Raw genomic sequence first — 55,502 nt, 5'->3', positions numbered from 1 at the left:
CGGCATTGATGGTTACTTTTCCGGAGCCGGAAGTTTCGAGGTAGCCGTAGCTGGAGAGAAGGTCGCAGACCCGGTCGAATGTCTTGGCGATGGTGTTGGTACGGCCCTGGATTTCCCGGACGAGTCCGTCCGTTTCGCGGCGGAGTTTCCACCACCGTTCCGACCACCGTGCGTGATCCTCGCGTTCACTGCAGCCGTGGCAGGGATGGGAACGCAATGCCAGGCGCAGATCGTTGATCCGCTTCTCCACGTCAGGCAGGGCCGAGGCACGGCCGAATTCAGTATTGCGGGCGTTTCCGGGCGCAGGCGGACGGTTTTCCCGGATCGCATTGCGGACCGACGATGCGAGGTCCTTGCGGGACTTGGGCACCTTCGCGTTGAACGACTTTGGTATCCGGACCCGGGTGACCGGCGTGATGGGCCCTTCAAGGTCCTGGAGGCCTATCCTCCGCAACTGGTTGTCCAACGTCAACACCGCGGGCCGCGGCTCGCGGGAGTTGTGGTCGGAGCCGAGCACAACAGCGTAGCCGGGCGCCCTGCCTGTAGGCACGTCCACAACATCGCCGGGCAGAAGCCTGCTCAGCGAGTCCTCAGCAATGGACTTGCGGGCCCGCGACGTGCTGCGGGAGGCGATATTTTCCGCGTCCGAAAGCTCACGCCGCAGCCGGGAGTATTCGGTGAAGTCACCCAGGTGGCAGGTCATGGACTTCTGGAAGCCGGCCAGGGATTCTTCCCTGCTCCGCACTTGCCTGGCCAGGCCCACTACTGAACGGTCCGCCTGGAACTGGGCAAAAGAGGATTCCAGGATTTCCCGGGCCCGCGGCCTGCCGAACTGCGCCAGGAGGTTGATGCTCATGTTGTACGTGGGCCGGAAGCTGGAGTTCAGCGGGTAGGTGCGGCGGGATGCGAGGCCCGCAACAGCTGTCGGGTCGGTGCCCGGCTGCCACAGCACCACGGCGTGGCCTTCGACGTCAATTCCGCGGCGTCCGGCCCGGCCGGTCAGCTGGGTGTATTCGCCGGCGGTGATTCCCACGTGGGCTTCACCGTTGAATTTGTCCAGTTTTTCCAACACCACCGACCGTGCCGGCATATTGACGCCCAGGGCCAGGGTTTCCGTGGCGAACACCGCCTTAACCAGGCCCTCGACGAACAGCTTCTCCACGACTTCCTTGAACGTGGGAAGCATCCCTGCGTGGTGGGCTGCGAGCCCGCGCAGGAGGCCGTCGCGCCAGCTCCAGAACCCGAGCACATCCAGATCATCCGACGGGATGTCCTGTGCAGCTTCATCAACACGGCTGGCGATGACCAGTTGTTCGCGCTCGGTGGTCAGCCACAGTCCGGCTGAGACGCACTGTGCCACTGCGGCGTCGCAGCCGGCGCGGGAGAAGATGAACGTGATGGAGGGCAACAGGTCCTGCCGGTCCAGGCTGGCGATAACCTGGGGCCGGCTGGCCTTGCGGACAGGGCTCTGCTGGCCGCCCTGGCCGTGGCGGTTATCGCCGCGCTGGTGTTGCTGGCGGCGCTGGCTGCGTCCGCCATGCCCGAAACGGGCCCGTGAATTCATCTGGCTCTCGGTGCGCGCCATCGCCAGCAGGTCCGGGTTCACTTCGAAGCCCCGCTCGAGGGCGGCGTTGGCCGTCATCGCCGTCGCGGCGGGATCCGATTCGCCTTCGGGGGCAATCTCATCAAACGTCGTCTCTCCGGCGAAGAGGTCCACGATTTCACGCCCCACCATGACGTGCTGCCAGAGCGGCACCGGCCGGTGCTCGGAAACAATGACGTCGGTGTGTCCGCGCACAGTGTCCAGCCACGCACCGAATTCCTCGGCATTGGAGACTGTTGCGCTCAGCGAGGCCACTTGGACTTCGCTGGGAAGGTGGATGATGACTTCCTCCCACACGGCGCCCCGGAACCGGTCAGCGAGGTAGTGAACCTCGTCCATGACCACAAAGCCGAGGTCGTCCAGGGTGTCCGAATCCGCGTAGAGCATGTTCCGCAGGACTTCGGTTGTCATGACGACAACCGGGGCGTCGCCGTTGATGCTGGTGTCGCCGGTGAGGAGCCCCACGTTCTCCGGGCCGTACTTCGCGGCCAGCTCCGAGTACTTCTGGTTGCTCAGTGCCTTGATCGGGGTGGTGTAGAAGGCTTTCAACCCCCGCTGGAGTGCCAGATAGATGGCGAACTCCCCCACGATGGTCTTTCCGGCCCCGGTGGGGGCCGCAACCAGGACTCCCCTTCCCTGCTGCAGGGACAGGCATGCTTGGCGCTGGAAATCGTCGAGTTCGAAATCCAGCGTCCGGACGAAGGCGCCGAGGTACGTTTTAGCTTCTGCGGTCCGTTCGGCACTGGCCCGATAGAGTTCAGACGGCGACTGTGGCCCGGATGTGGAGGACATACTTCCAGCCTAGTGGGCGCGGGACTACAGTTTCCCCAGTTCGGTACCGGGCGTTGCGACGTCGGCCGTCGCTTCAGTTTCGGCGGCGATCTTCGCGGCCTTCCGGTCCCGGCGCCGGTCATTGAAGATACACAGGCCGATGGCGGCGAAAAACAGTGCCAGCAGGGGGCCCGCGAGCAGGAACATGGACAGGGCATCTGCGCCCGGAGCAGCAACGGCGGCCAGCACAAAGACGAGGAACACCGTGATGCGCCAGGCCTTCAGGATGGTTTCACCCCTGATGATGCCGGCCATGTTGATACCCACCAGGACCACGGGGACAAGGAACGCGAGGCCAAGGAACAAGACCATGCGCGTGACGAAATCGACGTAGTCGCGGGCATCGATGAGGTTGGAGAACCCGGACGGCGTGAACTGGGTCAGTGCGCGCACCACCTGCGGTGTCACCATCCATCCAACCCACACGCCGGCAAGGAACAGTGGCACGGCTGCGGCCATGTAGCCGAGCGTGTAGTGCCGCTCCTTTTTGGTGAGGCCGGGGGTGATGAAGGCCCACAGCTGATAGATCCAGACGGGGCTGGAGATGACGGCGCCGATCAACAGTGAAAGCTGCAGTTTGAAGTCGAACGGCGACGCGATGCTGGAGAAATTCACCGAAGAAGTGCCGCCGGTGGTTTCGGCAATCCGATCCACCGGTTCCTTGAGGGCGCTCAATACCGGGTCGTAGAGGATCCAGCCGCCGATGCCGCCGATGACCAGGCCAATGGCCGACTTAATGAGCCGGTTCTTGAGCTCCTTAAGGTGATCCATCAGGGCCATCCGACCCTCGGGGTTGGATTTACGGCCCTTCGTCAGTGCCACTTCAGGTCAAACGCGGTTCGACGGCGGAACGTCGTTGCCGTCTGCGCTGCCGGTGCCGCTGCTGGAGTCACCGTTTTGCGGGCGGGACTGCGGATGGTTGACGATCTTGCCTTCGACCGGGTCCGTGCCGTCCTTGGCTTCGGGCTTGCCGTCGTTCTTCATTTCCTTGACCTCGGATTTGATAATCCGCATTGACTGGCCGAGGCTACGGGCCATGGCCGGAAGTTTGGGCGCGGCAAACAGCAACAGAGCCACGATGATAATAATGACGATGGGCCAAGGGCCATCAAAGAGTCGTCCCACTGGAAGTCCTTTCCTCGAAATACATCCTACGTCTAACCGAATTCGATGTCGCGCAGCGCCTGGGGTTGGCCACGGTCCGCTTTGCGCTGAACGCGCCGTTGACGGCGCTCTTCCCTGCGGGAGGATTTGGACGTGAGGTAATCATGTCTCATCTGCATCGGCGAGGCAAAAACCGCCGAACCCGGGCTGGCCTGCGGCCCCTGTCCGGGTTCCCACTCCGGTCCGGGCTGCCGGGACGGCTCGCCGAGGTTGGCCAAGGGCGCCCCGAACCGCTCGCCGGCAGCGCCAAGGTCCTTGACCGTCGCCATGAACTGCCTGAAGAGCCTGATTCCCAAGAGCACATAGAAGAGCAGGGAAACGGCTACGAGCGCTATCCAGATCAGGATCCAAGACCACCAAGGCATGCTGTGTAGTCTAGCCGCCGTAGCGGGCCAGGGCGGCGTCGATCCATTCCCCGGCAGCATCGGCCAGGTCCTGCGGTGCCAGAATGCGGACGGCGCCGCCATGCTGGGCTACGAACATGGGCAGCCACCCGGTGCTGCCGAACCTGATTTCGGCTATGAGCCCGCCATTAGGGAGCGGGGCAGTCCGTTCGGCGTAGTAGTCGTCGGCCAGTCCGATGCCCTGCGGTGCCAGTTCGACGATGACCAGAGCGTCGTCGTCGTTCGGGGTGAACAGCTTCACCGGGAAGCCGCCGGCGGGTTGTGCCGCCTCGGTGGCCCGCCGGCCGTTTGGCTCCAGGGCCTCGATGCGGTCCAGCCGGAAATTACGCAGGCCCCGTGCGCTGTGGCAATACGCCTCGAAGTACCACGTATTGTCCAGCGAGTAGAGCCGCAACGGGTCGACGTCCCGCTCCGACATGGAGTCGCGTTGCGCGGAAAAGTACTTGAGACGCAGCTGAAGGCCGTCCGTGATGGCCTGCCGGATCGTCGCAAGATGCGCGGAATTCCCCGGGCCCACCTCCGGGCCAGCGATGGACGCCGCCTTAAGGCCTTCCTCCCCTGCTGCCGCCATCAGTTTCACCGTGACAGACTCCAGCGCGCTTCCTTCGGCGAGCTCAGGCAGGCCGTTGAGGGCCTCCAGGCCGGTCAGCAGGGCGCAGGCCTCGTCCACGGTAAAGCGGACCGGACGGTTGAGGTCAAGGTCCTGCGTGATGTAAACATGGTCATCCTCCCATTGGATGTCCAGGAGATCGTCCGGGTATCCCTCGGGAAGGCCGGAACAGATCAGGATGCGCAGATCGTCTTCAAGCTCCTTCCGGGTTACTCCAAAACTGGAAGCAACCTCGCTGATATGCAGGCCCTGGTTGTGTACCAGGAACGGCACGAGCTGAAGCATCCGCTGGAGTTGGTCCTCGGACGTCCGTTTCCGCGGGCGCTTCGCCGGAGGGTTGTCCGGAAAGACGATCGCGGGTGCAGGAGATGCCGCGAAGTCTGCAGCGGCCTTCAGCCTCCTCCGGACCGCCGTTACCAGCTCGGGGGGCGCAACCACCGTGACGTTCGGCCCGTAGGATGCGAGTTCTTCACCCAGCACCTCAGCGTCCCGGAAGGGGACGCTGAGACGGTCCCAACCGCCGTCGGACGCCTCGACCGGTATCCCGGCGATGGGGGCTCCTGTCGCGCGCTTGCGCAGGCCGAGCACCTTGCCGGACGCCACGTCCACGATGGCGGACTGCACCGGCAGTTCGGGCAGTGAATCAAGTTCCTTCCGGACGTTGAAGCCCGGCGGGGGCGAATAGCGTTCCTTTTCCTGGACGGTCACCGCAGATGTGAAGCGGGACAGGCGGAAGAAACGCTTCGCCGCGCGGCCCCGGTCCAGGCCGACCAGGTACCACTGGCCAAAGCGGCTGCCCAGGCCCCAGGGCTCAACGGTCCTGAGTTCTTCGCGGCCGGTGCTGCCGGCCAGGTACCGGAACGTCACGGGATGCTGGGCATGCATGGCTGTGACCAGGTCCTCGAAGGCCTGGCCCGCGGGCCTGATCCGCGGCTGAACGCCTGCCGGCAGTTCGGCTTCAGCGAGGCCGCCTGCTGCCTGCAGTTTGCGCATGGCGTTCTGTGCTGCCGACCCCAGTGCGGCTTGCTCCCATAACTGCGCTGCGAGGATGAGCACGGTGCATTCGGCGGAGGTGAGGTTGACGTCAGGGAGCCGGTTGGACTCCTTGCCGATGCGGTAGCGCGTGGTGGCAGGATCGTCCGAACCCCAGCCCTGGTCCATGACCGTTTCGACGTCGAAGCCGAACTGGCGGAGGTCGCTCTTGTCCCGCTCGAACATCCGGCCGAAGGCCACCTCGCTGCTGGTGGTGTCACGGTAGACCTTTTCGCGCAATTCGCTGCGCCGCAGGCCGTAGCGGGTGTTGAGCAGCGCGATGAGCAGGTTCAGGAGGCGTTCTGTACGTAAGGCGGACACCTTGGCTACGTTACTAAAGCCGTCGCGGCTTAACGCCGGAAGCGCGGCAACAAACGGAAATTTCCTTCCGATTGTTACCGCGCTCCCTGCAGCGTGTCCGGCAGGCGCCGGGTTGGGATCCGCTTAGCGGACTCCGACGAGGTCCACAACGAAGATGAGTGCTTCGTTGGGGGCGATCGCTCCGCCGGCACCGCGGGAACCGTACGCGAGTTCGGAGGGGATCTCCAGGCGGCGGCGGCCGCCGACCTTCATGCCCAGCAGGCCCTGGTCCCAGCCCTGGATGACCTGGCCGACGCCAACGCGGAAGTCCAGCGGAGCACCGCGGCCCCAGGAGGCGTCAAATTCTTCGCCTGTGGACCAGGCGACTCCGACATAGTGGGTGGACACAGTGTCGCCCGGCTTGGCCTCGGCTCCGTCACCCTCGATGAGGTCAGTGATGACCAGTTCGGTGGGTACATCGCCCTCGGGGAAGTCAATTTCCGGCTTCTGGCGGTCGAAATTGCGCTGTCCAAATGACATGTTTGCTCCTTTGTTGGTTGGGTTGGCTTACTTGACGCCGAGAATATCGACGACGAACACCAGGTCGCCCTTGGCCTCGCCTTGTCCCGCATCACCGTAGGCAAGATCCTTCGGGATGACCAGGAGGACGCGCGAGCCCACGGTCTTGCCGGCAAGGCCCTGCGTCCAGCCCTTGATGACGCCGGTGAGCGGGAAGCTGGCCTTTTCGCCGCGGTCGAAGCTGGAATCAAACTTCGTTCCGCCGTTCAGGGTGACTCCGACATAGTTCACTGTCAGGGTGTCGGTTTCCTTGACCGCGGGGCCAGTGCCCTTGATCAGGTCCTGGGAGACGAGTGCCGCAGGCGCCTTGACGCCCTCAACAGAGATCTCCGGGATGCCCTTGTCGTTTTCCTTGACGGTGGGAAGCCCGGCGGGAGGCGTGACCGTCTCACCGTCAGGCTTGTCGAGCACCTTCGGGGCGTCCTTGGCGGAGAGGACCTTGACCACGAGCAATTGCGTGGGGCCGGCCTCGGCACCCTCCTTGGCGGCCTGGCCCGGGACGGCGAGGGCCAGCTGAGAGCCAATCTTGGCGCCCACAAACGCGTTGTAGATCACGGCGTTACCGGTCTTGAGGGCATCGTTCAATTCGAGGGGCTCCGGGTCCTTGGCAAAGGTGTCTTCAAGGGTGGAGCCGTCCTTGCCGCTGACGGCGAGGATGGAGATGTCAGCGATCTGGTTGGCTTTGAGGCGTTCTCCGTCGCCCTCAGTGACCACCTTAACGGTGGGTTCCTTCACGTCCAGGGGCTTGTCGAATTCGACTCCGGGTGCCTTCTTGTCCCCGTTGTCCGTAAGCTTCAGGGAGTCGAGCTTGGCGGTCTCGCCAGCAGACTGACTGGTGGGTTCCGGGGCTGCGGGCGTTCCGCCGCAGGCGGTTATCAGCAGCAGTCCGGGAATGAGAATTGCTAGTAGTCGGCGCACGTAAGAACTTTCGTCGGGGCAAGATGGATGCGTTGCCGCAAGTGGAGCCCGCGGCAACGCAGTCGGGGCCGGTTAAACGGCCCCATCCAGAATAGCCCCTGAAGCTGGGTGTCAGCCCATAGAGTCCAAGAGGGCATCCACGCGCTCGTCCACGTTGCGGAACGGATCCTTGCACAGGATCGTCTGGTGGGCCCGGTCGTTGAGCTTCAGGTGTACCCAGTCAACCGTATAGTCCCGGCCCAGTTCCTGGGCGCGGCGGACAAAGTCGCCGCGGAGCTTTGCCCGGGTTGTCTGCGGCGGCGCATCAACAGCGTCCTTGACTGCAGTGTCGTCCACCACACGGCGGACAGCACCGCGGGACTGCAGCAGGTAATAGAGCCCGCGGGTCCGCGAAATGTCGTGGTAGGTGAGGTCCAGCTGGGCGATCCTGGGCGCGTCCAGCCCGAGTCCGTGCCGTTTCCGGTAGCTGTCCATCAGCTTCTTCTTGATGGCCCAGTCGATCTCAGTGTCAATCGTGCTGGTGTCTCCGCTTTCAATGGCTGTCAGCGTCCGTTCCCAGAGGTCCAGGATGAGGGGCACATGCTGGTTGTGGGCACCGTTTTCGGCGACAAAGGACGTAACTTTGTTCAGGTACTCGCGCTGGATCTCCAGGGCGGTCAGCTGACGGCCGTTCGCCAGGCGGATGAGCGCCCTTCCACTGAGGTCGTGGGAGATCTCACGGATGCTGCGGATCGGATTCTCCATCCGCATGTCCCGCATGATCACTCCGGCCTCGATCATCCGGAGGATCAGGTCCACGGTGCCGACCTTCATCAGGGCCGTGGTTTCGGACATGTTGGAGTCGCCCACGATGACGTGGAGGCGGCGGTAGAACTCCGCGTCGGCGTGGGGTTCGTCCCGGGTGTTGATGATGGGACGGGACCGGGTGGTGGCGGAGGACACGCCTTCCCATATGTGGTCCGCGCGCTGGGAAAAGGCGAAAGTGGCGCCATGCGGGGTCTTCAGGATCTTGCCGGCACCGGCGATGAGCTGGCGTGTAACCAGGAAGGGAATGAGGATCTCGGCGAGCCTCGAGAATTCACCACGGCGTGGAATGAGGTAATTTTCGTGGCTGCCGTAGGAATTGCCCGCGGAGTCGGTGTTGTTCTTGAAAAGGTAGACGGTGCCGTTGAATCCCTCGGCGGCCAGCCTCTCCTGGGCCTCGTCCACGAGGTCGTCCAGAATCAGTTCTCCCGCACGGTCATGGGCGATCAGCTGTCCCAGGTCGTCGCATTCGGCGGTTGCGTACTCGGGGTGGGAGCCCACGTCCAGGTACAGGCGTGAGCCGTTCGTCAGGAACACATTGGAGGAACGGCCCCAGCTGACCACCTTGCGGAAGAGGTAGCGTGCCACTTCCTCCGGTGCGAGCGGACGCGAGTCCGGGCTCGAGTACGAGATGCCGAATTCGGTCTCAATGCCGAAAATGCGCTTGTCCATTTCAGTTCTCCTTAGACAGCAGGGCGGCGATTTCGTCGTCGCCGAGGCGCCGGAAGGCCCGCCGGGATCCCCGGGTGCTCTCCGAAGCGCGGTCCAGTACTGCAACTTCCAGGGCTGACGCCGGTAGTTCGCCGGCTTCCTTGTCGGTGACGAGCCCTTTCATTGCGAGCCTGATGGCACCGGCGAAGTTCAGCTCCTGCTGCCAACCGCCCTCCACCGTTTCGGCCACTTTGTCGGCCTGGCCGCCCATCACGATGAAGCGCTTCTCATCAGCGATCGAACCGTCGAACGTCAGCCTGTACAGATGGTCGTCCGACTGGTTCCCTCCGACCTCCGCTACTGCAAGCTCAACTTCAAACGGTTTCTGCTCGGCCGTGAACACCGCACCCAGGCTTTGCGCATAGACGCTGGCCAGGCCCCTGGCTGTGACGTCCTCCCGGTCATAGGAATAGCCGCGGACGTCCGCGTACCGCACTCCCGCCTGGCGGAGGCTTTCAAACTCGTTGTATTTTCCGACGGCGGCGAAGGCGATCTTGTCGTAGATCTCACCGATTTTGTGCAGGGACGGGGAGGGATTTTCCGCGACGAGTGCAATCCCCTCCTCGCAGCTGATGACCACGACTGAGCGGCCGCGGGCGATACCCTTCCGTGCGAAGTCCGCACGGTCCTTCATCAGCTGTTCGGGTGACACATAAAACTGTTGAGTCATCTCAGGCCTCCCGCCGTGCTGTGGTCCGGGCCTCGATGATGGCGCCGGCTACGGATGCGAGGTCGTGGTCGGGTATGCGCCTGGCACCCGAACGTTCAACGGTGTAGACAACCGGCCACAACTGCCGGACGGGGTCCGGTCCGCCGGTTGCCGAGTCGTCGTCCGCCGCGTCGTAAAGGGATTCAACGGCCACGGCCACGGCCTCTTCGGCCGTCAGCCCCGGCCGCCAGAGTTTCTTGAGCGCACCGCGGGCAAACACGGAACCGGAACCCACGGCATGGTGTTCCTTCTCCTCGTACCGTCCGCCGGTGACGTCGTAAGAAAACAGGCGGCCGATGCCGACGGGCAGGTCGAACCCGGCGAACAACGGCACTACGGCCAGCCCCTGCATGGCCATGGGCAGGTTTCCGCGGATCATGGCACCGAGCCGGTTGGCTTTGCCCTCCAGGCTCAGCAGGGTTCCCTCGATTTTTTCGTAGTGTTCCAGTTCCACCTGGAACAGCCGCGTGAGATCTATCGCGATGCCCGCAGTGCCGGCAATTCCCAGCACCGAATAGCTGTCGGCAGGAAACACTTTTTCGATGTGCCTGCTGGCGATGACGTTCCCCATCGTGGCGCGGCGGTCTCCGGCCATCAGGACTCCCCCGCCATAGGTCAGCGAAACGATGGTGGTGGCATGCGGCACCTGCAGCGGCTGTGATCCGGCGCCGGTCAGCGCTGCCGGGAAGGGCTGATTGTAGGGAAGCAGGCCGGGCCTGTTGCGTTGGAGGTGTTCAGTGAATGATGACGTGGCGTTGGCAGCTACCTGGTTGGCTGTGGTGTCCTGCACTGATGCACTCCTTCAACGTGGTGGATCAACGTCTCTTCGGGCGTCCGGCCTGCCGTCCCTCCGTTCAGGCGATGGCAGCCTGGGCCCCTATTGGCCGCCCTTTTGAACGAAGGCACGGACGAATTCTTCGGCGTTCGATTCGAGGACGCCGTCGATTTCGTCCAGGAGGTCGTCCACGCCCTGGGTGGCTGCCGATGCCTGGGCTTCTCCGGATGCGGGCGGTGTTGCGGGGGCGTCGTCGTCGAATTCGTTTTCCCGTGACTGCGGCTGCTGCTGCTCCTGGCCTGCCATTTCCTTCTCCTTCTATCCGTCCCCGATGAGAGGGGACATCCTGTAAGCCCATATTGCCACGCCTTAAGCCATGGTGGGGTGCTTTATGCCGGTGGCGGAGGCGGAGTTTGTCCGAGCAGTTCGGCCAGGAAAGATCCGGTGTCCTTGTGCCTCGCAAACAGGCCTCCGGTGAGGGCTTCCGTTCCCCGCAAAGGCTCGCGGGTGGGCACTCGTTGGAGCCGTCCGTGGCCCGGAACATCGAAGATGACTGAGTCCCAACTGGCGCCAACCACGTCCTTGCTGAAGCTGCTGACGCAACGGCCGCGGAAGTAGGCGCGCGTGTCCGACGGCGGTTCCGTCACCGCTCGGGCGATGGTTTCGTCGTCGACGATCCGGTCCATCCGGCCCCGTGCAAGCATCCGGTGGTAAAGCCCCTTTTCGGGCCTGACGTCTGCCCACTGAAGGTCCACTAGGCCCAGCCGGGCGTCGTTCCACTCCAGTCCGTCCCGCTGACGGTAGCCCTCCAGCAGGGACAGCTTGGCCAGCCACTCCACGGACGAGGCAGCAGCAGTCCGGTCACTGTCGAGATCCGTCAGCGTCGCGGCCCAGCGTTCCAGGAGGGCGTAGGTATGCCCGTCGCCGTCCACGGCGTCACCCACCCCGGTGTCCTGGGCGAGCTTGGCTGCGGCTTCGTGGTACATCCACTGCAGGTCCAAAGCCGTGACGCGGCGGCCATCCAGAAGCCTGAGGGGTGCGGTCAGAGAGGTGTCGTGGCTGACGGTCTGGAGGGCCGCCACCGGCTCGTGGACCTCAACGCGGGGAGCAAGGCCGGCCTCGATCAGGCTGAGCACCATGGCCGTGGTGCCGAACTTGAGGTAGTTGGCGGCCTGGCTGAGGTTCGCGTCGCCGATGATCACATGCAGCCGGCGGTATTTGTCCGCCGTGGCGTGCGGCTCGTCCCGTGTGTTGATGATCGGCCGGCGGATGGTGGTCTCCAGACCAACCTCAGCCTCGAAGAAATCCGCCCGCTGGCTGATCTGGTAGCCCGGCCGGGAGCTGTCCTGTCCGAGGCCCACGCGGCCGGCACCGCACATGATCTGACGCGTGATGAAGAACGGCGTCAGCCCCCGGACGATGTCGCCAAAGGGCACCGCCCGCGGCATGAGGTAGTTCTCGTGGGAGCCGTAGGACACCGACTTGTTGTCCGTGTTGTTCTTGTAGAGGTTCACCGGCGGAAGCTGCGGATCGGCGGCCATTCGGCGCACCGCCGAAAGTGCCACCATGTCTCCCGCGGCGTCCCAGGCGACCGCGTCCAGCGGATTCGTCACCTCCGGGCTCGAATATTCCGGATGAGCATGGTCCACGTACAGGCGCGCACCGTTGCCCAACACCATGTTCATCAGCAGCGAGCCGGTTTCGTCTTCGCCGTCCTGCTCCAGTTCCTCGCGTCCGTAGGCCAGCGCCACAGCTTCGGCATCGAGGACCGGGGGCTGGTCCGTCAGTTGGCTGGGGTCGGCCTGGTTGCGTTCCAGCGTCCACCCCCGGGCGTCATGCAGCGGTTCCTCGTCCGTGTAGTCCCACCGTGTTTCCGCCCCGCCGGCGGCGCGCTGGCGGGTCAGCTGGGCATAGGCCTGGATGACGCGGGCGGACATCATCGTGGCGTTGGCGCCCGGCGCCGACGGAGCGTGGATGCCGTATTCGGTTTCTGATCCCATCACCCGCATGGCCCCGCCGGCCGGGAGCGGGGCGCCGGGAACCCCGGCGCTGCGCGGCGTCACAGGTACTGGCCCGTGTTGGGCATTGTCTCGATGGATTTCCCGGGTTCCTGTCCTGCCTTGCCCTGGACGATCGTGCGGATATAGGTGATGCGTTCACCCTTCTTGCCGGAGATCCGCGCCCAGTCATCCGGGTTGGTGGTGTTGGGCATATCCTCGTGCTCGCGGAATTCGTCGACGACGGCGCGCAGCAGGTGGTCGATGCGAATGCCCTTTTGTTGGGAGGTCAGCAGGTCCTTGATGGCGTACTTCTTGGCACGGTCAACCACGTTCTGCACCACGGCGCCGGAGTTGAAGTCTTTGAAGTACAGCATCTCGGTATCGCCGTTGGCGTATGTCACCTCAAGGTACTCGTTGGATTTCTCGGTGGAGTACATTGCTTCAACGGTGCGCTGGATCATGGCGTCGACGGTCGCCTGGACGTCGCCACCGTGTTCGGCGAGGTCGGACTCGTGGAAGGGCAGGTCGGTGGTGATGTACTTGTAGAAGATGTCGGCGGCGGCTTCCGCATCCGGCCGCTGGATCTTGACCTTGACGTCCAGCCGGCCCGGGCGCAGGATGGCCGGGTCGATCATGTCCTCGCGGTTGGACGCGCCGATGACAATCACGTTGTCCAGGCGTTCGACGCCGTCGATCTCGCTTAGTAGCTGGGGCACGATGGTCGTTTCGACGTCCGAGGAGATGCCGGTGCCGCGGGTGCGGAACAACGAGTCCATCTCGTCGAAGAACACAACAACGGGGCTGCCGTCCGAGGCCTTCTCCCGTGCCCGCGAGAAGATCAGGCGGATGTGCCGCTCGGTTTCGCCGACGTACTTGTCCAGGAGCTCCGGGCCCTTGATGTTAAGGAAGTAGCTCTTCAGGTCCACGTTCCCGGTGCGCTCGGCGGCCCGGGCGGCAAGCGAATTGGCCACGGCCTTGGCGATCAGCGTCTTGCCGCATCCCGGCGGGCCGTAGAGGAGGATTCCCTTGGGAGCCTTCAGACCGTGCTCGCGGTACAGGTCCGGGTGCAGGAACGGCAGCTCGACGGCATCCCGGATCTGTTCGATCTGCGGGCCCAGGCCGCCGATGTCCTCGTACGTGATGTCCGGAACCTCTTCGAGCACAAGGTTTTCCACCTCCGAGCGCGGAACCTTCTCGAGGGCATACCCCGTCCGCGAGTCGATGGAGAGGGCGTCGCCCACGCGGAGCTTTTCCGACATCAGCGCCCCGGAAAGGCGGATGACCCGTTCCTCGTCAGCGCGTCCCACAACAAGGGCACGATCGGTCCCCAGCATCTCCTTGAGCGTGACCAGTTCCCCGGCGCGTTCATAGCCGAGTCCGGCCACCACCAGCAGTGCTTCGTTGAGGAGGACTTCCTGCCCCACGGCGAGCTGGTTCATGTTTACCAGCGGGCTCACCCCGACGCGCATTTTGCGGCCGGCGTTGAAGATGTCCACTGATTCTTCCGTGGCTGCCTGGCCGCTGTTGCCGGCCGTGGGCTGCCGTTTGGGGTTCAGCTGCAGAATGGTCCCAAAGCTGTAGGGCGGCTGGCCTTCCTGGTCCAGGGCGTTCTTGAGGCGCAGGATTTCCGCTTTCGCGGTTTCCAGCATGCCCACCAGTTTTGAGTTGTTCTGTGTCGCGGCGGCAAGCTGGCGGTCTATGTGCCGCAGTTTGTCCCGGAGGATGTTCACCTGACGGTCCGCAACTGAGAGTTCGTTGGCCACGTAGCGGGCGTTCTCAGGGTCCACTGCCCCTGCGGCCTCGTCCGGTGTCCGTGAGGAGTCGTTGTTCGGAGTCTCCATCATGCATCAGCCCCTTCCTGCGCTTCTATTAAGACCTTAGCCCCAAGAAGCCGGGTACTGCTGGAGACATCCGAAATACGGACTAGTTCGTGACCTCCGGGTCGTCCTTGACGTTGGTTCCGGCGATGGCGTCGCGGGCAGCGCGGCGGAGCTTCTTGTCGGAGACGAGCCGCTCACCCACAGCGCCGGGAGTCCAGGCGTTGACGTCGTCCTCGTTGAAGTCCGTCTTGGACGGCCGGCGCTTTACCGAGATACCGGTGACGCCGTCCGCGAGCCTCCGGGTGACCAGCAGGAATCCCGTGTGAGCCACCATGCGGTGGTCCGGCCGCACGGCAAGGCCCTCCAGGTGCCAGCCGCGGACCATGGATTCCCAGGCATCGGGCTCGGTGAAGCGGCCGTCGGCCCGGATCGCTTCCGCCGTCCTGGACAGCTGGGTCACGGTGGCAACGTAGTTGATCCACACACCGCCGGGGGCGAGGACCGTGGCGACGGCGTCGAGGCACTCCCAGGGTGCCAGCATGTCCAGCACCACGCGGTCGACGGACCCGGGGGCTTCGCTGCGGACCACTTCCTCCTGGAAGTCGCCGAGGGAAATCTTCCAGGCGGGGTGCGGTCCGCCGAAGATTGTTTCCACGTTGCCGCGGGCAATGTCCGCGAATTCCTCGCGCCGTTCAAAGGAGTGCAGATAGCCGTTGTCGCCGACTGCCCGCAGCAGCGAAATCGACAACGCACCCGACCCCACACCGGCTTCCACTACACGGGCGCCGGGGAAAATGTCCGCCATGGTGACGATCTGGCCGGCGTCTTTGGGGTAGACCACGGCAGCCCCTCGGGGCATGGAGAGTACGAAGTCGGAGAGCAGCGGACGGAGCGTCTGATACTGCTGCCCCACATTGTTGGTCACGACGGATCCGTCGGCCTGGCCGATGATTTCATCATGGTTCAGGAAGCCCCGGTGGGTGTGGAACGCTCCCCCGGCTTCCAGGGTGATGGTGTTCATCCGGCCGCGCTCGTCAGTCAGCTGCACACGCTCGCCTTCGCGGAACGGACCCCGGCGGCGGGCGGCACCCACGGGTACTACCCCGGTGGTGCCGGCGGCGTCTGCGGTGTCGCCCCGCGTGATGTTGTTGGCGGCAGTTTCGCTGCTCATGGAATATTCCTCGCTTTTGTAAACCTGGTTGGCCATGCATTAATACGGCCGGGCTCCGGTTGCCGGCCCGGCGGCGGTATTCACGACCGGCAGGTAACTCTACCGGTTCTGCGCCTTGGCGCGCCCGCTGCGGCGCGTTTCTTTGCCTGTAATGGCGGTCACCACGGCCTGCTGGCGTAGCAGTCCGGTCACTTTTCCGTGGTGGTCCACCACTGCGTACTCGTGGCCCTCAAGCTGGGCAAGGTACTGCACCAGCTCCTGGCCCTGGGACCATTCGGGCACGTATGCACCGGCGCTGAGGGCGTGCGCCACTGCGGTGGCGGGGGTTGTTGCTGCGGCGCCCGCGGGAACGGAGGCGGCGGCGACGTCGGAGACGATTCCGGCAGGACGACCGTCCGATCCACAGAGAACGATGGCGGGGGTGCCTTGCGGAGCAAGCCGGAGGACATCGGCCACGGTGGAGGATTCGGGTATTCCGACCGCTGGTTCTGCGAGGGCGGCTGCGTTGACAAGGTGCAGCCGGCTCCGAAGCCTCCCGTGCTGGATGGACGCCGACGCCCCCATCCAGAGGAAACTGCCCACCAGCACGGTGATGAGCATCAGTGAAACGTCGGGGCGGTCGCCGCGCACCAGCGGAAGCAGGACGAACCAGGCCGCCAGGGCGATGACGATGATCCGACCCGCCCAGCCAGCGGCCACGGTGCCCTTTTCCTGGCTGCCGGTGGCTTTCCAGACAGCGGACTCAACGAGGCGGCCGCCGTCGAGCGGCAGCCCGGGAAGGACGTTGAAGATGCCAATGAGCAGGTTCGCCCACACAAAGATGTTGGACAGGATCCCCGCCACGCCGGAGGGATCCGTGGCAAGGATGAACAGCCAGCCGGCCCCCGCCAGGACGATGTTCGCGGCAGGGCCGGCCATGGCCACCAGCACCGAGCGGCCCGGCGTCGCGGTGAAGCCCTCGAACTGGGTGTGGCCGCCCCAAAGGTTAAGCACGATTTTCTCCGTGGGCCAGTGGAAGATCTTGGCCGTCAGGGCGTGCGCGAGTTCGTGGACAAGTACTGAGAGGAGCAGGAGCAGGGCATAGGCGAAGGCCACGTAGTAGGCGGTAATTCCCATGTCCGGGTACTGCCCCTCGAGCACCGGTCCGTACACAATTACGGTGAACGCAGCAATGATGAACCACGAATACGCCAGGACTACCCTGATACCCGCGATGCGTCCCAGCGATATGCCTTCCCTGCGGCCGTTGGCAACCTTCGGGTCGCTGCCGCCTGCCGGGTCAGTCAAGGCCGTGGCTCCGGAACGCTGCGTTCTCCAGGCCGATGTCCGCTGCCGCGAATTCGTTGCGCCGGGCCACCAGTTGCTCGAGGTCGGCCACGGTACGGCCCTCGAGGGAATGCCACGTGGCCCGGGCCGGATCGTCCGGAAGCGGCACGATGTGCGGGATCGCCACAGTCGCCACTCCCGAGGCCATAGCGGCAGCCACGCCGGGCGCCGAATCTTCGAGCGCAACGCAATCGGCGATGGTCAGTGCGTTGTCCCCTTGCTGGAGCAGTTCGACTGCTTTGAGGTAGGCCTCCGGGTGGGGCTTGCCGTTGGTGACGGTGTCGCCGGTGACCAGGAATTCGAAGTAGGGCTTCGGCAGCGCTGCGACAACCTCGCGTGCAAGCGGCCCCTCGGACATCGTCACCAGGGCGCATCGGATGCCTGCCTCATGGAGCTGGTCCAGCAGTTCGCGCGCCCCCGGCCGCCAGGGAACGGACTTGCGGACTTTGCTGACGACCTGGGCCGTCAGCGAGTCGATGATTTCCCGGGCCTCGAGTTTGACTCCGGCTTTCTGGAGAACCCCGGCCGAGAAGACCAGGGACTGTCCCACCAGCTGCATGGCCTGCGCGTGGGACCACTGTCCGCCGTGGGCGGCCACGAGTGCGTGCTCAGCCTCGATCCAGTACGGTTCAGTGTCGACGATGGTGCCATCCATGTCCCATAAAGCGGCTTTGAGAAGTGGCTGGGAGGCTGAGGATCGCATAGCTCCAAGTCTACGGTGCGGCCCTCGGGAGGCGGCGTGCGCTACGCCCTCGGCGAATATCGTGCGGACTGATGCGGTGCTGCCGCGGTGCGGCTGCGCCTCGCGGAAGATTTGTGGCGCTTCATTCCATGCACCCGGCGGTGTCTTGGACGTAGGGTGAAGAAATGAATAGCTTCGACGGAGACACCAGCGAACCGGGTGCCACGCCCGAGCCGGAGCGGCTGCTGCAGCCCGTGCCAGACGGCCAGCGCATCACTGTGATGCTCGCCGCCTTTGAAGGCTGGAATGATGCCGGCGAAGCAGCGAGCGACGCCTTGCGTTACCTGAACAAACTGTGGGGCGGCAAAAAGGTGGCATCGATTGATGCAGACGAGTACTACGACTTCCAGTTCACACGGCCAACCATCCGCCGGACGTCATCCGGGGAACGCAAAATCAAATGGCCGTCCACGCGGATCTACAAAGCCAGTGCCCCGGACGCGAATGTCGATGTGATCTTTGTCCAAGGCACGGAGCCGTCCTATAAGTGGCGGGCCTATACCGCTGAGCTGCTGGTCCATGCCGAGGCCCTGCACGTGGACTACGTCATCCTGGTGGGCGCCCTGCTCGCTGATGTGCCGCACAGCCGACCCATCCCGGTGAGCACGTCCACTGATGACAGCGCCCTCCGGGAACGCATGAACCTTGAAGCCTCGCAGTACGAAGGCCCGGTGGGGATTGTCGGCGTACTTTCGGAAGTGGCACTGCTGGCCGGCTTGCCTACAGTGTCCCTCTGGGCAGCCGTTCCGCACTATGTCGCGCAAGCCCCCTCCCCCAAGGCGCAGCTCGCCCTTCTTCATAAGATTGAGGAGTTGCTCCAGGTGCCGCTTGACACCCACGAACTGGCGGAGGAAGCAGACGCATGGGAGCGCGGTGTGGATGAGCTCGCCACCGAGGACCCGGAGATTGCAGCGTACGTGCGGCAGCTGGAGGAAGCCAAGGACACCGCTGACCTTCCGGAGGCCAGTGGCGAGTCCATAGCGCGCGAATTCGAGCGCTACCTCAAACGCCGCGGCAAGGACAAGCAGTAGGGCGCAGCGTTAAACCGGACGCGGTCCCCGGCGAAGTTCGCCCGGGACCGCGTTTTGTTTAAGGAGATTTAGAGTTCGACGCCGAGAAGGGCGTTGACGGCGTCACTGACCAGCGCCTGGTCCATCGGCGAGCCGGCCCCTGCGTGCTGCTTGGCGCCGCCGGCCCAGCGGTCCACGGCCGCGAGGGCGCCGGGGGCGTTCAGGTCGTTGGCCAGTTCGCTCCGCATCTCCGCGATAAGCGTGGCGGCGGAACCCTCCGGGGCCATGGTCAGGGCGTCCCGCCACTCGGCAAGCCTGGATTTTGCTTCTGCGAAGCCTGCCTCCGTCCAGGACCAGTCCGCGCGGTAATGGTGGGCGAGGATTGCCAGGCGGATGGCTGCGGGTTCCTCGCCGGCAGCCCGGAGTTTGGATACGAGAACCAGGTTTCCCTTGGATTTGCTCATCTTTTCGCCGTCGAGACCCACCATCCCGGCGTGGGCGAAATGCCGTGCCAGGGGAACGCCGGCCAGCGAATAGGCGTGTCCGGCGCCCATCTCGTGGTGCGGGAAGATGAGGTCGGATCCTCCGCCTTGAACGGTGAAGGGTGCCGGCAGGTACTTCTGCGCAATGACCGTGCACTCAATGTGCCAGCCTGGCCGGCCCGCCCCCAGTTCGCCGCCGGCCCAGCTGGGTTCGCCGTCGCGGGCCACGCGCCAAAGCAGCGGATCCAGGGCCTGCCGCTTGCCGCGGCGGCCCGGGTCGCCGCCGCGTTCGGCGAAGAGTTCCAGCATTTCGGTCTCGGAGAGCCCGGACACCGATCCCAGGGTCCACGCGTCCTTGGCCTCCGCGGAGTGTTTGCTGGCGGCCTCGACGTCATAGTAGACGTCGCCGTCCGGCTCACCGGGGGTGCCGGTAACGCGGTATGCCAGGCCCAGGTGCAGGAGGCGTTCAATGGCGGGAACGATTTCCGGGATGGATTCGACCGCCCCGACGTAGTGGTCTGGCGCCAGGACGTTGAGGGCAGCCATGTCGGTCTGGAACAGTTCGATCTGGCTCGCGGCAAGATCTCGCCAGTCAACACCCGTTGCTGTGGCCCGCTCGAGCAGGGGATCGTCGACGTCGGTCACGTTCTGGACGTAGGCGACGCGCTGGCCGCCGTCGCGCCATGCACGGTTCAGCAGGTCGAAAGCGACATAGCTGGCCGCGTGCCCCATATGGGTTGCGTCATACGGGGTGATGCCGCAGACATACAGTGACTGCTCGCCAGTGGCTTCAAGGGTGCTGTAGGCGTCCTCGGCGGTGTCGAAAATCCGAACGGCGGGCATGCAGCCCGGAAGCTGAGGGACAGGGCGGGAGATCCAGGATTTCACAGGCCAAGCCTAGTGCTAGGCGCTGATGACATTGAAACCGAGCAGCAGGTACAGCGCCATGCCGAGGAAAATCCGGTACCAGACGAAGAGCCGGTAGCTCCGGGTGGAGACGAACTTCAGGAACCAGCCGATGATGACGTAGCCGACAACGAGGGCGATCACGGTGGCCAGAGCTGTTTCCGGCAGACCGTAGGGCCCGGTGATGCCGTCCTTGGACACCACTTTGTACAGCTGGTACAGCCCGCTGCCGAACACGGCCGGAATGGCGAGGAGGAACGAATACCGGGCTGCGGCCTCGCGGGTGTACCCCATCAGCAGTCCGGCGGTAATGGTTCCACCGGACCGGGACACGCCGGGGATGAGTGCCAGGGCCTGGGCGAACCCGTAAAGGATGCCGTGCTTATATGTCAGCTTTGTCAGGTCGCGCTCCTGGCGGCCCACTGCGTCGGCCACGGCGAGGATCAGGCCGAAGACGATCAGCATGGTGGCCACGATCCAGAGGCTGCGGAGGACGGATTCAATCTGGTCCTGGAAGATCAGGCCCAGGACGATGATGGGCAGGCTGCCGATGATCACCAGCCAGCCCATGCGGGCATCCGGGTCATTCGACGGAACGCGCCGCGTCAACGACCCGAACCAGGCCTTGACGATCCGGACGATATCCCGCCAGAAGTAGATGATCACGGCAGTCTCGGTTCCGAGCTGGGTGATTGCGGTAAACGCCGCCCCGGGGTCCGCCGCATTCGGCAGGAACGATCCGACGATGCGCAAGTGGGCGCTTGAGGAAATCGGGAGGAATTCGGTCAGCCCTTGGACAAGACCCAGCAGGGCCGCTTCAAACCAGTTCACGTTTATAGACCCTACGTCATGAAGCATGGTGAATCCCCGTAAGCTAACTGCTATGCAGCAGCGTTATGTCGGCAACAGTGGGTTGCGCGTGTCCTCACTCTCCCTTGGAACGATGTCGTGGGCACGGGAGACGGATGAGCAGGATGCCTCCGAACTGCTGCGGTCGTTCGTTGACGCCGGCGGGACCTTGATCGATACCGCCGCCTCCTACGCCGATGGCCAGGCGGAGGCCCTCCTGGGTTCCATGCTGGGTGACGTCGTCTCCCGCTCGGAAGTGGTGATTTCCACCAAGGCAGGAATTTCGACGTCGGACGGCCGGCGCAGCGTCGACACCTCACGTAACGGCATGCTCTCCGGGCTGGATGCCAGCCTTGCCCGGCTCGGCACAGACTATGTCGACGTCTGGTTTGCGCAGGCTTGGGATGCGAATGTCCCCTTGGAAGAGACTCTCTCAGCCCTCGAGTTCGCATTACGCACGGGCCGCGCCCGCTATGCGGGAGTGTCGAACTTCAGCGGGTGGCAGACGGCCAAGGCCGCGGCCGTGGCCGGCTTCCCGATCGTGGCGAGCCAGACGGAATACTCATTGCTGCAGCGGAAGCCTGAATCGGAGCTCATCCCTGCCATCGAGGACGCCGGCCTGGGACTGTTTGCCTGGGCGCCCCTTGGCCGCGGCGTGCTTACCGGGAAGTACCGCGGGCACATACCGGCGGATTCCCGGGCGGCACAGAAGAGGCTGGCCGGCTACGTTGAGCCCTATCTTGAGGAGCCTGCGTCCAGGATCGTGGAAGCGGTTGCGATGGCCGCCCGGGGACTGGGCCGGTCGTCAATCGATGTTGCCCTGAGCTGGCTGCTCTCACAGCACGGAGTGGCGACCGCGATCGTGGGGGCCAGGTCTCCCGTGCAGCTTAAGGAGATCCTTGATTCGCAACTGACACACGTGCCTGCGGAAATCGCGCGGGCGCTGGAAGACGTTTCCGCGGTGGATTAAAGCTCCGGAGGAAGCAGGCTGTCCGGCGTCTGAATCGTGACGCCCGGAACCCGACTAATCCTCGACGATCTCCAGATCTTCGTCGTCCTCGGCTTCCTCTTCTTCGTCTTCGTCGTCCACGTCCTCGATGACTTCTAGCGGGGTAACCTCGCCGTAAGCCTCATAAAGGGAATCGTCGTAGACTTCGAAAGCATCGGCAACGGCAAAGAACGCCGCTTCGACGGTTGGGTCTCCCTCGCCCCGCCGTGCGGAGGCTGCGATCAGGTGTTCTTCCAGGGCTGTGGTCAGGGACTGAAGCGCGACACGCGGATCGATGCTCATGACTTCACGTTAGCCGGAAAAGGACGAAAATGGAGAGCAATGAAAGAACATTTTCTGAGCAGTTCAGTCCAGCGGGAGCGGGACTACGCGAGGCAGTACGAGTACCTGGTACTGACGGTCGGCCCTGAGGATTCCCTTCCGGAAGCGCGTCGGCGCCTTGTTGAGCATTCCGAATACGGCAAGTGGGAGCTGGAGCGCAGCCGGCTTTACGTAGGCGGCGGCAGGCGCTTCTGGTTGCGCCGCAAAGTCATCCAGGTGCAACGCACGGTTTAGCGCACTACGGAGTGGCCAGCGGGCCCAGCCACGCGTTGGCCACGGTGTTGTGCGCGGACTCGTCATCCGAGGGGTGGAACATCCCGGCCAGCACGTCACGGTACAACCGTTCCAGTTCGGACCCCCGGAAGTAGCTGGATCCCCCCGAGACCCGGATTGCGAGGTCCACAACCGTGCGCGCCGTCTCCGTGGCCCGGACTTTGAGGCCCACCAGCCGCGGGAACCACTGGCTGCCGTGATCCACCAGGCCATCAACGTCCCGCGAGAGCTCTGCAAGCTGGGGATACAAGGCATCCATTGCCATTGCGGCTTCCGCAACTTTCCACCGGATATCGGGATCCTGAGCGTACGTGCGTCCATCGTTCTTGAAGGACGTCCGGCGTTTGACGGCCTCAACGCCCAGGGCCAGCGCACGCTCACCGAGACCGGTGTAGACGGCGGCCAACAGGGTCTCGAAACATGCGAAGATCGCGAAGATCAACGGGTCCGCGTTTGGCCCCATCGGCAGTTTGCGGAAGATCCGGTCCGCGGGCACCAAGGCACCGTCCAGGACCGTGGTGTTTGACTGGCTCGCGCGCATTCCCAGGGTGTCCCAGTCTTCCAGGATGTCGTAGCCGTCGGACTCCCTGCTAAGGAAGCCGTGCACCAGTTCCCCCTCGCCGTCCCTGGCTGAAGCGTCCTTGCCGAAGATGCCGAGCCTTGTCCACGCCGGGGACAGGCTGGTGAAGATCTTCCGCCCTGTGAAGCTGTAGCTCCCGTCCGGGTGCGGGGTTGCGCGGGTCCGGGAATCGAACAGCACTGAGTCGTTGCCGGCTTCGGAGTTCCCGAAGGCGAAGATCTCCCCCTGCGATGCCTCCCGGAGGACAAAGTCCAGGGAGGAATCGCCGCGGGCGGCGAGGACATGTGCGACGCCGGTCCACACCAAATGCATGTTGATCGCCAGCGCGGTGGCCGGGGCCGCCGTCGCCAGCCTCCTTTGCAGCTGGGCTGCCGCGGCGAGACCAAGGCCCAGGCCGCCGTCGGCCGCCGGCACAAAGATCTTGAGATAGCCGGCAGCAGCGAGTTCCTCCAGGTCCTCAGTGAAGAACCGGTTCTCCCGGTCATAGCGGGCGGCACGGCCGCGGATTCGGTCCAGCAGGGGTTCGGTGAGGATCTGTTCCGGTGTCATGGCCTGGCTTTCGGGGCTGCTGTGGCTGTCGGCTACGGAGTGATTCAGTAGTTGGTCAGGAGCCTGTCCAGAACCCTGGCCCCGAACTTGAGGGAATCCGCGGGCACCCGCTCGTCCACGCCGTGGAACATGCCGGTGAAATCGAGCTCATCCGGGAGTTGCAGCGGGGCGAAGCCGTACCCGGTGATGCCCAGCCGGCTCAGGGACTTGTTGTCCGTGCCGCCGGACAGGGTGTAGGGAAGGACCTTGGCGCCTGGATCCTCGGAGTGCAGGGCATCGATCATGGAGTCCACCAGGTTCCCGGCAAACGGCACCTCGAGCGACACATCGTTGTGTACGTACGAAACGTCGACGCCGGTACCTGCGAGCTCCTTGACGATCTCCAGTACCTGCTGCTCCTGGCCCGGAAGTGTCCGGCAATCCACCAGGGCCTCCGCCGACTCGGGAATGACGTTGTGCTTGTAGCCGCCTTTGAGGAGGGTGGGGTTGGTGGTGTTCTGAAGTGTGGCTCCCACGAACCGCGCAACGGTTCCGAGCTCTTTGAGGAGCTTCTCCGGATCGTCAGGATCGAATTCCACGCCCGTGAGTTCCGTCACGCCGTCGAGGAACTGCCTGGTGGTGGGCGTCAGTTCCACCGGCCACTGGTACTCGCCAATGCGGGACACGGCGCTGGCGAGGCGCGTTACGGCATTGTCGGTGTTGATCTGCGAGCCGTGACCCGCGCGGCCGTGGGCCACCAGGCGCAGCCACGACAGCCCCTTTTCCGCAGTCTGCAGGAGGTAGGTCCGTTGTCCGCCAATGGTGGCGGAGAAGCCGCCGACTTCCGAGATGGCCTCGGTGGCGCCGTCGAAGAGTTCACGCCGGTTTTCGACGGCGTAACGGGCGCCGTAGGTGCCGCCGGCCTCCTCGTCGGCGAAGAACGCAAAGATCAGGTCCCGCTTGGGCTTGCGTCCGGTCCGGGCAAAGTTCCGCATGACAGCGAGGATCATGGCGTCCATGTCCTTCATGTCCACGGCTCCGCGTCCCCAGATCAGGCCGTCCTTGAGTTCGGCTCCGAAAGGGTCGACCGACCACTGATCCCGGATGGCGGGCACGACGTCCAGGTGTCCGTGGACCACCAGGGCGCTCGCGGAGGGGTCCTCCCCCGCAATTCGCGTGACGACGTTGGCCCGGCCCGGCGCCGATTCAAAAATCTCCGCGTCCAGCCCCACTTCCGTGATGAGGCCGGCGGTGTATTCCGCAGCCGCGCGCTCCCCGGGACCTGTTCCGTCGCCGTAGTTCGAAGTGTCGATCCGGATCAGTTCCTGGCAGATCCTGACAACTTCGTCCTCGGGGCGTATTTCAGTCATGTTTCACTCCTCGTGGGGGCCGCGTGATTGTTGGTTTCAGCCTACCCACAAGCCCCCTCCAAGCCTCGATTATTTGTTTCCCGAAAAGTCGTGCTAGAGTCTTTCTCGCTGCTTCGGAGAAATCCAAAACGCTGAAAGGCGGAAACGATCTCCGAATTACCACCTGCGCGGGTGGCGGAATGGCAGACGCGCTAGCTTGAGGTGCTAGTCCTCGAAAGGGGGTGGGGGTTCAAGTCCCCCTCCGCGCACAAGGGAAAACCCCAGGAATCCACGGATTCCTGGGGTTTTTTTCTTTCTCCGTACACGCGAAGGGGAATCAACGCATGGTGCAGCTGTGGCTTACAGCCAGCTGCTGTCACGCCACGACAACCCACTCATCCGTGTACTCGGAGAACCGCGGCTCATCAGGGCAGTCGATGGATGTCGAAATCACCGATCCTAAATTCATCTCGAACCGGACGCAGGCGCTGACGGTGCGCTGCTCTCCCCACCAGCCGCCGCTGGTTGTCAGGTGTTCGCGATAATAATGGTCGGTAAAGAAGTCTCCCTCGGGGTCCCAGCCGAAGGCGTAAGGATCGCCCAGGCCTTTCAGCTTTGAGGCGACCAGCGCCCTGTTCCCGACGTCCGTGGCTACCGTAAACTTCACAAACCAGTCTCTGCCCTCGGCGGCCTTTTCACGGATGGCACTCCTCCCCATCTTCTCGATGGACGGCCTGGCGCACGAGGCGATCAGCAGCACCAGCGCCATGGCAACAGCCAATTTCAATACACGTGACATCTTTCCCCCAGGAATCGTGAGGCCCGGCCTACCTCTTAGCCGGAGGATACCCGGCTCGTCGCCAGCAGGTCCCCCACCCGGCAATCCAGCGCGTCGCAGATCGCCGTCAGGGTGGAAAACCGGATTGCCCGCGCCCGGTCGTTCTTGAGCACCGACAGGTTAACCAAGGACACGCCGACCTGTTTACTCAGCTCCGTCAGGGTCATCCCCCGCTCCTCGAGCAGCTCATCGAGGCGGCAGTGAATATCCGAAGCCTCGTCATCTGCCGGCATCAGACCAGTCCCTCGGTCTCCAGCTGGAGGCGGCGGCCGTACTGAAAGACCCCGGCAACGAGCACCATGACCAGGCCAAGCATCAAGGGGGCAAGGTTGACCTCAGCTGAGAAAACGTAGGACGCCCCCGGGGTGCGCCCGTTTGCAGCGATCATCTCCGCCACCCGGTTCAATGCCCAGCCGTCGAGGATCTGCCCAAGAGTGCCGGCCACGGCGATGACTGCCCCGCATGCGCCCACCACCCCTACGGATTTTGCAGTGAAGAGGGTCGCGCTGCGAAGCCGGTGCGCCAGCACGAACACCAAGGCCAGGATGGCCAGGACGCCAATCTGGGTCAGCGCGCTTCCCCAGGCCAGGAGCTCGGCGGGCCCGACCGGGAGCTGGGGAACGGTGGCTTCCAGCGACGTGTACCGCCCAGTGGATTCCAGTTCCAGCCCGGAGGCCGCCTGGTCCCTTGCAGCCACCGGCAACTCCAGTGTGACCGGCCCGCCACGGAACGGGTTAGAACTCGACGCCGCGCACGAGGTTAATGAGTTGAGTCTTCGTCTGCCCGGCCGAAGGCCCCGTCGGGGAGATCAGGACCTGCGCGTTGAATGTCGCGAGGTTCTGGCCCCTGACCACCATGACGGACAGGTTTGTGATCGGCACGTCACCGGCGGGACGGAGGGACTTCGGGCCGGCGGGTTCGGTGCTCATGGTGAAGGACGCCCTATCCCCGATGCCGTCGAGCGGCTCGCCGTGAATGCCGGGCCCGGCCAGGGCCGAAGCCGCGCCCTTCAGGACTTCGATCGAGAAGATGAGCGAGTCCGGGCCAGGGGTGCCCAGGTCGCCGAACGTGTACCGGCAACTGACGTCGCGAGGGAGGACCTGCGGCTGGGTCTTCGCCCCGAATGCCTCCTTGACCTGATCGGGACTGATCAGGGCGCAGACCGCGTTGTTCGTCGTGGCCGGCGGACCCACGGGCGGAGCCGCAGGGACGCTAAGTGCGGTGCCGTTGCCCCAGCCGGCGTCCACTGCCGCCTGCGAGAGCGCGCGGGCCATTGCATCGCCGTCGGGGACGTCGCCCCCGGCCGTGGGGGGTCCGGTCACGTAGGGCATCTCGAGGGTCTCGTTACCCCGTACTGCCGTCAGGACAACGTTCGCGGACGCGCCTCCGGCCTCCCCGCGGAAATAGCCCGTCCACTGCAGGCATGCAAAGTCGCCGATGCCTGTGACAGGTGAGCAGTCCGACGTCGACCTGGCCTTGGAGATGTCGGCGGCTGATGCGGGAGATATGAGGGCCACCGACAGGGCCGTCATACCCGTGGCGGACTTGCTCGAATAAGTGCACAGGTAGGCCTTGCTTCCCATCGGCCTGTCGGGGGTGTTTTGGCCAACAGGCACAAGCCCGGGTATTGCCTTCGCAGCAATCTCCGGGGTAACGAGTTCGCACGCCGGGCTGCGCGAGCCGGACAGTGGGCCCGACGACGGCCCGCTCCGGGCCCCGGGCTGACCGCACGCGGAGAGGAACAGGGCCAGCATGGCCAGGAGCGTTATGCCGCTTCGCGTAGGCCGGGAGCGGGGACCAGGCATGGGGTTCCTTTCCGAGCCCGCCCGCCGCCGGGGCAACCACTCATGGCATCAGTGTGGTGCCATGAGGGCGCTGCGCCCCAGAGTCGAAAGTACCGGGCGGCGCATCCCCGGGATCACGCGCAGGCGGCCAGGATGCCTTGGATCGCGTCGTGTTCGGGCCGCGTGACCCACAGCTTGTACTTGGCCTTCACTGCGGTCATCCGGGCCGTGTATTCGCACCGGAAAGCCTTGTTAGGCGGGAGCCAAGTGGCCGCGTCCTTGTCACCTTTGGCTGAGTTTGCCGGACCGTCGGCCGCCATGAGGTTCAACGGATCGTTGGCAAGCTGCTTTCGCTGTTCTTCACTGATCTGCTGGGCGCCGGTCTGCCAAGCCAGCGACAGCGGAATGATGTGGTCTATCTGGACCGCCGAGCTGGTGTCGGCGCCGCGAACGAACCGGATCGTCTTGCCCGTGTACTTATCAGCCAGCGTCCCGGTGGCGACAACGCAGTCGTGCGTGCCGGGTTTAAACGTCTCTCCAGTCAGGTCGCGGGCGAGGATGTCGTTCCGTGTGTCGCAGCCATTGTGGTCCACGTCAGCCCAGGCAGGGCCGAACTGCTCACGGTTGTAGCCGGTTTTCGGCGCGCGCCCCTTCACCGGAATGGCGGCAAGCCGGGCTATGGCAGCTGAAACGTCCGCCGGGTTCCCGGCCGGCTTGTCTGAGCCAACGGACGGGACAGCTCTGCGGACGGCTTCAGCGACGGCAGTCCCGGCCGACTCCACGGCCCCGCAACCGGCAACACCCCCCAACAGAAGTACAGCGGTCACAAGGGTCAGTGCTTTGGAACTGCGGCGTGGAATCGTCTTGTCCTTCATTGATGCGGAAGTTGCAGCTCAGGCTACCGTCGTGGCAAGCGCTGGGGCTGCAGGCCAAGCGATGGTGCCGGTCACAGCTGTCCAGGGACCCGGCGACATCGCCGCGCTGTGCCCACCCCGGCATGAGCCTACGGCGCGTCCTGCCCCGTGCGCGTGCCGTACAAGTAGGCGAGGTCGTTGAGGGTCTGCATCGTCAGCTCGCGCGCTCGGGCAAGAAGTGTCTTTCGATCCGGAGCCTCGGGCGAGTCATCCCGGCCCGACAACGACGTCACTGCGAAATCCGGTTCCTTGCCGCCAAGCACCTTCAGGTACTCAAGCTGCAAACGGCTGCTGACGCCGTCGGCCTTTGACTGAACGTCAGTGACCGCCAGAAGCGCGAAGGCAACGTGTCGCCGGTCAGCCCACAGGCCCGCCCTCAGTGCGACCCGGAACAGTCCGTCAAGCTCCACGCCCGCCGGTGCCTTTGCCTTTCCGGCGTAAACCTCGGCGGCCAGGCCTGACCGTGAATCCGCCCACCGGTAACCGACGGGCACGATGCGCCCTTTCCGGGACCGGTAAGTGGCCGAGACGGTTAGCAGCGCCCGCCCGTCGGCCCCGGGTCTGTGGTCCAACGCAATGTCGCTTAGTTTCTCCTGCCGGCAGGCAGAAATGAACTCCTGCACGTCCTTGTCCCACAGCCGGTCCGTAACGCTGCTCTCCATGTCATGCACCCCCGAAACAACGGTACCGGTCAACGGTGCACCGGCTCAGGAGACTCGCTGCTGCGGCCGTTCAAATGCCGGCCACACGCTAGGCCAAGGCCTAGGCTGACTATGTGAAGTTGTCCCCGGTCCCGCTTGAAGCCGCAGTTTCGGCCCCTGCCGAATGGTGGCAGATCGTTGCCGCTCTTGGCCCCCTGGCAGTCCTGGCCGGTGCCGTCCTGGCCGCGTTCATTGGCTGGCGGACACTGCGGCAAAAAGCCGTCGCGGATGCTCAGGCCCTGAGGCAAAGAACCCGGGCTGACGACCGCGCCGAGTGGTGGAAGCGCACACAGTGGGCGTTGGACAAGGCCTTGGAGGCAGATGAGGATGCAAAAGCCCTCGGCCTGGCGTCCCTTGCGGTCCTGGCCCGGAGCGACCTTGCCCGTGAAGAGGAACTTGAACTGCTGGACATCGCGTGGCAATCGGTGACAGAGGCCAACGGCGGCGAGGGAACGTGGGACGAGGACGTCGAAGCCGTGGACTCCGGGGAACCAATCGGCGACAATGGAACTACGAGCACCGACCGAATGGAGGAGGGAAGGCCATGAGCACCAGCACACCGGAGCAGAAGAAATCCCGGACACCCCGCCACGTCTCCACGTCCCGCGGCCGGCAGCTGACCCCTTCCGAGCACAGGGTCCAGGTTGCCGCAGCAAAGCTGCGTGTGGCGCTCGACGAACGATTGGGCCGCCCCACTCCGGCTGAGACCAAGGCACTCTCCAAGGAAGACCTCTAGGCTAAAGCCCGGAAACCCGGGGAACGGCAAACCACAGGCCAGCCAAAGGCCCCGCACATGCGGGGCCTTTGCCTAGCTTGGCCCAGGTTCGCCTAGACCTTCTCGGGAGTGCGGTCAACCACCGGTTCTGAGCCTGTGAACTTCCGTTCCCGGTGCGGGAAAGCCCAGAACTTGAAGTCCTTGGCCTCCACCCGCGGTTCGGGCTGTTTTTCCGGTTCCTGCGACTCGTCTTTCCGAGTATCCCTCCGGAATTCCTTGTTATACGGATAGCACATCACTGACCTCCTCATAGTGAATGCCCTTTAATCCTCCTCTCAATTTGCACGCAGGTCGATCATTTTTGTGCTGGAAAGTGAGAGGTGTCGTTCGGCCCAAGACATCGGCGGGGGTTGCATCATAGATTGAACAACTACAGGTGCGCTTGAGGGGCGGGCAGAGACCCTCACGCAACCGTGGGATGAGGAAAGGGCAGGCATCACTTCCAGTTCGGATGAGAGGCAACGTACATGGCGAAGACAACGGGTGTGGCAGCACGGCTGGCCGAAGCGCTGGCCGTCGTCCTCGGTACGGAAGGGATCCCGCTAAGGTTGCGCGCCTGGGATGGCTCGGAGGCAGGCCCGGACGACGCCCCCGTGATGGAATTCCGTTCCCGACGGGCCTTGCGCCGCATGCTTTGGTCGCCCGGGCAGCTCGGCCTCAGCCGGGCCTATGTCGCCGGGGACATTGACGCGCCGGGCGACATTTTCGCCAGCTTCGCCGCGCTGAGCTCGGCGGGAAAGTTCGCTGAGCCCGGGCCCTTTCCCCCTTTGACCGCAAAGGAAATGTGGACCCTGACCAGCACCGCGATCCGGGTCGGCGCGATCGGCCCGAATCCTGCTCCGCCGCCGGAAGAATCCAAGGTGCATCGACAGGGCCGGCGCCATTCGAAGGGCCGCGACGCGGCAGCCATCTCGCACCACTACGACGTGGGCAACGATTTCTACGCCCTGGTTCTTGGCCCGTCGATGGTCTACTCATGCGCTGTGTGGAACGACAAAACTGACAAAGATGCTGACCAGGCCCACAGCCTCGAAACCGCCCAGGAAACCAAAATCGACCTTGTCTGCCGCAAACTGGGGTTGCAGCCCGGCATGCGTGTACTGGACGTCGGCTGCGGCTGGGGCAGCTTCGCGCTGCACGCTGCCCAGCGCTTCGGCGTCGACGTCGTCGGCGTAACGCTTTCCAACGAGCAGGCAGGGCTGGCCCGCAAGCGCGTGGCCGACGCCGGCCTGACGGATCGCGTGGACATCCGGGTCCAGGACTACCGCGACGTGGACGACGGGCCGTTCGATGCGATCAGCTCGATCGGCATGTCCGAACACGTCGGCCGCGAGCAGATCTCCAGTTACGTCTCCCGGCTCCACGACCTTCTGCGGCCCGGCGGCAGGCTGCTTAACCACGCCATCTCGTGGAACGCAGGCCCAACGAGCCCGGACCCGGATTCGTTCATACCCCGTTACGTCTTCCCCGACGGCGAAATGCTCAGCCTCGCGGACATGATCGGTGCGCTTGAGTCCGGCGGATTCGAAGTGCTCGACGTCGAGGCGTTGCGGCGACACTACGCCCTGACCCTCCGCGCCTGGGTGCGTAACCTGGAGGAGCACTGGGATGAGGCCATGCGCGCCAGCAGCCCCGGGCGGGCACGTGTGTGGAGGCTTTACATGGCCGCCAGTGCGCTGGGCTTCGAGAACGGCTTGACCGGCGTCAACCAGGTGCTCGTACAGCGCCCTGGCGGGACCGAGCCCCCGCTGCGGCGGAACGCATGGATGTGATGATCCTGCCTCTGCTGAAGACGGACCGCCGGAAGTGCCTGACCAATGACTGAACAGATAGGCATTATTGGGGGCGGCATCGTCGGAATCGCGATTGCACGCGCCCTCAGCAGCCGCGGGCTGGCGGACGTCACAGTCCTGGAAAAGGAGCAGCGGGTTGCCGCGCACCAAACGGGGCATAACTCCGGCGTGGTGCACGCAGGCCTCTACTACGCCCCGGGATCACTAAAAGCCATGCTGTGCCAACGCGGCCGGGTGCTTACCCGGGACTACTGCCGGGAGAGGAACCTGCCGTACCGGGAACTGGGCAAGCTCGTCGTTGCCGTTACGGAGGATGAACTTCCGGCCCTTGCAGACATCGAAAGCCGCTCGCTCGCAAACAGCGTGCCCGGGCTGCGCCGCCTCGGTGCCGATGCGATGCGCGACGTCGAACCCCACGTCGCCGGCGTGGCAGCACTCCACTCGCCGCATACCGCCGTCGTCGACTTTGCTGCCATCACGGAGTCCATGGCCGAGGATATCCGTTCTGCCGGCGGGCAGATCATGCTGGGCCACGAAGCCGTCTCGGTCACGACCGAACGCGGCAAGGTGCGTGTCACCACCAGCCACGCCGAATTCACCTTCGATCGACTGATCGCCTGCGCCGGGCTACAGTCGGACGTCGTTGCCGGGCTGGCGGGCGCTTCGCCGGCGCCCAAAATCCTGCCCTTCCGCGGAGAGTACTGGGACCTGTCAGCCGCGAAACAACACTTTGTCAGGGGCATGATTTACCCGGTGCCTGATCCCCGCTTCCCCTTCCTGGGCGTCCACTTCACCCGCGGCGTCTACGACACCATCCATGTGGGCCCAAACGCCGTGCCTGCCCTGGCCCGGGAGGGCTATCGCTGGAGCAACGTGTCCTTCAAGGACACTGCTGCGTCGATCATGTGGCCCGGCGCCCTGGCGCTGGCGCGGAAACACTGGCGGATGGGCGCGCAGGAGATCGCCGCCTCCCTGATCAAGCCGCTGTATTTCCGGCAGGCACGCAGGTTCATCCCCGAACTTCACGTGGACGACCTGACGGCGAAGACTGCCGCCGGCGTCCGCGCGCAAGCATGGTCACTGGACGGGAGCCTCCTCGACGACTTCGCGATCGAGGAGATGGGACCGGTGACCCTCCTGCGGAACGCACCCTCCCCGGCAGCGACCTCCGCGATGGCGATCGCGGACCATGTGCTGGAGCATCATGTCTTCCCCCGCAGATGACGTCCTGAAGGGACCTGCGTGGTTGATGGACAATGACGCCGGGTCCCGTTAGATTGACGCCGGGGCAGGTTTCCCGGCCCTGAAGTGCCGGGGAAAATTGCAGCCGCCCGGCTGCGTTGAGTACTGCCCCGCCCGGGGGAACCAATGACAAACAACACCGAGGCCAACGTCTGCGTGGGCCACCTTCGCGAGGGAGTATCGCGCATCACGCTGCGGCCCGGCGCCCGGGTCACGGAAGAGGACGGAATCCGCACCCGGGAACAGCTGCTGGCCTTGACCGGGGGCGCCCGCGGCGGGGTGCTGCTGGACATCACAGGTGTGGGCTCAGTCAGCCGGGAAGCGATCAGTGTCTACAGCGCTGCAGCCACTGTCAGTGCCTTCGCCATCCTGGGCAGTACCCCAGTGGACCGCGTCATCGCCCATGGACTACTCGGGCTGCCGTTGCCGGCCTGCCCGAGTGAATACTTCACGGACGAGGACGAAGCACTGAAGTGGCTTCGAACCATCAACGGATGACCTGTCCCGTCAGAGAACCGGCGGGTCTGTCCTGCCATTGCCCTGAGAGAATGGGCGCATGACAGCCATCTTCCTGGTGTGGAACCCGGACCGCTGGAACGACTGGAACTACACGTCCGTCGTCGAGCAGGTCAGTGACGCGGGCCAAGCTCACGGCGAGTGGCAATTTAGCCGCTCGGCCGGCGTTCCCGCCAACGGGGACGCGTGGCTGCTGCTTAAGGGAAAGCACGGGCCCGGCCTGCTCGGGCACGGCGTGGTGATCCGCGCGCAGTCCTGGGCTGCGCCGTCTGCCGCAGCCGCCGGCGGGACGCCCTCCCCTTCCGTGATGGTCACATTCGACTCGCTCCTGCCCCTGGGCGACCAGATCGGGCAGGAAATGCTGAGTGGCGCCCTTCCGGAGCTGCGCTGGAACAGGGTGCGCAACGGGCAGGCCCTTGAGCCGTCCGCGCAGGCCCGCATCCGTGACCTCTGGCGCCTCGAAGGACCGCCGCCACTCCCCGGGTCCACGTTGCCGGTGCCGGGGACCTACCCCGCGTGGGCCGTCAGCAAGGTCGAGGTGAACCGGTACGAACGAAATCCGGAGGCCAGACGTGCCTGCATCGCGCACTACGGAACGAGTTGTGCGGCCTGCGGCTTTTCCTTCGAAATCGCCTATGGAGACGCCGGCATCGACTTTATCGACGTGCACCACACCGCGCCGGTTTCGCTCCTGGACAGCAGCTACCGGCTGGATCCGGTGACGGATCTGGTGCCCCTGTGTCCAAACTGTCACGCCATGGCGCACCTCGGCGTGACTACCCCGCGAACGCTCCCGGAACTGCGCCGGATGCTGGCCGGCGCAGGCTTTATGCAGGGTCGGCCGGTGAGCCCTGGGGAACTTGAGTCGCACCAGGAGGCACTCCGGATCCTCGGTCCCGCGGAAACTCGTCCCGGGCCGGATACCGGGTCATAACCCCGGGCCCGATGACGAACACCCGCCTGGCCGGACGTGGAAATCCGCGGGAGAAGCACTTAACCGGACGGCTTCAACGCATCCCGGACCACCCCGACCAACGAATTGAACCGGGCGTTATCCGGCAGGTCGTCAATCAGTACCGGCCCCTCGGGCCCCGCGAGCGGAATTCGCCAATTCGGGTGCTCCGCGTCCGTTCCGGGCTGGTTCTGCGTGCGCGTCTCCCCGACGGCGTCCACGAGGGCAACACCCAACAGGGCGGACGGCGTCAGGGCGGTGAAGGCGTACAGCGCCTCGACCGTGCGCTGAACGTCCGCCGACGAATCCTCTAGCAGCCCCCGTTCGCGGACCAGGGCCAGCACGGCCTCCTGCTCCGCTGCCGCCTCCGCCCGTTCCTCTTCGACCGGGCGCAGGAGCAGGCCCAGCGATTCGCGAAGCGTGACATGCTCCCCCGCGAGATAACCAGCCGTCGGGGGCAGGTCATGAGTGTTGACGCTGGTCAGACACTGCTGGCGATATTCTTCGGGCGGCAGCGGGCCCGCTTCATTGTGTTCGAACCACAGGATGGATGTGCCGAGGATGCCCCGGTCCGTGAGGTAGTCACGGACCCAGGGTTCGAACACGCCAAGGTCCTCGCCGACGACAGTCGCACCGGCCCGCTGGGCCTCAAGGGCCAGGATGCCGATGAGGGCTTCATGGTCGTAGTACACGTATGTGCCCTGGTCCGGGCCCGCGCCTTCCGGAATCCACCACAGGCGGAAAAGGCCCAGTATGTGGTCAACGCGGATGCCGCCCGCGTGTCGGAGTACTGTCCTGAGCATGTCCCGGTACGGCTTGTAGCCTGCCGCCGCCAACTGTCCGGGGTGCCATGGCGGCTGGGTCCAGTTCTGTCCCTGCTGGTTGAAGACGTCCGGCGGGGCGCCGACAGTGACGCCCTGGGCGAGTACGCCGCGAAGCATCCAGGCATCGGCCCCGGCTGTCTTAACGCCCACGGCCAGATCATGGACGATACCGATGGCCATTCCGCATTCCTTAGCTGTTCGCTGGGCGGTGGCCAGCTGCTCATCGCAGATCCACTGCATCCAGCGGTAGAACTCCAGCCGCTCCGCATGCGCTTCCCTTATGGTGTCGCAGTACGGGGTGTCCGGTGACGAAGCCTCGCCGGACCATTCGGGCGCCGTCGGTGGAAGCCGCTCCGCGAGCGTGCACCAGAGGGCGAAGTCGTCCAGGCCCTTGCCTTCCGCCTCGCAGAAGTTGTCGAACATGCGGACCCTGCCGGGGCTGCGACGCACTTTGAAGATGAGCTCAAGCGCCCGGAGTTTGGCTTGATAGCTGGCGTTTCTGTCCAGGAGGCCGTCCGCCGTGTTGGCGGCGTGCAGCAGGTCCGCGTTGTCTTCGATGCCGGCCCTGGACGCCGGGTCCAGATATGCATACTCGGGCACGTCCTCGACGCGGATGTAGAGCGGGTTGAAGAAACGGCGGGTGGTGGGCAGATACGGTGAATCTTCGATGGGTGGACGGGGCTCCCCGGCGTGCAGGGGGTTCACGAGGACGAAACCCGCACCGTCCTTTCCTGCAATCGCTGCCAGGTCTACGAGGTCGGAGAAATCCCCGATGCCCCATGAACGGGACGAGCGGACCGAATACAGCTGGGCCGTGAGGCCCCAGTGGCGCTCGGACTCCAGACGTCGGCTGGTCCCCAGACGCTCCGGTGTAACGATCAGCGCACATTCCCCTACTTCCCCGGCAGCGTCGGCGTAGAGCGTATGCCAGCCCAGGGGCAAATCGCCGCCAAGGGCGAAAGCCGCCCGGCCTGTGAGGACTCCGTTCACCTCCTGCGGATCTTCCCAGTTGTCGCGCTGCTCGGCGTCCACGCGGTTGCCGTCCTCCGTCACCGCCCACACACTGACCGGCGTCCCGTGCGGGACATGGACAGAAACGTGGATTTCCCGGCCCTCCCTGGAAACGACCGACGGCGGCAGCAGCCGCCGCCACGGCGCCAGGTCCGCGTCGCGAAGGGCGCTTTGGAGCTCCTCCGGTGTCCCGGTCCGGTCCCCCAGCGCGGCCAGCACGCTGTGCAGCGTGCCGGCCGCGACGGGATGTTCCATACCGTCCCAGCCGCGGAAAGACGTGCTTACGCCGCGGACTGCCGCCAGCTTGCGGAGCAGCTCGTCTGTTGTTCCTGTGTGGTCCTGTTCCGTTCCATCCGCCATGGCCCTACTCTATGGGTTCACCGGGCTACGGCACCGGCAGCAACCGCACCCGTTTTCTTCCCAACCCTCGTCAGGCGTGTTGACCATGCCCGCTTCCCCCCGGATGTGTGTGCCCTTCGCCCACCAGTTCGTGCAGCCCGGACACGGCTTCGGCCAGCGACAGCCCGGGCGACGCCGCCACAAACGGCATGAGAAGCCGGTTCTCTTTGTCCAGGTGCAGGGCAAAGATGCGTTGAATGGCGCCGGCGGCTACAGCGGCGGCCACGCCCCGCGCGCCACGAAGCTCCTCCACCAGGGCGACGATCACCTGGTGCTCTGCCAGCATGCCTTCAACCAGGAGCCTACCCTCGGCGGAATTCCGCGGCCCGCTGTACGAGGGGCCTTCTTCGGCGAGCGCATGGGGCACCAGTTCGTTCTCGCACCATTCCAGCAGCACTTCGTGTGCGTCATGCTCCGCCGAGGCGTCATGCTTCTCCACGGAACCCGTCACCGCATCCGCGAGCGCCGTGAGGCGTCTGAGCATGTTCGCGTGATGACGTTCCACCGCCTCCATCGCTTCGGCCTCCGCGGCGGAGTTCTTCTTCGACACATGGTTCATGGTGCCTCCCTTGCTCTTTGCGCGCACGCTGTCCGGCGGGCGGCCCCACACCGGGCATGGACTGGCTTAACGCACTTTCACTCTACGGCCGCCCGGGCCGGCGGCACCGGGTCTTTGGGCCCGACCACTCTTTAGGCTCGGCCCCTGTGGCGGGCTAGCCTTGGAAACTATGGTCGACTTCGAGAGGTTCAGGATCCTGCTGGAATCGGAGCGCGCCCGGAAAGCGCTGTTACTGCCGGCCCTTCGCGAGGACATCACCTCCGCGAACGCCGCTCGCCAAAACTCTAATGTTGACGATGAACATGATCCCGAAGGTTCGACTATCGCTTTTGAGCTCTCACAGGCCGCCGCGTTGCTGCAGCAGAGCAGTGCCACCCTGGTGCAGGTCGAGGCGGCTCTGGCCCGGATCGCGGACGGCAGTTACGGATACTGTGAAATCTGCCGCGAGCCCATTGCCGAAGGCAGGCTGGAAGCCCGCCCCTGGACGCCGTATTGCATCAATCACGCACGTGGCAAGACATGGACAAAGCCATGACGGATGTTGCAGGCTCGCTGTGGCAAAGGATTGTTTCGGGATTCTCGCAGTCGCCGGCCCCTGAGGTGACGGCGACCGAACTGCTGATAGTCATCGTGCTCGCAACAGCACTGTCCCTCCCCCGGGCTTCCTGGCGCTATTTCGGGCTGCTGGCCACCGTCACCCACGAGCTGGGGCATGCATTTGCTGCCCTCATGACCGGACAGCGCCTTGGCGGCATCAGGCTGAGCCTGGACCATTCCGGGACCACCACCACGTACAGCAGGGGCCGCTTCCCGGCAGTCTGGTCCACGTTCTGGGGCTACCCCGTGCCGGGCGTTGTAGGAGCCGCCATGGTGTGGTCCGGATTCACCGGCTGGGGACCGGCTGCCATGTCCGTCGGCACGCTGATCCTGCTGGGCTCGTTCCTCTTCATCCGCAACGCCATGGGGTTGCTCATCACCTTTGCAGCGGTCCTGGGCTGCTCACTCCTTGTTCTCTTCGTCCCGCCCCGGTTCACCGGCCACGTGGTCATTGCACTGGGCCTCGCGCTGCTGGTCGCTGCCGTACGTGATCTGGCGAAGCTCTCGAATGTCCACTTGCGGCGTCGGGACAGGCTGTCCACGTCGGACGCACATCTCCTCTACCGGGCCACCTCGGTGCCCGCCGTCATCTGGATCCTCCTCTTCGCGGCCGTCGTTTGCGGTTCCTGGTGGGTGGCCTGGCAGCCCATGGCACACGTGCTGGCACCGGGCGGCAGCCAATAGGGTGTAACCATGACTTCCGATTCCCGCCCCGCCGCCGACCATTCCTCCGATCCAGGGTTCAGCACCAGGGGGTCCTACGTGACCGGAGGTGAGGAATTCACCCGGGACACCAACTACATCGAGGACCGGATCACGAGAGACGGCGAGCCGGGCCGCAACGGGGAACCCGGCTGGCCGGCGGAGGCGGGACGTTACCGCCTCATCGCAGCCCGCGCCTGCCCCTGGGCCAACAGGACTGTCATCGTCCGCAGGCTGCTGGGTCTTGAGGATGCCATATCCCTTGGGCAGCCCGGGCCCACCCATGACGCCCGGTCCTGGACCTTCGACCTGGACCCGGGCGGTGTTGACACGGTCCTCGGCATCGAACGGATCCGGGACGCTTATTTCCGGAGGTTCCCCGGCTATCCCCGGGGAATCACCGTACCCGCGATCGTCGACCTACGGTCAGGCGGCGTGGTCACCAACAATTTCCCGCAGATCACGCTGGACTTCTCCACGGAGTGGACGGCGTTCCACCGGCCCGGTGCTCCTGAGCTCTATCCTGCCCACCTCCGGGAGGAGATCGACGAAGTAAACAAAAGGGTGTTTACCGAAGTGAACAACGGTGTCTACCGCTGCGGTTTCGCCGGTTCACAGGACGCCTACAACGCTGCGTACACCCGCCTCTGGACCGCCCTGGACTGGCTTGAGGAGCGCCTCACCGGCCAGCGGTACCTCGTGGGAGACACCATTACGGAAGCCGACGTGCGGCTGTTCACCACGCTGGTCCGGTTCGACGCCGTCTACCACGGCCATTTCAAGTGCAACCGGCAAAAATTGAGCGAGATGCCCGCGCTGTGGGCCTATGCCCGGGATCTTTTCCAGACGCCCGGCTTCGGCGACACCATCGATTTCGTGCAGATCAAGCAGCACTACTACATCGTCCACGAGGACATCAACCCCACCGGGATCGTTCCGCAGGGGCCGGACCTCTCCGGTTGGCTGACCGCGCACGGCCGTGAGTCACTGGGGGGCCGCCCCTTCGGAGACGGCACCGCACCCGGTCCCGTCCGCAGCGGCGAGGAAGTTGCCGCGGGACACGGCGCAGGCTGATCGCCGCCGTCAACCGCACGCCGCTAGTGTTGTCCCATGCCACTTTCGTCCGGTTTTGCCGCGCCCGAATTCCAAGCGGTCAGGGACCTGTTTGATTCGTTCCTCAGGAACGACCCGCTGTACAGCGCCCAGGTCTCCGTCTACCGTGCGGGCACCAAAGTGGTGGACCTTAGCGGCGGACCCCACCTGGCGAAGGATTCGATCACGGGCGCCTACTCCTGTTCCAAAGGCGTGGCCGCCTTCGTCATCGCCCTCCTGGTCCAGGACGGACTGCTGGACCTTGACCGGACCACGGCTCACTACTGGCCCGAGTTCGCCGCCCACGGAAAAGGGGAGATCACCGTACGGCAGGCGCTCTCCCACCGGGCAGCGCTGCTGGGCGTGGAAGGCGGCCTGGCGCTCAGTGAATTCACGACGGCTGACGCAGCGCGGAAGCTCGCCGCCACGGCACCGCTGTGGCGTCCCGGTACCACGTTCGGATACCACGCCCTCACCATCGGCATCATCATGGAGGAACTCTGCCGCCGCGTCTCCGGCAGCACCCTGCAGGAGTTGTACGGCTCCCGCATCCGGCAGCCGTTCGGCATCGACTTCTTCCTGGGGCTGCCCGAGGACCAGGAGCCCCGCTATCGGAACGTGCTGTTCGGCGTCGATCCCGGCCAGCCGTGGCTGGACCCGCTGGGATTTGAGGGGCTCAACGGCAACGCTGCGGTGAGCACAGTCATGGAACTTCCCAACCACCGGGTCATTCGTAAGCACGGCATGAGCAGCGCCGGAGGTGTGGGATCAGCAGAAGGCCTCGCCCGGCTGTATGCCGCAGCCACTACGGGCGTTGACGGCGGTCCGGCGTTCCTGTCACCGGAAACCATCCGGACCATGTCCGAAGAGCAGGTATGGGGACTGGACCGCACCTCCGGACTCGACAACGCCTTCGCGGTGGTCTTCATGAAGCCGCACCCCAGCCGGAACTTTGGCAGCCATCGGGCGTTCGGCCACGAGGGTGCCAATGCCGCGTTGGGCTTCGCGGACCCCGGCTACGACCTCGCTTTCGGCTACATTCCGGGGACGCAGGAGGAAGGCAGAACCCCCGGCCGCGCCCACCGGCTGGCACACGCGGCACGGCAGGCTGCAGCTTCCAGCGCGCAGGCGTTGCCGGCCGGCGTTACCCGTGAGTAGGTTTGTCCATTTGTAGCATGTGGCATGCACCTTTATGGTGGGGCCAAATGGCAAATACAAAACAGCAGGACGAGGCCGCCCCGTCGCGGGTAGGAAAGATACGGCAGTCCGTGACGGACAGCGTGGCCGTAGCAGTTGCGGGTCCCCGCCTGCAGTTGGCCGCCAAGGCAGGACTCGCCGCAGGCCTGGCCTTCCTTATTGCACCCCTGATGCCGGGTGCCGCAGCCCAGTATCCCTACTACGCCCCGCTCGGTGCCCTCGTGGCGATGTACGAGAACGTGTCGGGCTCCATGAAGCAAGGCGTGCAGACGCTTGTGGGGCTCGGGATCGGCATTGGCCTGGCCTTCCTGCTGGTGAGCGTCACCGACCCTTCGCCGGTGACGGTGGCGATCGTCATGGGGTTGGGTGTCCTGCTCGCAGGGCTGCCGCGGCTTGGAGCCGGGCGTGACTGGATTCCGACGGCGGCGCTCCTGGTCCTCCTGGTGGGTGGCAACAACCCGGACGACTTCTCCTTCGGCTACCTCCTGCAGATGGGCGTAGGAGTCGTGGTGGGCATCACCGTCAACATGCTGGTTTTCCCGCCCCTGCATTTCAAGGCCGCCGCCCTCAGCCTCGCCGAACTCCGGTGGGCGCTCGCCAAGCAGCTCTCGGACATGGGCGAGGCGATGAGGGAAACCTGGCCGCCCGAGCACGAGGACTGGGCCGTGCGGTCGGAAGAGCTCGCGAAATCGGCCCGTGCCGTCCGGGCCGCCGTCCAGAAGGCCGACGCGAGCAGGCAGGTCAATCCGCGGCGCCGGCTCCACCCGCACGATCTGGACCGGGACTTCAAGGACCTCAGGGGCCTCGAAAGGGTGACTTTCCATATCCAGGACATGACAGAAGTGCTGGCAGATGTCATTTGGGACGAGGACGTTCCCTTCGTCATTCCGCTTCCCTACAGCGAGCCGCTGGCTGATGCGTTGGCCGCGGTCAGCGAGGTCCTCAGGTCCATGGAAGACGAGCACCCTGACCGGCAAAGCGAACTGATCGCGGCCGCAACTGCTGCCGTGGACGCCTTGGCTGACCGGATGGCATCCGATGACGTCAACCCGGATGCGCCGAGCGCCGCCGAATCAATCGTACTGAACCTGCACCGCATTCTCAGGGTGGTCACGGCCGGTCAGTCCTGACCCGAGCCCGACCCGAACCGGAAGAAGCCACGACGCCGGAGCACCCCGGGAGGTGACCTCCGGCGTCGTGATTTCCGTTACTTTGCTTGGCGCGGCTAGAGCGCCGTTACGCTCCCGCTGAAGTGCCTCCGGCCGGACCGCGGATTCCACGCGGCGTAGTCGGAGTGCTGCCAGGTCCCCGAAGGGGAATGGACCGAACTGATGTCCAGCGCCACGCGCGCCGGCAGGAACACCGGCGCTTCGAAGGCAACCTCCCAGCTGAAGGCATCCCCTTTCACAGCGCCCACATCCGCCAGTGCCCGCGAGGCGAGGTACATGCCGTGCGCTATGGAACGCCGCATGCCCAGGGCTTTCGCCGAGAGGACGCTGAGGTGAATCGGGTTGAAGTCGCCGGATACGGCTGCATAAGCCCTGCCAGTGTCAACACCCAGCTGCCACAATGCCGTAGGGTCTGGCGCCGAGAACGTTGCCGGCGGGGCCGGGGCCGAAGGCTTGTCGATGCCCGGCAGGAACACACCTTTGGCCAGATACGTGGACGTTCCCTTCCAGATGACCCTGGAGTTCCCGGTCCGCCGGACCTCCGCGACGATGTCAACCTGCGTGCCGGCGCGGTGGCCGCGCAGGTTCTCGGCCCAGGACGTAATGTCCAGCGCCTCAGTGAACAGGATGGTTCCGTGCTGTTCCACCTTGTTTTTCAGGTGCACCATTCCCAGCAGCGGCAGTGGGAAATCGTCACGGTTCATCACACTCATCGATACCGGAAAGGCCAGGGCGTGAATGAAGCCGGCAGGCAGGGTATCGCTGGCAGTCTCACCCACCAGGTGCTGGAAAGCGGTGAGGTTGTCCACCTCGGCCACCACTCCCCTGACCTCGTGTCCGCAGGGCGGAAGCGAGATCCCCGCGTCGGTACCGAGCACCCGGCGCCTGGCTGCGGTGGCCGCGGCATTGACGTAGAGCTTGGACAGCGACGGCATGTCCCCGAGTATTACGGGCTGGGCACCGGTCATGCGCCCACCAGGTTCTGGCCGCACACCCGCAGCACCTCGCCGGTGATGCCGCCCGCGGCGTCGCTGGCAAGGAAGGCGATGGCTTCTGCAACATCGCCGGGTTGCCCTCCCTGCTGAAGGGAGTTCAAGCGCCGGGCTACCTCCCGCGTTGCGAAGGGGATCCGGGCCGTCATCTCGGTTTCAATGAAGCCAGGCGCCACGGCGTTGATGGATCCATGGTGCTCCGCGAGAAGGGGTGCCGTGGCGCGCACCATTCCAATGACGCCGCCCTTGGAGGCCGCATAATTCGTTTGGCCGCGGTTGCCGGCAATACCGCTGGTGGAGGCGACCGACACGATCCGCGGGGAGTCGCGGAAGTGCTCGGACGCCAGCAGTGCCTCATTGATGCGCAACTGGGCTGCGATGTTCACCGCAAGGACCGAACTCCAGCGGCCCTGGTCCATGTTGGCGAGGAGCTTGTCCCGGGTGATTCCCGCGTTATGGATCACGATGTCCAGGCGCCCGTGCCTGCCCACCGCATGCTCGATGATCCGCTGCCCGGCGTCCTCCCGGCTGATGTCCAGCTGCAGCGCAGTCCCGCGGACCGCGTTTGCTACGGCGGCGAGGTGGTCTCCGGCTGCGGGGATGTCGACGACCACCAGGGTGGCACCGTCACGGTGGAGCGTGCGGGCGATGGCCGCCCCGATGCCGCGTGCGGCCCCGGTCACGACGGCCACCTTACCGGCAAGCGGCTTTTCGGTGTCGGCGGGAAGCTGCCCTTCCCCGGAGGTGACGGTGAGGGACTGGCCGTCGACAAAGGCTGACCGGCCGGACAGGAAGAAGCGCAGGGCTCCGAGGGAGCTGGGACTCGTGGTGGCCACCCCGTCTGCCAGAACGATGCCGTTGGCGGTGGCGCCGGCACGCAGCTCCTTGGCCAGGGATCGCAGCAGGCCGTCAACACCCTGGCGCGCTGCTGCGGAAGCGGGCCCCGGCGCGCTCCCCGGTGTGCGTGACACCGTTATGACGCGGGCATTTGGTGCCAGATCCCGGACGGACGCTGCCGCCGAGAGGACCGGCCTTTCAAGTTCTTCAGGGTGGGCCAGCTCATCCAGCACCAGGATGATGGCACCCAGCTTTTCCCGGGGCACCGCATGCCTCCGGACGTCGAGGTCCCAGGAAAGGAGGGCGGCCGCGAGTTCGTCAGCGCCGTCGCTGGAGCCCTGGACCAGGATCGGCCCCGTAACAAGGGGCTGCCCCGGCTGGTAGCGCCTGAGCACCACCGGCTGCGGCAAGCCAAGCTTCCTGGCAAGGTCCTTACCGATGCCACGGGATACGAGTTGTGTGTACTTGTCCGTCACTCCGGCCTCCCTAGGATGCTTCAAGAATGGCGACGACCCCTTGGCCGCCGGCAGCGCAAATGGAAATCAGGCCGCGGGCCGGTCGGCCGTCCACCGGGCCCTTGTCGTGAAGCATCTTGGCCAGTGTGGCCACGATCCTCCCTCCGGTCGCGGCAAAGGGGTGCCCCGCTGCCAGCGAGGAACCGTTCACGTTCAGCTTGGACCGGTCGATGCTGCCCAGCGCGCCGTCCAGGCCAAGGCGTGTCCGGCCGAATTCTTCGTCTTCCCAGGCGGCCAGGGTGCTGAGGACTGTGCCGGCAAATGCTTCATGGATCTCGAAGAAGTCGATGTCATCCAGGGTCAGTCCGTTGCGGGCCAGCAGGCGGGGCACTGCGAAAGCCGGCGCCATCAGCAGTCCGTCCTTCCCGTGGACGAAGTCGACGGCGGCCGCCTCGCCGTCCACGACCGTCGCGAGCTTGGGAAGTTCGTGGGCGTCCGCCCACTCCTCCGAAGCGAGCAGCACGGTGGACGCGCCATCAGTGAGCGGGGTGGAGTTGCCGGCTGTCATGGTTGCCTCGGCGCCCAGGTTCTTACCGAAGACGGGCTTGAGCGTGGACAGTTTTTCAAGTGTTGTGTCGGCGCGCAGATTCGAGTCCCGGTTCAGTCCGCGGTACGGCGTGAGCAGGTCGTCGAAGAAGCCGGCATCATAAGCGGCCGCGAGGTTGCGGTGGCTGTTGTAGGCCAACTCATCCTGGGCCTCACGGGTAATCTTCCACTGCGCCGTGGTGAGGGCCTGGTGTTCACCCATGGAAAGGCCCGTCCGGGGCTCCCCCGTATTGGGCGCGTCGGGTGCGAGGTCCTTGGGGCGAAGGCGGCCCAGGACCTTAAGGCGCTGGGGCAGGGTCTTGGCGCGGCTGAGGTCCAGCAGGACCTCTCGCAGGCCCTCACTCACAGCGATGGGCGCATCGGACGCGGAGTCGACTCCACCGGCAATGGCCGAGTCAATCTGTCCCAGCTTGATCTTGTTGGCAAGGCCAAGGACCGTCTCCAGTCCCGTGGCACACGCCTGCTGGAGATCGTAGGCAGGGGTTTCAGCGGAGAGGGCCGAGCCCAGCACTGCCTCGCGGGTGAGGTTGAAGTCACGCGAGTGTTTAAGGACGGCGCCGGCGGCAACTTCGCCGATCCGTTCATCCGCAAGGCCGAAACGCGCAATCAGGCCGTCCAACGCGGCGGTCAGCATGTCCTGGTTGGAGGACTTGGTATACGCGCCGCCGGTCCGGGCAAACGGAATCCGGTTTCCGCCCACCACCACGGCTTTGCGCAGCGAGCCTGCGCCGTGTGTGGCTGCCGGGTCTGTGGGTGATTCCTCTGGTCCGGTGGCGGACTGTCCGTTAAAGGACATGTGCTGTCTCCTTTTGCTTAACGCTGATTACCGATACCCAGCGTACCTGATACGCTGGGTATCGTGAACATCCTTCCTGCTGACCCTGACGTTTCCAGCGGCGGCAACTCCCCTGGCCCCGGCATTCCGGACACTTCCGCCGCAAGCGGCTCCGCAATCGACGGGCGCGCCGCCCGCTGGCAGTCACACAGGGAAGAACGCCGTCGCGAACTCATCAAGTCCGCGCGGAAGGCGGTCCATGCACTGGGCAGCGACGCTTCCATGGAGGACATCGCTGCCGCCGCCGGCACGTCCAAGTCCGTGTTCTACCGCTACTTCGGCGACAAGGCCGGGCTGCAGCAGGCTGTCGGCGAGGTGGTGATAAGCCAGATGCAACGCCGCATCCAGGAGGCCGCCCAGGGCGCCCAGACGCCACGGGAGGGGCTTCTGGCCATGGTGTCCGCCTACCTTCAAATGGCGGAGACCAGCCCCCACGTCTACACATTCGTCACCGCGTACTCGGCAGGAGAACCCGCAACAACCACCGGGGGCATGGCGGCGACGGGCGCGCTCGGCCATTTCTTCGAAGAGGTCCGTGACATGATCGCCCGGCCCATGCGCGCCCACCTGGGCGCCGGCAAGGAAGCCGTGATCGGCTACTGGCCCACCGCGGCGATCGGGCTCGTAAGGAACGCCGGTGAACAGTGGCTAGCCACGCCGGAGTCGCCCGGCAAACCGGACCAGGAAACCATGGCCCGCCAGATCACCGCCTGGCTGTGCGTCGGGATTGCCCCGGAGCTGGAGAACCTGGACCCTCACAATCCAAACCCTTAGTGAATTGTCAGAACCAAAGAAGGAATCGACATGACTGACGTAGTTGACCGCGCCGCCAGCCAGGCGCGCCGCCCCGCCGGAAGCGCACACCACCAGGCCGACGCGGCGCCCGCCGTCGACGTCGCTGCGCTGGGCGAGCAGCTCCTGGGCAAGTGGGCCCACATTCGCCGGCATTCGCGCGAGCTTTCAGGCCGTCCCGAACTGCATAAGACCGAGGGCCTCACGCACACCGAGCACCGGAAGCGCACGTTCGGCCAGCTCCAGTACCTGGTGGAGAACGGTGCCGTTCATCGCGCTTTTCCCGCATCACTGGGTGGTTCGGACGATCACGGCGGGAACATCGCAGGGTTCGAGGAACTCGTCACAGCCGATCCGTCGCTGCAGATCAAGGCTGGCGTCCAGTGGGGGCTGTTCGGTTCGGCTGTGATGCACCTCGGCACCGAGGAGCACCACGCCAAGTGGCTGCCCGGCATTATGAACATGGACATTCCCGGCTGTTTCGCGATGACGGAAACCGGGCACGGCTCCGACGTCGCCAGCATTGCCACCACGGCGACCTTTGAGCCGGCCACGCAGGAATTCGTCATCAACACGCCCTTCCGTGCCGCCTGGAAGGACTACATTGGCAATGCCGCCATCGACGGTCTCGGCGCCGTGGTGTTCGCCCAGCTGGTGACCCGCGGCGTGAACCACGGGGTCCACGCGTTCTACGTGGACTTGCGGGATCCGAACACCAAGGAGTTCCTGCCGGGCATCGGAGGTGAAGACGACGGCGTCAAGGGCGGGCTGAACGGCATCGACAACGGCCGGCTGCACTTCAGCAACGTCCGTGTTCCGCGGGCCAACCTGCTGAACCGGTACGGCAACGTTGACGCGGACGGGGCATACACCTCTCCCATTGCCAGCCCGGGCCGACGCTTCTTCACCATGCTGGGCACCCTCGTCCAGGGCCGCGTCTCCCTGGACGGTGCCGCGGTGGCAGCCAGCAAGCTGGCCCTCAAGACCGCCATCCAGTACGCCACTGAGCGCCGCCAGTTCAACGCCTCCTCGCATACTGACGAAGAAGTGCTGCTCGACTACCAGCGCCATCAGCGGCGGCTGTTTACCCGGCTCGCCACCACCTATGCCGCAGGCTTCGCCCATGAACAGCTGCTGCAGAAATTCGACGACGTTTTCTCGGGTGCACATGACACCGACGAGGACCGCCAGGACCTTGAGACACTGGCCGCCGCACTCAAGCCGCTCAGCACATGGCACGCCCTGGACACTTTGCAGGAGTGCCGCGAAGCCTGCGGCGGCGCAGGCTTCCTGATTGAGAACCGTTTTGCCTCCCTCCGTGCGGACCTGGACGTCTACGTCACGTTTGAAGGCGACAACACCGTGCTCCTCCAGCTGGTGGCCAAGCGGCTCCTCGCGGACTACGCCAAGGAATTCCGCAACGTCGACGTCGGCGTGCTGGCACGCTACGTGGTGAGCCAGGCCGCCGGCGCCGCGGTACACCGGACCGGACTTCGCCAGGTTGCCCAGTTCATGGCAGACACGGGCTCGGTGCAGAAGGCCGCCATTGCCCTCCGCGACGAGGACACCCAGCGGCTGCTGCTGACGGACAGGGTACAGACCATGGTTGCCGAGGCCGGAGCAGCACTCAAGGGAACCAACAAGCTGCCGCAGCAGAAGGCCGCTGCGGCTTTCAACCAGCACCAGCACGAATTAATTGAGGCGGCGCAGGCCCACGCGGAGCTGCTGCAGTGGGAAGCCTTCACGGAAGCCCTTGCCGATGTGAAGGACCCGGGCACCAAGCGGGTGCTGACCTGGCTCCGGGATTTGTTCGGACTCTCGCTCATCGAGAAGAACCTGTCCTGGTACCTCATGAACGGCCGCCTGTCGATGCAGCGCGCCCGCACTGTGGGCGACTACATCAACCGCCTCCTGGTCAAGATCCGCCCGCACGCCCTGGACCTGGTGGACGCCTTCGGCTACGGCCCGGAGCATCTCCGCGCGGCAATTGCCACCGGCGCAGAAAAGACCCGCCAGGACGAGGCCCGTGCGTTCTTCCGGAACCAGCGCGCCGACGGTAAAGCCCCGGTGGACGAAAAGGTCCTCCTCGCCCGCCAGGCCCGAGAAACGAAGGCTCCGCGCCGCTAGCCCCGGCGTACCGCCCGGGAATAACGATAAAACAACGACGGCGCCGCACCCCGAGAGGGAGCGGCGCCGTCGTTGATTCCTGTTTAGGCAAGGACCGAGCGGTACACCTCAAGGGTGGTTTGCGTGATGGAGTCCCAGGAGAAGTGCTCCTCCGCGCGGCGGCGGCCGGCCTGTCCCATGGCGCGGGCACGCACCGGGTCGGACACGACCTCGGTGAGGGCAGCTGCGAATTCGTTGACGAACTTCTCCGGGTCCAGCGGGGTCCCGGTGCCGTCAGTGACCTGTTCCAGCTCCACCAGCAGGCCGGTTTCGCCGTGCTGAACAACCTCCGGGATGCCGCCGGTGGCGCTGGCCACGACTGCTGCACCGCATGCCATGGCTTCGAGGTTGACGATCCCCAGCGGTTCGTAGATGGACGGGCAGGCAAAAGCGGTTGCGTGGCTGAGCACCTGGATCAGCTCGTGGCGGGGAAGCATGCGCTCAATGAGGACGACTCCGCTGCGCTGGCTCTGCAGCTCCTCGATCAGGCGGGCGGTTTCCGCTGCGAGTTCCGGGGTGTCCGCCGCGCCAAGGCACAGCACAAGCTGGACATCCGCGGGCAGCTTGGCCGCGGCACGGAGCAGGTACGGAACGCCTTTCTGGCGGGTGTTGCGGCCGACGAAAACCACGCTGGGCAGTTCAGGGTCGATGCCGAGGGCACGGACGGCGTCCTCGCCCTCATCACGGTTCCAGAGTTCGACGTCGATGCCGTTGTGGACCACGCGTACCTTGGCCGGATCGACGTCCGGGTAGCTGCGGAGGATGTCCTGACGCATCCCTTCGGACACGGCGATGATGGCGGCCGCGGCCTCGTAGGCGGTCTTTTCCACCCAGGAGGACAAGGCGTAGCCGCCGCCGAGCTGTTCAGCCTTCCAAGGCCGCAGCGGCTCGAGGCTGTGGGCGCTCAGCACGTGCGGGATGCCGTGAAGCAGCGATGCCAGGTGGCCCGCCATATTGGCATACCAGGTGTGCGAATGCACAAGGTCAGCTCCCGCAATATCCGGCACGATGCGCAGATCCACCCCGAGCGTCTGCACGGCGGCGTTGGCGGCGCCCAGGTCCTCCGGGACCGAATAGGACGTCACCTTCGCCCCGTGGTAGTCGGGATCCCGGGGCGCCCCGAAGGCCCGCACCTGCAGATCCACATGCTTGGCCAGCACGCGGCTTAATTCAGCCACATGGACCCCGGCGCCACCGTAAATCTCGGGCGGGAACTCTTTAGTCACAATGTCTATTCGCACGATACCCAAGGTAGTCCTTACGGCGTATCTGTTCTAGTGTGAAGGAGTCCGGGCGTGCCGGACTTTTTGGGGAAGTTACGAAGGCGTACAGGAGCGACCACCATGCCGTTGAATAAGAAAGTCCTGGCTATTGTCCTCGCAGGCGGCGAGGGCAACCGGCTCATGCCGCTGACGGCTGACAGGGCCAAACCCGGCGTGCCCTTTGCCGGCAGCTACCGGCTCATCGACTTCGCGCTGTCCAACCTCGTGAACTCCCGCTATCTGCAGATTGTGGTGCTCACGCAATACAAATCCCACAGCCTGGACCGGCATATTTCCGAAACATGGAGAATGTCCACGCAGCTGGGAAACTACATTGCCTCCGTCCCGGCGCAGCAGCGCGTGGGCAAGAGCTGGTTCCTCGGCAGTGCCAACGCGATCTACCAGTCCCTGAACCTGATCCATGACGCCAACCCCGACATCGTGGTTGTGGTGGGCGCCGATCACGTCTACCGCATGGACTTCGCGCAGATGGTTGAGCAGCATGTCGCCAGCGGCGCCAAGGCCACAGTGGCCGCAGTCCGCCAGCCGCTGAACATGGCCGACCAGTTCGGCGTCATCGAGGTGGACCAGGATAATCCCCAGAAGATTGCCGCCTTCGTGGAAAAGCCATCCTCAACCCCCGGGCTGGCAGCAGATCCCACCCAGTTCCTGGCATCCATGGGAAATTACGTTTTCGATGCCGATGCCCTGGTGGACGCCCTGCACGTGGATGCCGAGCGCCTTGACACCAAGCACGATATGGGCGGCGACATCATCCCTTACTTCGTCAGTAAGGGCGAAGCGGGCGTTTATGACTTCACGCTGAATGACATTCCCGGCTCCACCGAACGGGACCGTACTTATTGGCGCGATGTCGGCACCATCGATTCCTTCTACGACGCCCACATGGACCTTATTTCCCCCATGCCGGTTTTCAACCTGTATAACTCGGAATGGCCCATCTACACGCGGCAAAGCATCTCCCCGCCGGCAAAGTTTGTGCGCGGACAGGGCAACACCGTGGGTACGGCCCTGGACTCGATCGTGGCCAGCGGCGTGGTGATTTCCGGCGGCATCGTGGAAGGGTCGGTCCTGTCCAATGACGTTTATGTGGGCACGGCGAGCCGCGTGGTGGATTCAGTCCTGATGGACAAGGTCCAGATCGGCGAGGGTGCCGTGGTCAACCGCGCCATCATCGACAAGAACGTCAAGGTGCCCGCCGGCGCAGCGATCGGCCTGGATCCGGAGCGCGACCGCGCCCGCGGTTTCAAGGTCACGGACTCGGGCATCACGGTGCTGTCCAAGGGACAGGCAGTTCCGGAACCGGACGAGGCCGAACGCGCGCTGTCAGCCGCCAACCTCCACCTGGTGCCCAACGCGATCAAGGCGGCAACGGAGAACTACCCGTCTGCCCGGGACTCGGCGGCCAAAGTAGGGGAAGCCCACGCTGCGGCCGTGGGAGTATCCACCGCCGACTAGGCGCCCACGCCGCTACCGCTGAACCTTGACGGCAGGCCGAGGGATTCCCAGGCTGTAAAATTGGACCAATGAACTCCTCCGATTTGACGCCTGAGGACATCCAGGCCTGCCTCAAGGTTCTTAACACCATCCACGCCTATGACGAGGAGCACCCGGACTATGTCTCGGTTCGGCGCGCCACCGGCAAGATGTTCAAGGCTGTCAAACGCCACCGCCGGGTCACCAAGCGCGACCTGATCGCCGAGTCCGATCGCGCAGTAATCGCGCAGACGGCCACGGCAGCTCCCGACCGGATCGATGATGAAACCCGCGGGAACAAGCTGGAACCTTCTGCGACCGGCAAGGTGGCCGGACACCTCATCAGGTCCCGCCCGTGCTACATCTGCAAGAATCACTACACCCAGGTGGATGCTTTCTATCACCAGTTGTGCCCTGAGTGTGCTGCGTTCAGCCACAGCAAGCGCGACGCCCGCACGGACCTCACCGGCCGCCGTGCCCTCCTCACGGGAGGACGCGCCAAAATCGGCATGTACATCGCCTTGCGGCTGCTCCGGGACGGTGCCCACACCACCATCACCACGCGGTTCCCGAAAGATGCGGCACGCCGCTTCGCCGCGATGGAAGACAGCGGTGAGTGGCTCCACCGGCTCAGGATCGTGGGCATCGACCTACGTGATCCCTCCCAGGTGATGGCCCTGACCGATTCCCTCGACGCCGCGGGCCCGCTGGACATCATCATCAACAACGCGGCCCAGACTGTCCGCCGCTCGGGCAACGCTTACAAGCCGCTGGTCGATGCAGAGGACGAGCCCCTGCCCGCCGCCCTCGACGTTGCCAACGGCGGACCGGAACTGGTGACCTTCGGCCACGCCCATGACAAGCACCCGCTGGCCCTTGCCAGCAGCGTCATGGAACACCCGGTCCTGGCCGGCGACGCCATCACATCGCTGGCACTTTCTACGGGTTCGGCTTCGCTGGAACGGATAGCCACCGGCACGGCCATCGACGCCGGCGGACTGGTTCCTGACCTGGCCGCCATCAACAGCTGGACCCAGGTGGTGGATGAAGTGGATCCGCTGGAAATGCTCGAAGTGCAGCTCTGCAACGTGACAGCGCCCTTCCTGCTGGTGAGCCGTCTGCGTGCCGCAATGAAGCGTTCCACCGCGCATCGGAAGTACATCGTGAACGTTTCCGCCATGGAAGGGCAGTTCTCACGCGCGTACAAGGGTCCGGGCCACCCCCACACCAACATGGCCAAAGCGGCGCTGAACATGATGACCCGCACCAGCGCGCAGGAAATGCTCGATTCCGACGGCATCCTGATGACCGCCGTGGATACCGGATGGATCACTGATGAGCGTCCGCACTATACCAAGGTCAGGCTCATGGAGGAAGGCTTCCATGCTCCGCTGGACCTCGTGGACGGTGCAGCGCGGGTCTACGATCCGATCGTCATGGGCGAAAACGGTGAAGACCAGTACGGCGTCTTCCTCAAGGACTACAAGCCCAGCCCCTGGTAGTCGGCCCTTCCCGGCCGCTAGCAGAGGCTGCCGGGGTGCCGCTAGGGGCCCTATGGCCCTAATGGGGGTGCCGGAGGGACCGTAACGTGGGTTTACATGAACATCATGACGCCGCCCGAGGGCCAGTTGTCCATTGACCAGTGCTGGGTAATGCTCGACACCGAGGTGGTCGGGAGGATCGCGCTCATTGTCGACGGCCACCCGGAAATCTTCCCGGTTAATTTCGTGCTCCAGCGCCGCACTGTCGTCTTCCGGACGGCCGGCGGGACCAAGCTGTGGGCAGCCATGACGGCCAAGCCCGTGGCTTTTGAAATTGACGGCTACGACGCTCATGAAGAGATGGCCTGGAGCGTGGTTGCCCGCGGCGAAGCCGAGCTAATCGAAACCCAGGACGAAAAAGACGAAGTGGACGCCCTGTTCCTGGAGCCATGGCAGCCGGGCGACAAGGACTACTACGTACGGCTGGCGCCCAAGGCACTCACCGGCCGACGGTTCAAGGTCAAGAAGCCGGACATGTGGAACACGCGGCTGTCCGATCCCCGTCGCGCCGCGTTCGAGTAGCCCGCTTCGCCAAAGAACCTCAGCGCTTCTCGGGGGTGTGCACAACCAGTACCGGGCAATGCGCGTGGGCCACACAGGCAGAACTCACCGAGCCCAGCAGCAGGCCTCCGAAGCCGCCATGGCCCCGCCTTCCGACTACGAGCATGTCGGCATCCCGGCTCGCGTCAATGAGGGTATTCCTCGGGCGTCCCTGCACCAGCTTGGTTTCGACGTTCGGCGGTGTTTCCGTCCCGAACGCCTTGGCCACTGTTTCCTGGAGGATCTCCCCGGCACGCACGTCGAAGTCGTTGATTCCCATGGCCACGTAGCCGTCGTACACGGGCGGGTAATCCCAGCATGCCATCGCGACGAGCTGTGCTCCAAGCTTGTCCGCAAGCCCGTGTCCCTGTTTCAGGGCCTCCACTGAGGCCTCTGAGCCATCGACTCCAACAATGATCGTCCGGACGTCCTTGGCCTCATTCATGTCTTCCCCTTTCGAGGGCGGATATCGCGGGAGGGCCCCGGCGGACAGGCAGGTGTCATTCAAGGATGTGTGCCGGAACCCGCCGTCGCTAGGGCCTAAAGTCATAGCCGCTGTGGGTCCAAGGACCCTTGCTGCACTTAGCGCCGTCAACGAGAATTGCAGAGCCGGATGACGGAAACCGGGTCCGGACAGAGATAATGGGATCTGCACCGCTCCGGCAAGCCGGTTGCGGACCGATTATGGCAGCTCCGGCCGCCGGACAGGAGGACCATGATTCCTCGGGCAGACTTAGGTCCCTCCGCGCCGGACATGAACAGCGGCCTCATCCGTGTGTTCATCCTCGACGATCACGAACTTGTCAGGCGGGGGCTCCAGGAGCTTCTGGAAGGCGAGGGTTTCCAGGTCGTGGGCAGCTCAGGTTCCGCTGTCGAGGCAACCCGTCGCATTCCTGCCCTGCATCCCGACGTCAGCGTGCTCGATGCCCGCCTTCCGGATGGAACGGGCATCGAAGTCTGCCGGGACGTCCGGTCCGTGGATCCGAATCTCAACTGCCTGATCCTGACGAGCTTCGACGATGAGCAGGCTCTGCGCGGTGCCGTACTCGCCGGAGCCCGGGGATACGTCCTGAAGGAGATTGGCGGCACCGACCTGATTGGCGCCCTGCGCCGCGCGGCCGCCGGAGAGTCGCTTTTCGACGACGGCGTGGCGGCAAGCATCGTGGAAAGCCTTGTCGCACCCCAGCAGGTGGATCCGAGGATCGCCGGCCTCACCCCGCAGGAGCGGCGTGTCCTGGAACTGGTGGGCGGCGGCCTCACCAACCGGCAGATCGCTGCCGAAATGTTCCTGGCGGAGAAGACCGTCAAGAACTATGTGTCCTCGCTACTGGCAAAACTGGGCTTTGAACGGCGCACGCAGGCCGCGGTATATATAGCCAACAACTCGGTGCCGGCGCCGTCTGCTTCAGGGCACGCCGGTGCGGCCCATTCAGCCGCGGCGCACGCCGCCGGCAGCGACTCCGACGGACACCGGCGCTAGAGCGGAACCGACCACACCAGGCTGGTTCCGGTGTCCGGAGCGCCGGTGATGGTGCAGGTGCCGTTCAGCATCCTGGCGCGCTCCTCCATGTTGTTCAATCCGTTGCGATTCGCGGAATCCTTGAACCCGCTGCCGTTATCGGTCACCAGAACGGTCATCCTGCCATTCAGGGCCGAGACGGAGACCTCGATTGAATCAGCTCCGGAATGCCGGATGGCGTTGCTCAGCCCCTCGGAAACAACGGCCACCACATGGTCGGCCTTTTCCTGCTGGACAGAGTCAACCGGGCCTTCCAGGCTGAGCCCCGGCGCAAAGGGCATGGACTTTGCAGCGCTCCGCGCGACACTCCGCAGCCTCCCGCTGAGGAGTTCGCCATCGCCGTTGCCGGTCCTGAGCGAGTAGATGGTGTCGCGCAAGCTGCGGATGGCCTCGTCCAGTTCACCGGTGATGGCACGGATCCTCTCCAGTGCAAGGTCTTCCTTCGTGAACCGGTTCAGGCTCTGGACACTCAGCCCTGCGGCGAAGAGCCGTTGGATCACGAGGTCATGGAGGTCGCGGGCAATCCGGTCGCGGTCAGTGAAGACCAGCAGTTCTTCCCGCAGCCGGTGGACCCGGGCCAGTTCAAGCG

At 64.8% G+C, this 55,502-nt stretch carries 56 protein-coding genes and 1 tRNA gene (2 of these 57 only partly in view); 21 read left to right on the top strand and 36 right to left on the bottom strand.

Features of this window, described 5'->3' with window-relative positions; translation table 11 throughout:
* From ACSQ12_RS11425 to ACSQ12_RS11350, 16 genes are all read right to left on the bottom strand, one after another.
* Positions 1-2,395 carry the 5' portion of a DEAD/DEAH box helicase gene (locus tag ACSQ12_RS11425; protein ID WP_436065479.1) on the bottom strand. The gene continues 500 nt to the left of window position 1, outside the view, so only the first 2,395 of its 2,895 coding nucleotides appear in the window; it begins with the start codon at positions 2,393-2,395; its stop codon lies off the left edge, out of view.
* A gap of 24 nt (positions 2,396-2,419) precedes the next feature.
* Positions 2,420-3,214 carry a twin-arginine translocase subunit TatC gene (gene tatC, locus ACSQ12_RS11420; protein ID WP_209748369.1) on the bottom strand — a complete coding sequence of 265 codons (795 nt, stop codon included), beginning with the start codon at positions 3,212-3,214 and terminating at the stop codon, positions 2,420-2,422.
* A 48-nt stretch (positions 3,215-3,262) separates the two neighbouring features.
* Positions 3,263-3,559: a Sec-independent protein translocase subunit TatA gene (gene tatA / locus ACSQ12_RS11415; RefSeq protein WP_209744613.1), complete on the bottom strand. Its 297-nt coding sequence runs from the start codon at positions 3,557-3,559 to the stop codon at positions 3,263-3,265.
* A gap of 32 nt (positions 3,560-3,591) precedes the next feature.
* Entirely contained in the window at positions 3,592-3,963 is a 372-nt protein-coding gene (locus ACSQ12_RS11410; protein ID WP_436065478.1) for a hypothetical protein, read from the bottom strand.
* Between the two features lie 10 nt (positions 3,964-3,973).
* Positions 3,974-5,965, bottom strand: coding sequence for a helix-turn-helix transcriptional regulator (locus ACSQ12_RS11405; RefSeq protein ID WP_436065477.1), 1,992 nt, complete (start codon positions 5,963-5,965; stop codon positions 3,974-3,976).
* Between the two features lie 123 nt (positions 5,966-6,088).
* Entirely contained in the window at positions 6,089-6,484 is a 396-nt protein-coding gene (locus tag ACSQ12_RS11400; RefSeq protein ID WP_011692026.1) for an FKBP-type peptidyl-prolyl cis-trans isomerase, read from the bottom strand.
* Positions 6,485-6,511: 27 nt separating this feature from the next.
* Positions 6,512-7,441: an FKBP-type peptidyl-prolyl cis-trans isomerase gene (locus ACSQ12_RS11395; RefSeq protein WP_436065476.1), complete on the bottom strand. Its 930-nt coding sequence runs from the start codon at positions 7,439-7,441 to the stop codon at positions 6,512-6,514.
* Between the two features lie 111 nt (positions 7,442-7,552).
* Complete coding sequence (pafA, locus tag ACSQ12_RS11390) at positions 7,553-8,917, bottom strand: Pup--protein ligase (protein WP_011692024.1); 1,365 nt, start codon at positions 8,915-8,917, stop codon at positions 7,553-7,555.
* A 1-nt stretch (position 8,918) separates the two neighbouring features.
* Complete coding sequence (prcA, locus tag ACSQ12_RS11385; RefSeq protein ID WP_011692023.1) at positions 8,919-9,626, bottom strand: proteasome subunit alpha; 708 nt, start codon at positions 9,624-9,626, stop codon at positions 8,919-8,921.
* 1 nt (position 9,627) lies between these two features.
* A complete protein-coding gene (gene prcB, locus ACSQ12_RS11380; RefSeq protein ID WP_011692022.1) occupies positions 9,628-10,455 on the bottom strand; it encodes a proteasome subunit beta in 828 nt (275 codons plus the stop codon).
* Positions 10,456-10,542: 87 nt separating this feature from the next.
* Entirely contained in the window at positions 10,543-10,746 is a 204-nt protein-coding gene (locus tag ACSQ12_RS11375; protein WP_209744630.1) for a ubiquitin-like protein Pup, read from the bottom strand.
* Positions 10,747-10,829: 83 nt separating this feature from the next.
* On the bottom strand, positions 10,830-12,449 hold the full coding sequence (gene dop, locus ACSQ12_RS11370) for a depupylase/deamidase Dop (protein ID WP_436066989.1): 1,620 nt from the start codon (positions 12,447-12,449) through the stop codon (positions 10,830-10,832).
* 50 nt (positions 12,450-12,499) lie between these two features.
* Entirely contained in the window at positions 12,500-14,281 is a 1,782-nt protein-coding gene (gene arc, locus ACSQ12_RS11365) for a proteasome ATPase (RefSeq protein WP_209748373.1), read from the bottom strand.
* A gap of 82 nt (positions 14,282-14,363) precedes the next feature.
* Complete coding sequence (locus ACSQ12_RS11360) at positions 14,364-15,431, bottom strand: tRNA (adenine-N1)-methyltransferase (RefSeq protein WP_245199147.1); 1,068 nt, start codon at positions 15,429-15,431, stop codon at positions 14,364-14,366.
* A 99-nt stretch (positions 15,432-15,530) separates the two neighbouring features.
* A complete protein-coding gene (locus ACSQ12_RS11355) occupies positions 15,531-16,718 on the bottom strand; it encodes a site-2 protease family protein (RefSeq protein ID WP_436065475.1) in 1,188 nt (395 codons plus the stop codon).
* A complete protein-coding gene (locus ACSQ12_RS11350) occupies positions 16,711-17,460 on the bottom strand; it encodes an HAD family hydrolase (RefSeq protein ID WP_436065474.1) in 750 nt (249 codons plus the stop codon). The genes ACSQ12_RS11355 and ACSQ12_RS11350 overlap by 8 nt, the downstream gene beginning before the upstream one ends.
* Positions 17,461-17,624: 164 nt before the next feature.
* On the opposite strand from ACSQ12_RS11350, the gene ACSQ12_RS11345 reads away from it, so the two are divergent.
* Positions 17,625-18,530 (top strand): PAC2 family protein, encoded by a 906-nt coding sequence (locus tag ACSQ12_RS11345; protein ID WP_209744638.1) that lies wholly within the window; start codon positions 17,625-17,627, stop codon positions 18,528-18,530.
* A gap of 68 nt (positions 18,531-18,598) precedes the next feature.
* Here ACSQ12_RS11345 and mshC read toward each other — a convergent pair whose 3' ends face one another.
* Together mshC and ACSQ12_RS11335 are read right to left on the bottom strand one after the other, a co-directional pair.
* On the bottom strand, positions 18,599-19,879 hold the full coding sequence (gene mshC / locus ACSQ12_RS11340) for a cysteine--1-D-myo-inosityl 2-amino-2-deoxy-alpha-D-glucopyranoside ligase (protein WP_436065473.1): 1,281 nt from the start codon (positions 19,877-19,879) through the stop codon (positions 18,599-18,601).
* Positions 19,880-19,894: 15 nt separating this feature from the next.
* A complete protein-coding gene (locus ACSQ12_RS11335; RefSeq protein ID WP_209744644.1) occupies positions 19,895-20,728 on the bottom strand; it encodes an undecaprenyl-diphosphate phosphatase in 834 nt (277 codons plus the stop codon).
* 52 nt (positions 20,729-20,780) lie between these two features.
* On the opposite strand from ACSQ12_RS11335, the gene ACSQ12_RS11330 reads away from it, so the two are divergent.
* The gene (locus ACSQ12_RS11330) at positions 20,781-21,716 is read left to right on the top strand and encodes an aldo/keto reductase (protein ID WP_436065472.1); all 936 of its coding nucleotides are present in this window, start codon (positions 20,781-20,783) and stop codon (positions 21,714-21,716) included.
* A 54-nt stretch (positions 21,717-21,770) separates the two neighbouring features.
* Here the strand turns inward: ACSQ12_RS11330 and ACSQ12_RS11325 are convergent, their stop codons facing one another.
* Complete coding sequence (locus ACSQ12_RS11325) at positions 21,771-22,037, bottom strand: hypothetical protein (protein WP_209744650.1); 267 nt, start codon at positions 22,035-22,037, stop codon at positions 21,771-21,773.
* A gap of 39 nt (positions 22,038-22,076) precedes the next feature.
* On the opposite strand from ACSQ12_RS11325, the gene ACSQ12_RS11320 reads away from it, so the two are divergent.
* The gene (locus ACSQ12_RS11320; RefSeq protein WP_011692010.1) at positions 22,077-22,310 is read left to right on the top strand and encodes a DUF5703 family protein; all 234 of its coding nucleotides are present in this window, start codon (positions 22,077-22,079) and stop codon (positions 22,308-22,310) included.
* A gap of 4 nt (positions 22,311-22,314) precedes the next feature.
* On the opposite strand, the gene ACSQ12_RS11315 is transcribed toward ACSQ12_RS11320, so the two are convergent.
* Both ACSQ12_RS11315 and ACSQ12_RS11310 read right to left on the bottom strand, forming a co-directional pair.
* Positions 22,315-23,478 carry an acyl-CoA dehydrogenase family protein gene (locus ACSQ12_RS11315; RefSeq protein WP_436065471.1) on the bottom strand — a complete coding sequence of 388 codons (1,164 nt, stop codon included), beginning with the start codon at positions 23,476-23,478 and terminating at the stop codon, positions 22,315-22,317.
* Between the two features lie 44 nt (positions 23,479-23,522).
* The gene (locus ACSQ12_RS11310; RefSeq protein WP_436065470.1) at positions 23,523-24,827 is read right to left on the bottom strand and encodes a M20/M25/M40 family metallo-hydrolase; all 1,305 of its coding nucleotides are present in this window, start codon (positions 24,825-24,827) and stop codon (positions 23,523-23,525) included.
* Positions 24,828-24,992: 165 nt separating this feature from the next.
* Here ACSQ12_RS11310 and ACSQ12_RS11305 point away from each other — a divergent pair.
* A tRNA-Leu gene (locus ACSQ12_RS11305) sits at positions 24,993-25,075 on the top strand.
* 107 nt (positions 25,076-25,182) lie between these two features.
* On the opposite strand, the gene ACSQ12_RS11300 is transcribed toward ACSQ12_RS11305, so the two are convergent.
* From ACSQ12_RS11300 to ACSQ12_RS11275, 6 genes are all read right to left on the bottom strand, one after another.
* Positions 25,183-25,593, bottom strand: coding sequence for a hypothetical protein (locus ACSQ12_RS11300; protein ID WP_436065469.1), 411 nt, complete (start codon positions 25,591-25,593; stop codon positions 25,183-25,185).
* Between the two features lie 47 nt (positions 25,594-25,640).
* Complete coding sequence (locus ACSQ12_RS11295) at positions 25,641-25,877, bottom strand: helix-turn-helix domain-containing protein (protein ID WP_436065468.1); 237 nt, start codon at positions 25,875-25,877, stop codon at positions 25,641-25,643.
* Positions 25,877-26,341, bottom strand: a complete 465-nt coding sequence (locus ACSQ12_RS11290; protein WP_436065467.1) for a hypothetical protein — start codon at positions 26,339-26,341, stop codon at positions 25,877-25,879. The genes ACSQ12_RS11295 and ACSQ12_RS11290 overlap by 1 nt, the downstream gene beginning before the upstream one ends.
* Before the next feature lie 37 nt (positions 26,342-26,378).
* A complete protein-coding gene (locus ACSQ12_RS11285; RefSeq protein WP_436065466.1) occupies positions 26,379-27,449 on the bottom strand; it encodes a hypothetical protein in 1,071 nt (356 codons plus the stop codon).
* Between the two features lie 113 nt (positions 27,450-27,562).
* Positions 27,563-28,303, bottom strand: coding sequence for an HNH endonuclease family protein (locus ACSQ12_RS11280; RefSeq protein ID WP_436065465.1), 741 nt, complete (start codon positions 28,301-28,303; stop codon positions 27,563-27,565).
* Between the two features lie 128 nt (positions 28,304-28,431).
* On the bottom strand, positions 28,432-29,004 hold the full coding sequence (locus ACSQ12_RS11275; RefSeq protein WP_436065464.1) for a hypothetical protein: 573 nt from the start codon (positions 29,002-29,004) through the stop codon (positions 28,432-28,434).
* A gap of 113 nt (positions 29,005-29,117) precedes the next feature.
* Here ACSQ12_RS11275 and ACSQ12_RS11270 point away from each other — a divergent pair, with 113 nt between their 5' ends.
* The gene (locus ACSQ12_RS11270; protein ID WP_436065463.1) at positions 29,118-29,591 is read left to right on the top strand and encodes a hypothetical protein; all 474 of its coding nucleotides are present in this window, start codon (positions 29,118-29,120) and stop codon (positions 29,589-29,591) included.
* Entirely contained in the window at positions 29,588-29,779 is a 192-nt protein-coding gene (locus tag ACSQ12_RS11265) for a hypothetical protein (RefSeq protein ID WP_209744677.1), read from the top strand. Before ACSQ12_RS11270 ends, ACSQ12_RS11265 begins: the two co-directional genes overlap by 4 nt.
* A 92-nt stretch (positions 29,780-29,871) precedes the next feature.
* Here the strand turns inward: ACSQ12_RS11265 and ACSQ12_RS11260 are convergent, their stop codons facing one another.
* On the bottom strand, positions 29,872-30,054 hold the full coding sequence (locus ACSQ12_RS11260; RefSeq protein ID WP_436065462.1) for a hypothetical protein: 183 nt from the start codon (positions 30,052-30,054) through the stop codon (positions 29,872-29,874).
* Positions 30,055-30,285: 231 nt separating this feature from the next.
* On the opposite strand from ACSQ12_RS11260, the gene ACSQ12_RS11255 reads away from it, so the two are divergent.
* The 4 genes from ACSQ12_RS11255 to ACSQ12_RS11240 all read left to right on the top strand — a co-directional run bounded on the left by ACSQ12_RS11255 (position 30,286) and on the right by ACSQ12_RS11240 (position 34,303).
* Positions 30,286-31,590: a class I SAM-dependent methyltransferase gene (locus ACSQ12_RS11255; protein WP_436065461.1), complete on the top strand. Its 1,305-nt coding sequence runs from the start codon at positions 30,286-30,288 to the stop codon at positions 31,588-31,590.
* Between the two features lie 45 nt (positions 31,591-31,635).
* Positions 31,636-32,835: an L-2-hydroxyglutarate oxidase gene (gene lhgO, locus ACSQ12_RS11250; RefSeq protein ID WP_436065460.1), complete on the top strand. Its 1,200-nt coding sequence runs from the start codon at positions 31,636-31,638 to the stop codon at positions 32,833-32,835.
* A 144-nt stretch (positions 32,836-32,979) separates the two neighbouring features.
* Positions 32,980-33,351, top strand: coding sequence for an STAS/SEC14 domain-containing protein (locus tag ACSQ12_RS11245; RefSeq protein WP_436065459.1), 372 nt, complete (start codon positions 32,980-32,982; stop codon positions 33,349-33,351).
* 58 nt (positions 33,352-33,409) lie between these two features.
* Positions 33,410-34,303: an HNH endonuclease gene (locus ACSQ12_RS11240; protein ID WP_436065458.1), complete on the top strand. Its 894-nt coding sequence runs from the start codon at positions 33,410-33,412 to the stop codon at positions 34,301-34,303.
* A gap of 59 nt (positions 34,304-34,362) precedes the next feature.
* Here ACSQ12_RS11240 and malQ read toward each other — a convergent pair whose 3' ends face one another.
* Positions 34,363-36,516 carry a 4-alpha-glucanotransferase gene (gene malQ / locus ACSQ12_RS11235; RefSeq protein ID WP_436065457.1) on the bottom strand — a complete coding sequence of 718 codons (2,154 nt, stop codon included), beginning with the start codon at positions 36,514-36,516 and terminating at the stop codon, positions 34,363-34,365.
* A 70-nt stretch (positions 36,517-36,586) separates the two neighbouring features.
* Positions 36,587-37,114 carry a hemerythrin domain-containing protein gene (locus ACSQ12_RS11230; RefSeq protein WP_436065456.1) on the bottom strand — a complete coding sequence of 176 codons (528 nt, stop codon included), beginning with the start codon at positions 37,112-37,114 and terminating at the stop codon, positions 36,587-36,589.
* 169 nt (positions 37,115-37,283) lie between these two features.
* Between ACSQ12_RS11230 and ACSQ12_RS11225 the strand changes: the two genes are divergently transcribed.
* Genes ACSQ12_RS11225 through ACSQ12_RS11205 form a run of 5 tightly spaced genes read left to right on the top strand, consistent with a single transcriptional unit; the run spans position 37,284 to position 41,832 of the window.
* Positions 37,284-37,649 carry a TraR/DksA family transcriptional regulator gene (locus ACSQ12_RS11225; RefSeq protein WP_436065455.1) on the top strand — a complete coding sequence of 122 codons (366 nt, stop codon included), beginning with the start codon at positions 37,284-37,286 and terminating at the stop codon, positions 37,647-37,649.
* On the top strand, positions 37,646-38,395 hold the full coding sequence (locus ACSQ12_RS11220) for a M50 family metallopeptidase (RefSeq protein WP_209744698.1): 750 nt from the start codon (positions 37,646-37,648) through the stop codon (positions 38,393-38,395). Before ACSQ12_RS11225 ends, ACSQ12_RS11220 begins: the two co-directional genes overlap by 4 nt.
* A 9-nt stretch (positions 38,396-38,404) precedes the next feature.
* Entirely contained in the window at positions 38,405-39,487 is a 1,083-nt protein-coding gene (locus ACSQ12_RS11215; protein ID WP_436065454.1) for a glutathione S-transferase family protein, read from the top strand.
* 36 nt (positions 39,488-39,523) lie between these two features.
* A complete protein-coding gene (locus tag ACSQ12_RS11210) occupies positions 39,524-40,663 on the top strand; it encodes a serine hydrolase domain-containing protein (RefSeq protein ID WP_436065453.1) in 1,140 nt (379 codons plus the stop codon).
* Positions 40,664-40,710: 47 nt separating this feature from the next.
* Positions 40,711-41,832 carry an FUSC family protein gene (locus ACSQ12_RS11205; protein WP_436065452.1) on the top strand — a complete coding sequence of 374 codons (1,122 nt, stop codon included), beginning with the start codon at positions 40,711-40,713 and terminating at the stop codon, positions 41,830-41,832.
* Positions 41,833-41,927: 95 nt separating this feature from the next.
* On the opposite strand, the gene ACSQ12_RS11200 is transcribed toward ACSQ12_RS11205, so the two are convergent.
* From ACSQ12_RS11200 to ACSQ12_RS11190, 3 genes are read right to left on the bottom strand one after another with little or no spacing between them, the layout of a single operon-like run.
* Positions 41,928-42,839 carry a MaoC family dehydratase gene (locus ACSQ12_RS11200; RefSeq protein WP_436065451.1) on the bottom strand — a complete coding sequence of 304 codons (912 nt, stop codon included), beginning with the start codon at positions 42,837-42,839 and terminating at the stop codon, positions 41,928-41,930.
* Complete coding sequence (locus ACSQ12_RS11195) at positions 42,836-44,176, bottom strand: 3-oxoacyl-ACP reductase (protein WP_436065450.1); 1,341 nt, start codon at positions 44,174-44,176, stop codon at positions 42,836-42,838. The genes ACSQ12_RS11200 and ACSQ12_RS11195 overlap by 4 nt, the downstream gene beginning before the upstream one ends.
* Before the next feature lie 10 nt (positions 44,177-44,186).
* Complete coding sequence (locus ACSQ12_RS11190) at positions 44,187-45,557, bottom strand: acetyl-CoA C-acetyltransferase (protein ID WP_436065449.1); 1,371 nt, start codon at positions 45,555-45,557, stop codon at positions 44,187-44,189.
* Positions 45,558-45,680: 123 nt separating this feature from the next.
* On the opposite strand from ACSQ12_RS11190, the gene ACSQ12_RS11185 reads away from it, so the two are divergent.
* Together ACSQ12_RS11185 and ACSQ12_RS11180 are read left to right on the top strand one after the other, a co-directional pair.
* The gene (locus ACSQ12_RS11185; protein ID WP_436066988.1) at positions 45,681-46,370 is read left to right on the top strand and encodes a TetR/AcrR family transcriptional regulator; all 690 of its coding nucleotides are present in this window, start codon (positions 45,681-45,683) and stop codon (positions 46,368-46,370) included.
* A 30-nt stretch (positions 46,371-46,400) separates the two neighbouring features.
* Positions 46,401-48,515 carry an acyl-CoA dehydrogenase family protein gene (locus ACSQ12_RS11180; protein ID WP_436065448.1) on the top strand — a complete coding sequence of 705 codons (2,115 nt, stop codon included), beginning with the start codon at positions 46,401-46,403 and terminating at the stop codon, positions 48,513-48,515.
* An 83-nt stretch (positions 48,516-48,598) separates the two neighbouring features.
* Here the strand turns inward: ACSQ12_RS11180 and glgA are convergent, their stop codons facing one another.
* The gene (glgA, locus tag ACSQ12_RS11175; RefSeq protein WP_209744718.1) at positions 48,599-49,795 is read right to left on the bottom strand and encodes a glycogen synthase; all 1,197 of its coding nucleotides are present in this window, start codon (positions 49,793-49,795) and stop codon (positions 48,599-48,601) included.
* Between the two features lie 102 nt (positions 49,796-49,897).
* Between glgA and glgC the strand changes: the two genes are divergently transcribed.
* The 3 genes from glgC to ACSQ12_RS11160 all read left to right on the top strand — a co-directional run bounded on the left by glgC (position 49,898) and on the right by ACSQ12_RS11160 (position 53,376).
* The gene (glgC, locus tag ACSQ12_RS11170; RefSeq protein ID WP_436065447.1) at positions 49,898-51,295 is read left to right on the top strand and encodes a glucose-1-phosphate adenylyltransferase; all 1,398 of its coding nucleotides are present in this window, start codon (positions 49,898-49,900) and stop codon (positions 51,293-51,295) included.
* A gap of 68 nt (positions 51,296-51,363) precedes the next feature.
* Complete coding sequence (locus ACSQ12_RS11165) at positions 51,364-52,815, top strand: SDR family NAD(P)-dependent oxidoreductase (protein ID WP_436065446.1); 1,452 nt, start codon at positions 51,364-51,366, stop codon at positions 52,813-52,815.
* Positions 52,816-52,911: 96 nt separating this feature from the next.
* Complete coding sequence (locus ACSQ12_RS11160; RefSeq protein WP_209744724.1) at positions 52,912-53,376, top strand: pyridoxamine 5'-phosphate oxidase family protein; 465 nt, start codon at positions 52,912-52,914, stop codon at positions 53,374-53,376.
* Between the two features lie 19 nt (positions 53,377-53,395).
* On the opposite strand, the gene ACSQ12_RS11155 is transcribed toward ACSQ12_RS11160, so the two are convergent.
* The gene (locus ACSQ12_RS11155) at positions 53,396-53,839 is read right to left on the bottom strand and encodes a universal stress protein (protein ID WP_436065445.1); all 444 of its coding nucleotides are present in this window, start codon (positions 53,837-53,839) and stop codon (positions 53,396-53,398) included.
* A gap of 270 nt (positions 53,840-54,109) precedes the next feature.
* On the opposite strand from ACSQ12_RS11155, the gene ACSQ12_RS11150 reads away from it, so the two are divergent.
* Complete coding sequence (locus ACSQ12_RS11150; RefSeq protein WP_209744728.1) at positions 54,110-54,874, top strand: response regulator; 765 nt, start codon at positions 54,110-54,112, stop codon at positions 54,872-54,874.
* Here the strand turns inward: ACSQ12_RS11150 and ACSQ12_RS11145 are convergent.
* Positions 54,871-55,502: the end of a GAF domain-containing sensor histidine kinase gene (locus ACSQ12_RS11145; RefSeq protein WP_436066987.1), read on the bottom strand. It continues 1,066 nt past the right edge of the window; 632 of the gene's 1,698 nt are visible here — the last part of the coding sequence; the start codon falls outside the window, past its right edge; its stop codon occupies positions 54,871-54,873. The genes ACSQ12_RS11150 and ACSQ12_RS11145 overlap by 4 nt on opposite strands.

Origin of the sequence: Arthrobacter sp. LjRoot14, assembly GCF_964253905.1 — a bacterium.
Classification (GTDB): domain Bacteria; phylum Actinomycetota; class Actinomycetes; order Actinomycetales; family Micrococcaceae; genus Arthrobacter.
The sequence above is the reverse complement of the archived record's forward strand: the minus strand, read 5'-3'. Positions and strand labels throughout refer to the sequence as shown.

What these genes read in the sequence shown, in the direction of transcription:
- tatC (WP_209748369.1), bottom strand. Translation starts at nt 3,214, where the DNA reads ATGGCCCTGATGGATCACCTTAAGGAGCTCAAGAACCGGCTCATTAAG.
- ACSQ12_RS11410 (WP_436065478.1), bottom strand. Translation starts at nt 3,963, where the DNA reads ATGCCTTGGTGGTCTTGGATCCTGATCTGGATAGCGCTCGTAGCCGTT.
- ACSQ12_RS11400 (WP_011692026.1), bottom strand. Translation starts at nt 6,484, where the DNA reads ATGTCATTTGGACAGCGCAATTTCGACCGCCAGAAGCCGGAAATTGAC.
- pafA (WP_011692024.1), bottom strand. Translation starts at nt 8,917, where the DNA reads ATGGACAAGCGCATTTTCGGCATTGAGACCGAATTCGGCATCTCGTAC.
- prcA (WP_011692023.1), bottom strand. Translation starts at nt 9,626, where the DNA reads ATGACTCAACAGTTTTATGTGTCACCCGAACAGCTGATGAAGGACCGT.
- ACSQ12_RS11375 (WP_209744630.1), bottom strand. Translation starts at nt 10,746, where the DNA reads ATGGCAGGCCAGGAGCAGCAGCAGCCGCAGTCACGGGAAAACGAATTC.
- dop (WP_436066989.1), bottom strand. Translation starts at nt 12,449, where the DNA reads ATGCGGGTGATGGGATCAGAAACCGAATACGGCATCCACGCTCCGTCG.
- arc (WP_209748373.1), bottom strand. Translation starts at nt 14,281, where the DNA reads ATGGAGACTCCGAACAACGACTCCTCACGGACACCGGACGAGGCCGCA.
- ACSQ12_RS11360 (WP_245199147.1), bottom strand. Translation starts at nt 15,431, where the DNA reads ATGAGCAGCGAAACTGCCGCCAACAACATCACGCGGGGCGACACCGCA.
- ACSQ12_RS11350 (WP_436065474.1), bottom strand. Translation starts at nt 17,460, where the DNA reads ATGCGATCCTCAGCCTCCCAGCCACTTCTCAAAGCCGCTTTATGGGAC.
- ACSQ12_RS11345 (WP_209744638.1), top strand. Translation starts at nt 17,625, where the DNA reads ATGAATAGCTTCGACGGAGACACCAGCGAACCGGGTGCCACGCCCGAG.
- ACSQ12_RS11330 (WP_436065472.1), top strand. Translation starts at nt 20,781, where the DNA reads ATGCAGCAGCGTTATGTCGGCAACAGTGGGTTGCGCGTGTCCTCACTC.
- ACSQ12_RS11325 (WP_209744650.1), bottom strand. Translation starts at nt 22,037, where the DNA reads ATGAGCATCGATCCGCGTGTCGCGCTTCAGTCCCTGACCACAGCCCTG.
- ACSQ12_RS11320 (WP_011692010.1), top strand. Translation starts at nt 22,077, where the DNA reads ATGAAAGAACATTTTCTGAGCAGTTCAGTCCAGCGGGAGCGGGACTAC.
- ACSQ12_RS11315 (WP_436065471.1), bottom strand. Translation starts at nt 23,478, where the DNA reads ATGACACCGGAACAGATCCTCACCGAACCCCTGCTGGACCGAATCCGC.
- ACSQ12_RS11310 (WP_436065470.1), bottom strand. Translation starts at nt 24,827, where the DNA reads ATGACTGAAATACGCCCCGAGGACGAAGTTGTCAGGATCTGCCAGGAA.
- ACSQ12_RS11295 (WP_436065468.1), bottom strand. Translation starts at nt 25,877, where the DNA reads ATGCCGGCAGATGACGAGGCTTCGGATATTCACTGCCGCCTCGATGAG.
- ACSQ12_RS11285 (WP_436065466.1), bottom strand. Translation starts at nt 27,449, where the DNA reads ATGCCTGGTCCCCGCTCCCGGCCTACGCGAAGCGGCATAACGCTCCTG.
- ACSQ12_RS11280 (WP_436065465.1), bottom strand. Translation starts at nt 28,303, where the DNA reads ATGAAGGACAAGACGATTCCACGCCGCAGTTCCAAAGCACTGACCCTT.
- ACSQ12_RS11275 (WP_436065464.1), bottom strand. Translation starts at nt 29,004, where the DNA reads ATGGAGAGCAGCGTTACGGACCGGCTGTGGGACAAGGACGTGCAGGAG.
- ACSQ12_RS11265 (WP_209744677.1), top strand. Translation starts at nt 29,588, where the DNA reads ATGAGCACCAGCACACCGGAGCAGAAGAAATCCCGGACACCCCGCCAC.
- ACSQ12_RS11260 (WP_436065462.1), bottom strand. Translation starts at nt 30,054, where the DNA reads ATGTGCTATCCGTATAACAAGGAATTCCGGAGGGATACTCGGAAAGAC.
- ACSQ12_RS11255 (WP_436065461.1), top strand. Translation starts at nt 30,286, where the DNA reads ATGGCGAAGACAACGGGTGTGGCAGCACGGCTGGCCGAAGCGCTGGCC.
- lhgO (WP_436065460.1), top strand. Translation starts at nt 31,636, where the DNA reads ATGACTGAACAGATAGGCATTATTGGGGGCGGCATCGTCGGAATCGCG.
- ACSQ12_RS11245 (WP_436065459.1), top strand. Translation starts at nt 32,980, where the DNA reads ATGACAAACAACACCGAGGCCAACGTCTGCGTGGGCCACCTTCGCGAG.
- ACSQ12_RS11240 (WP_436065458.1), top strand. Translation starts at nt 33,410, where the DNA reads ATGACAGCCATCTTCCTGGTGTGGAACCCGGACCGCTGGAACGACTGG.
- malQ (WP_436065457.1), bottom strand. Translation starts at nt 36,516, where the DNA reads ATGGCGGATGGAACGGAACAGGACCACACAGGAACAACAGACGAGCTG.
- ACSQ12_RS11230 (WP_436065456.1), bottom strand. Translation starts at nt 37,114, where the DNA reads ATGAACCATGTGTCGAAGAAGAACTCCGCCGCGGAGGCCGAAGCGATG.
- ACSQ12_RS11225 (WP_436065455.1), top strand. Translation starts at nt 37,284, where the DNA reads ATGGTCGACTTCGAGAGGTTCAGGATCCTGCTGGAATCGGAGCGCGCC.
- ACSQ12_RS11220 (WP_209744698.1), top strand. Translation starts at nt 37,646, where the DNA reads ATGACGGATGTTGCAGGCTCGCTGTGGCAAAGGATTGTTTCGGGATTC.
- ACSQ12_RS11215 (WP_436065454.1), top strand. Translation starts at nt 38,405, where the DNA reads ATGACTTCCGATTCCCGCCCCGCCGCCGACCATTCCTCCGATCCAGGG.
- ACSQ12_RS11210 (WP_436065453.1), top strand. Translation starts at nt 39,524, where the DNA reads ATGCCACTTTCGTCCGGTTTTGCCGCGCCCGAATTCCAAGCGGTCAGG.
- ACSQ12_RS11205 (WP_436065452.1), top strand. Translation starts at nt 40,711, where the DNA reads ATGGCAAATACAAAACAGCAGGACGAGGCCGCCCCGTCGCGGGTAGGA.
- ACSQ12_RS11200 (WP_436065451.1), bottom strand. Translation starts at nt 42,839, where the DNA reads ATGACCGGTGCCCAGCCCGTAATACTCGGGGACATGCCGTCGCTGTCC.
- ACSQ12_RS11190 (WP_436065449.1), bottom strand. Translation starts at nt 45,557, where the DNA reads ATGTCCTTTAACGGACAGTCCGCCACCGGACCAGAGGAATCACCCACA.
- ACSQ12_RS11180 (WP_436065448.1), top strand. Translation starts at nt 46,401, where the DNA reads ATGACTGACGTAGTTGACCGCGCCGCCAGCCAGGCGCGCCGCCCCGCC.
- glgC (WP_436065447.1), top strand. Translation starts at nt 49,898, where the DNA reads ATGCCGTTGAATAAGAAAGTCCTGGCTATTGTCCTCGCAGGCGGCGAG.
- ACSQ12_RS11165 (WP_436065446.1), top strand. Translation starts at nt 51,364, where the DNA reads ATGAACTCCTCCGATTTGACGCCTGAGGACATCCAGGCCTGCCTCAAG.
- ACSQ12_RS11160 (WP_209744724.1), top strand. Translation starts at nt 52,912, where the DNA reads ATGAACATCATGACGCCGCCCGAGGGCCAGTTGTCCATTGACCAGTGC.
- ACSQ12_RS11155 (WP_436065445.1), bottom strand. Translation starts at nt 53,839, where the DNA reads ATGAATGAGGCCAAGGACGTCCGGACGATCATTGTTGGAGTCGATGGC.
- ACSQ12_RS11150 (WP_209744728.1), top strand. Translation starts at nt 54,110, where the DNA reads ATGATTCCTCGGGCAGACTTAGGTCCCTCCGCGCCGGACATGAACAGC.